Annotated in this window: 51 protein-coding genes (1 of these 51 running past the window's edge); 18 read left to right on the top strand and 33 right to left on the bottom strand. The window is 69.9% G+C overall.

Annotated elements, in window-relative coordinates; genetic code table 11:
- The 8 genes from OG885_RS44445 to OG885_RS44410 form a co-directional block, all read right to left on the bottom strand.
- Positions 1–90, bottom strand: partial view of a hypothetical protein gene (locus OG885_RS44445; protein ID WP_331728915.1) — the beginning only. Its footprint begins 372 nt before the window's first position; the window shows 90 of its 462 coding nt (coding positions 1–90); its start codon is at positions 88–90; the stop codon falls past the left edge of the window.
- Positions 91–120: 30 nt separating this feature from the next.
- The gene (gene metK, locus OG885_RS44440) at positions 121–1335 is read right to left on the bottom strand and encodes a methionine adenosyltransferase (RefSeq protein WP_331728914.1); all 1215 of its coding nucleotides are present in this window, start codon (positions 1333–1335) and stop codon (positions 121–123) included.
- A 91-nt stretch (positions 1336–1426) separates the two neighbouring features.
- Positions 1427–3010, bottom strand: coding sequence for a class I adenylate-forming enzyme family protein (locus tag OG885_RS44435; RefSeq protein ID WP_331728911.1), 1584 nt, complete (start codon positions 3008–3010; stop codon positions 1427–1429).
- Between the two features lie 276 nt (positions 3011–3286).
- Complete coding sequence (wrbA, locus tag OG885_RS44430; protein ID WP_331728908.1) at positions 3287–3910, bottom strand: NAD(P)H:quinone oxidoreductase; 624 nt, start codon at positions 3908–3910, stop codon at positions 3287–3289.
- Between the two features lie 31 nt (positions 3911–3941).
- Positions 3942–4937, bottom strand: coding sequence for a class I SAM-dependent methyltransferase (locus OG885_RS44425; protein WP_329344722.1), 996 nt, complete (start codon positions 4935–4937; stop codon positions 3942–3944).
- Positions 4934–6103 (bottom strand): DegT/DnrJ/EryC1/StrS family aminotransferase, encoded by a 1170-nt coding sequence (locus OG885_RS44420; RefSeq protein WP_331728902.1) that lies wholly within the window; start codon positions 6101–6103, stop codon positions 4934–4936. The genes OG885_RS44425 and OG885_RS44420 overlap by 4 nt, the downstream gene beginning before the upstream one ends.
- Before the next feature lie 6 nt (positions 6104–6109).
- The gene (locus OG885_RS44415; RefSeq protein ID WP_331728899.1) at positions 6110–6685 is read right to left on the bottom strand and encodes a cupin domain-containing protein; all 576 of its coding nucleotides are present in this window, start codon (positions 6683–6685) and stop codon (positions 6110–6112) included.
- Positions 6686–6715: 30 nt separating this feature from the next.
- Positions 6716–7783: a type III polyketide synthase gene (locus tag OG885_RS44410; RefSeq protein WP_331728896.1), complete on the bottom strand. Its 1068-nt coding sequence runs from the start codon at positions 7781–7783 to the stop codon at positions 6716–6718.
- 693 nt (positions 7784–8476) lie between these two features.
- On the opposite strand from OG885_RS44410, the gene OG885_RS44405 reads away from it, so the two are divergent.
- Complete coding sequence (locus tag OG885_RS44405; RefSeq protein ID WP_331728893.1) at positions 8477–9454, top strand: sigma-70 family RNA polymerase sigma factor; 978 nt, start codon at positions 8477–8479, stop codon at positions 9452–9454.
- A 55-nt stretch (positions 9455–9509) separates the two neighbouring features.
- On the opposite strand, the gene OG885_RS44400 is transcribed toward OG885_RS44405, so the two are convergent.
- Positions 9510–10427 (bottom strand): aromatic prenyltransferase, encoded by a 918-nt coding sequence (locus OG885_RS44400; protein WP_331728890.1) that lies wholly within the window; start codon positions 10425–10427, stop codon positions 9510–9512.
- A 177-nt stretch (positions 10428–10604) separates the two neighbouring features.
- Between OG885_RS44400 and OG885_RS44395 the strand changes: the two genes are divergently transcribed.
- Positions 10605–11726 carry an AfsR/SARP family transcriptional regulator gene (locus OG885_RS44395; RefSeq protein WP_331728887.1) on the top strand — a complete coding sequence of 374 codons (1122 nt, stop codon included), beginning with the start codon at positions 10605–10607 and terminating at the stop codon, positions 11724–11726.
- A gap of 369 nt (positions 11727–12095) precedes the next feature.
- Here OG885_RS44395 and OG885_RS44390 read toward each other — a convergent pair whose 3' ends face one another.
- Positions 12096–12548, bottom strand: coding sequence for a nuclear transport factor 2 family protein (locus OG885_RS44390; protein WP_331728885.1), 453 nt, complete (start codon positions 12546–12548; stop codon positions 12096–12098).
- A 371-nt stretch (positions 12549–12919) separates the two neighbouring features.
- Between OG885_RS44390 and OG885_RS44385 the strand changes: the two genes are divergently transcribed.
- Positions 12920–14692 (top strand): FAD-dependent monooxygenase, encoded by a 1773-nt coding sequence (locus OG885_RS44385; RefSeq protein ID WP_331728882.1) that lies wholly within the window; start codon positions 12920–12922, stop codon positions 14690–14692.
- 115 nt (positions 14693–14807) lie between these two features.
- Positions 14808–16319, top strand: a complete 1512-nt coding sequence (locus OG885_RS44380) for an MFS transporter (RefSeq protein WP_405743265.1) — start codon at positions 14808–14810, stop codon at positions 16317–16319.
- A gap of 120 nt (positions 16320–16439) precedes the next feature.
- Here the strand turns inward: OG885_RS44380 and OG885_RS44375 are convergent, their stop codons facing one another.
- Entirely contained in the window at positions 16440–17918 is a 1479-nt protein-coding gene (locus tag OG885_RS44375) for a multicopper oxidase domain-containing protein (RefSeq protein WP_331728876.1), read from the bottom strand.
- Between the two features lie 211 nt (positions 17919–18129).
- Between OG885_RS44375 and OG885_RS44370 the strand changes: the two genes are divergently transcribed.
- A complete protein-coding gene (locus OG885_RS44370; protein WP_405743263.1) occupies positions 18130–18768 on the top strand; it encodes a hypothetical protein in 639 nt (212 codons plus the stop codon).
- Positions 18765–19445, top strand: a complete 681-nt coding sequence (locus OG885_RS44365) for a response regulator transcription factor (protein WP_331728870.1) — start codon at positions 18765–18767, stop codon at positions 19443–19445. The genes OG885_RS44370 and OG885_RS44365 overlap by 4 nt, the downstream gene beginning before the upstream one ends.
- Before the next feature lie 26 nt (positions 19446–19471).
- On the opposite strand, the gene OG885_RS44360 is transcribed toward OG885_RS44365, so the two are convergent.
- From OG885_RS44360 to OG885_RS44325, 8 genes are all read right to left on the bottom strand, one after another.
- Positions 19472–20905 carry a nucleotide pyrophosphatase/phosphodiesterase family protein gene (locus OG885_RS44360; protein WP_331728867.1) on the bottom strand — a complete coding sequence of 478 codons (1434 nt, stop codon included), beginning with the start codon at positions 20903–20905 and terminating at the stop codon, positions 19472–19474.
- Complete coding sequence (gene eboE, locus OG885_RS44355) at positions 20902–22071, bottom strand: metabolite traffic protein EboE (protein WP_331728864.1); 1170 nt, start codon at positions 22069–22071, stop codon at positions 20902–20904. Before eboE ends, OG885_RS44360 begins: the two co-directional genes overlap by 4 nt.
- Positions 22071–22925 (bottom strand): TatD family hydrolase, encoded by an 855-nt coding sequence (locus tag OG885_RS44350; protein ID WP_331728861.1) that lies wholly within the window; start codon positions 22923–22925, stop codon positions 22071–22073. Before OG885_RS44350 ends, eboE begins: the two co-directional genes overlap by 1 nt.
- On the bottom strand, positions 22925–23743 hold the full coding sequence (locus tag OG885_RS44345; RefSeq protein ID WP_405743260.1) for an EboA domain-containing protein: 819 nt from the start codon (positions 23741–23743) through the stop codon (positions 22925–22927). Before OG885_RS44345 ends, OG885_RS44350 begins: the two co-directional genes overlap by 1 nt.
- Positions 23740–24663 (bottom strand): sugar phosphate isomerase/epimerase family protein, encoded by a 924-nt coding sequence (locus OG885_RS44340; RefSeq protein ID WP_405743258.1) that lies wholly within the window; start codon positions 24661–24663, stop codon positions 23740–23742. Before OG885_RS44340 ends, OG885_RS44345 begins: the two co-directional genes overlap by 4 nt.
- A gap of 17 nt (positions 24664–24680) precedes the next feature.
- On the bottom strand, positions 24681–25535 hold the full coding sequence (locus tag OG885_RS44335; protein WP_331728855.1) for an SCO3242 family prenyltransferase: 855 nt from the start codon (positions 25533–25535) through the stop codon (positions 24681–24683).
- Positions 25532–26674, bottom strand: a complete 1143-nt coding sequence (locus tag OG885_RS44330; RefSeq protein WP_331729510.1) for an inositol-3-phosphate synthase — start codon at positions 26672–26674, stop codon at positions 25532–25534. The genes OG885_RS44335 and OG885_RS44330 overlap by 4 nt, the downstream gene beginning before the upstream one ends.
- Before the next feature lie 172 nt (positions 26675–26846).
- Positions 26847–28046, bottom strand: a complete 1200-nt coding sequence (locus OG885_RS44325) for a ScyD/ScyE family protein (RefSeq protein WP_331728853.1) — start codon at positions 28044–28046, stop codon at positions 26847–26849.
- 433 nt (positions 28047–28479) lie between these two features.
- On the opposite strand from OG885_RS44325, the gene OG885_RS44320 reads away from it, so the two are divergent.
- The gene (locus OG885_RS44320; RefSeq protein ID WP_331728851.1) at positions 28480–29115 is read left to right on the top strand and encodes a hemerythrin domain-containing protein; all 636 of its coding nucleotides are present in this window, start codon (positions 28480–28482) and stop codon (positions 29113–29115) included.
- Positions 29116–29193: 78 nt separating this feature from the next.
- Here OG885_RS44320 and OG885_RS44315 read toward each other — a convergent pair whose 3' ends face one another.
- The 5 genes from OG885_RS44315 to OG885_RS44295 all read right to left on the bottom strand — a co-directional run bounded on the left by OG885_RS44315 (position 29194) and on the right by OG885_RS44295 (position 35600).
- Complete coding sequence (locus OG885_RS44315) at positions 29194–29526, bottom strand: hypothetical protein (protein WP_405743255.1); 333 nt, start codon at positions 29524–29526, stop codon at positions 29194–29196.
- 195 nt (positions 29527–29721) lie between these two features.
- Positions 29722–31470 (bottom strand): thiol reductant ABC exporter subunit CydC, encoded by a 1749-nt coding sequence (gene cydC / locus OG885_RS44310; RefSeq protein ID WP_331728847.1) that lies wholly within the window; start codon positions 31468–31470, stop codon positions 29722–29724.
- Entirely contained in the window at positions 31467–33212 is a 1746-nt protein-coding gene (gene cydD, locus OG885_RS44305; protein ID WP_331728845.1) for a thiol reductant ABC exporter subunit CydD, read from the bottom strand. Before cydD ends, cydC begins: the two co-directional genes overlap by 4 nt.
- Positions 33213–33246: 34 nt before the next feature.
- Entirely contained in the window at positions 33247–34281 is a 1035-nt protein-coding gene (gene cydB / locus OG885_RS44300) for a cytochrome d ubiquinol oxidase subunit II (RefSeq protein WP_331728842.1), read from the bottom strand.
- A gap of 17 nt (positions 34282–34298) precedes the next feature.
- Entirely contained in the window at positions 34299–35600 is a 1302-nt protein-coding gene (locus tag OG885_RS44295) for a cytochrome ubiquinol oxidase subunit I (RefSeq protein ID WP_331728838.1), read from the bottom strand.
- A gap of 198 nt (positions 35601–35798) precedes the next feature.
- Between OG885_RS44295 and OG885_RS44290 the strand changes: the two genes are divergently transcribed.
- From OG885_RS44290 to OG885_RS44280, 3 genes are all read left to right on the top strand, one after another.
- Positions 35799–36716: a LysR family transcriptional regulator gene (locus tag OG885_RS44290; protein WP_331728834.1), complete on the top strand. Its 918-nt coding sequence runs from the start codon at positions 35799–35801 to the stop codon at positions 36714–36716.
- Positions 36717–36898: 182 nt separating this feature from the next.
- Entirely contained in the window at positions 36899–37222 is a 324-nt protein-coding gene (locus OG885_RS44285) for a 2Fe-2S iron-sulfur cluster-binding protein (RefSeq protein WP_331728831.1), read from the top strand.
- A 317-nt stretch (positions 37223–37539) separates the two neighbouring features.
- Positions 37540–38445: an aromatic prenyltransferase gene (locus tag OG885_RS44280; RefSeq protein ID WP_331728828.1), complete on the top strand. Its 906-nt coding sequence runs from the start codon at positions 37540–37542 to the stop codon at positions 38443–38445.
- 7 nt (positions 38446–38452) lie between these two features.
- Here OG885_RS44280 and OG885_RS44275 read toward each other — a convergent pair whose 3' ends face one another.
- From OG885_RS44275 to OG885_RS44265, 3 genes are all read right to left on the bottom strand, one after another.
- A complete protein-coding gene (locus OG885_RS44275) occupies positions 38453–39031 on the bottom strand; it encodes a WHG domain-containing protein (protein WP_331729508.1) in 579 nt (192 codons plus the stop codon).
- A 72-nt stretch (positions 39032–39103) separates the two neighbouring features.
- Positions 39104–39604, bottom strand: a complete 501-nt coding sequence (locus OG885_RS44270) for a GtrA family protein (RefSeq protein ID WP_331728825.1) — start codon at positions 39602–39604, stop codon at positions 39104–39106.
- A 228-nt stretch (positions 39605–39832) separates the two neighbouring features.
- On the bottom strand, positions 39833–40330 hold the full coding sequence (locus tag OG885_RS44265; RefSeq protein WP_331728822.1) for a carboxymuconolactone decarboxylase family protein: 498 nt from the start codon (positions 40328–40330) through the stop codon (positions 39833–39835).
- Positions 40331–40628: 298 nt separating this feature from the next.
- On the opposite strand from OG885_RS44265, the gene OG885_RS44260 reads away from it, so the two are divergent.
- A complete protein-coding gene (locus OG885_RS44260; protein ID WP_331728819.1) occupies positions 40629–41369 on the top strand; it encodes an alpha/beta hydrolase in 741 nt (246 codons plus the stop codon).
- Between the two features lie 132 nt (positions 41370–41501).
- Here the strand turns inward: OG885_RS44260 and OG885_RS44255 are convergent, their stop codons facing one another.
- Positions 41502–42488 (bottom strand): hypothetical protein, encoded by a 987-nt coding sequence (locus OG885_RS44255; RefSeq protein WP_331728816.1) that lies wholly within the window; start codon positions 42486–42488, stop codon positions 41502–41504.
- Positions 42489–43326: 838 nt separating this feature from the next.
- On the opposite strand from OG885_RS44255, the gene OG885_RS44250 reads away from it, so the two are divergent.
- Both OG885_RS44250 and OG885_RS44245 read left to right on the top strand, forming a co-directional pair.
- The gene (locus OG885_RS44250; protein ID WP_331728813.1) at positions 43327–44904 is read left to right on the top strand and encodes a phage/plasmid primase, P4 family; all 1578 of its coding nucleotides are present in this window, start codon (positions 43327–43329) and stop codon (positions 44902–44904) included.
- 151 nt (positions 44905–45055) lie between these two features.
- Positions 45056–45442, top strand: coding sequence for a DUF6009 family protein (locus OG885_RS44245; protein WP_331728810.1), 387 nt, complete (start codon positions 45056–45058; stop codon positions 45440–45442).
- A 325-nt stretch (positions 45443–45767) separates the two neighbouring features.
- Here the strand turns inward: OG885_RS44245 and OG885_RS44240 are convergent, their stop codons facing one another.
- Positions 45768–46667, bottom strand: a complete 900-nt coding sequence (locus OG885_RS44240; RefSeq protein ID WP_331728807.1) for an alpha/beta hydrolase — start codon at positions 46665–46667, stop codon at positions 45768–45770.
- Positions 46668–46752: 85 nt separating this feature from the next.
- Here OG885_RS44240 and OG885_RS44235 point away from each other — a divergent pair, with 85 nt between their 5' ends.
- From OG885_RS44235 to OG885_RS44225, 3 genes are all read left to right on the top strand, one after another.
- On the top strand, positions 46753–47343 hold the full coding sequence (locus OG885_RS44235; RefSeq protein ID WP_331729505.1) for a TetR/AcrR family transcriptional regulator: 591 nt from the start codon (positions 46753–46755) through the stop codon (positions 47341–47343).
- A gap of 540 nt (positions 47344–47883) precedes the next feature.
- Positions 47884–48480 carry a hypothetical protein gene (locus tag OG885_RS44230; RefSeq protein WP_405743249.1) on the top strand — a complete coding sequence of 199 codons (597 nt, stop codon included), beginning with the start codon at positions 47884–47886 and terminating at the stop codon, positions 48478–48480.
- Between the two features lie 44 nt (positions 48481–48524).
- Positions 48525–48986 (top strand): hypothetical protein, encoded by a 462-nt coding sequence (locus OG885_RS44225; protein ID WP_331728803.1) that lies wholly within the window; start codon positions 48525–48527, stop codon positions 48984–48986.
- A gap of 99 nt (positions 48987–49085) precedes the next feature.
- Here the strand turns inward: OG885_RS44225 and OG885_RS44220 are convergent, their stop codons facing one another.
- Entirely contained in the window at positions 49086–51581 is a 2496-nt protein-coding gene (locus OG885_RS44220) for a Helicase associated domain protein (protein ID WP_331728800.1), read from the bottom strand.
- Between the two features lie 341 nt (positions 51582–51922).
- Between OG885_RS44220 and OG885_RS44215 the strand changes: the two genes are divergently transcribed.
- Positions 51923–52138: a DUF6199 family natural product biosynthesis protein gene (locus OG885_RS44215; RefSeq protein WP_331728798.1), complete on the top strand. Its 216-nt coding sequence runs from the start codon at positions 51923–51925 to the stop codon at positions 52136–52138.
- A gap of 232 nt (positions 52139–52370) precedes the next feature.
- Here the strand turns inward: OG885_RS44215 and OG885_RS44210 are convergent, their stop codons facing one another.
- Positions 52371–53207, bottom strand: coding sequence for a hypothetical protein (locus OG885_RS44210; RefSeq protein WP_331728796.1), 837 nt, complete (start codon positions 53205–53207; stop codon positions 52371–52373).
- A gap of 8 nt (positions 53208–53215) precedes the next feature.
- On the opposite strand from OG885_RS44210, the gene OG885_RS44205 reads away from it, so the two are divergent.
- A complete protein-coding gene (locus OG885_RS44205; RefSeq protein WP_331728794.1) occupies positions 53216–53440 on the top strand; it encodes a hypothetical protein in 225 nt (74 codons plus the stop codon).
- Between the two features lie 44 nt (positions 53441–53484).
- On the opposite strand, the gene OG885_RS44200 is transcribed toward OG885_RS44205, so the two are convergent.
- Positions 53485–54261: an ATP-binding protein gene (locus tag OG885_RS44200; protein ID WP_331728792.1), complete on the bottom strand. Its 777-nt coding sequence runs from the start codon at positions 54259–54261 to the stop codon at positions 53485–53487.
- Complete coding sequence (locus OG885_RS44195) at positions 54251–55834, bottom strand: Mu transposase C-terminal domain-containing protein (RefSeq protein WP_405724193.1); 1584 nt, start codon at positions 55832–55834, stop codon at positions 54251–54253. Before OG885_RS44195 ends, OG885_RS44200 begins: the two co-directional genes overlap by 11 nt.
- Between the last annotated feature and the right edge of the window lie 328 nt (positions 55835–56162).

Genomic DNA, 56162 nt, shown 5'->3' with positions numbered 1-56162 from the left:
CCCGGCGAGCGCGTTGGCGCCGGCGTCACCGAGCGCACCACCCAGCGAGTCCAGGGCCGAGCGCTCTTCGACCTCAGTGGCTTCCGACATTCTTCCTCCAGGTGTTTCGGTAACGGTGTTTCAGGAGTTGCGTTCGGCTGCGGTGCGCAGGGCGTCCGCGCGGTTGGTGTGTTCCCAGGTGAAGTCGGGGAGTTCGCGGCCGAAGTGGCCGTAGGCGGCGGTCTGGGTGTAGACCGGGCGCAGCAGGTCGAGGTCACGGATGATGGCGGCGGGCCGCAGGTCGAACACGTCGGTGATGGCCTGCTCGATCGCTTCGACGGTGACCGTGTTGGTCCCGAAGGTCTCCACGAACAGCCCGACCGGTTCGGCCTTGCCGATCGCGTAGGCGACCTGCACCTCGCACCGCTTCGCGAGTCCTGCGGCGACGACGTTCTTTGCGACCCAGCGCATGGCGTAGGCGGCGGAGCGGTCGACCTTGGAGGGGTCCTTGCCGGAGAACGCGCCCCCGCCGTGGCGGGCCATGCCGCCGTAGGTGTCGATGATGATCTTCCGGCCGGTCAGCCCCGCATCGCCCATGGGCCCGCCGATCTCGAACCGGCCCGTCGGGTTGACCAGCAGCCGGTAGCCGTCGGTCTCCAGCTTGATCCCATCAGCCGCGAGCTGGGCCAGGACCGGCTCGACGACTTGGGTGCGGATGTCGGGGGTGAGGAGGGCGTCGAGGTCGATGTCGGCGGCGTGCTGGGAGGAGACGACGACCGTGTCCAGGCGGACCGGTTTGTCGCCGTCGTACTCGATGGTGACCTGCGTCTTCCCGTCGGGGCGCAGGTAGGGGACCGTGCCGTCCTTGCGTACCTGGGTGAGCCGGTAGGACAGGCGGTGGGCGAGTTCGATGGGCAGCGGCATCAGGCTCGGCGTCTCGTCGGAGGCGTAGCCGAACATCAGCCCCTGGTCGCCGGCGCCCTGGCGGTCCAGGAGGTCCTCCTCGCCCTCGACCCGTGACTCGTAGGCGGTGTCGACGCCCTGGGCGATGTCCGGGGACTGCGCCCCGATCGAGACGGACACCCCGCACGAGGCGCCGTCGAAGCCTTTGGCGGAGGAGTCGTAGCCGATGTCGAGGATCGCCTCGCGCACCAGCTGGGCGATGGGGGCGTAGGCGGTGGTGGTGACCTCACCGGCGATGTGGACCTGCCCGGTGGTGATCAGGGTTTCCACGGCGACGCGGGAGGTGGGGTCCTGGGTGAGCAGGGCGTCCAGGATCGTGTCGCTGATCCGGTCGGCGATCTTGTCGGGATGTCCCTCGGTCACGGACTCCGAGGTGAACAGACGACGGGACATGACACTCCAAGACGTCAGTGGGTGGGCGTACGGAGGTGGCCGGGGAGAGCCCCCGGCCACCTTGGTTTCTCAGCGCTTCGTCAGCGGTCGGTCAGCGGTTGGACAGCTGGTCCTTGAGCTGGTCGGCGAGTGCGAGCCGCTGCACCTTGAGCGTCGCGGTGCGCGGCAGCTCGGCCTCCGGGATCTGCACCGGGTCGGCGAGCTGCGGGAACCCGGCCGCCGCGGCACGCCACCGGTCCAGGTCCAGCGGCTTGTCACCGTGGGTGCAGATCACCGGCACCGCCTCGGCGTTGGGCCCCTGGACGACGACCAGTTCGCTCAGCTCGTGCAGCTCGGCCAGGACGACATCCTCGATCTCCAGGGAGCTCGTGACGCCCGGGATCATGTCGACCTCGCGGTCGAGCATGTGCAGACAGCCGAACCGGGTGAAGTAGCCGACGTCGCCGGTGCCCCACCACTCGCCCTTGCGGTTGGCGTCGTAGCGCTCCTGCTCGCCGTAGTACGTCTTGGCGATGCCCGGCCAGGCGACCTCGATACGGCCGGGGCTCTGCTCGGTCGGGCGGTGGCCGTCGCGGCTGACGACCCGCACCTTCGCCGCGCCCAGCGGCATCTGCCAGCCCACGCACCGCCCGTTGGCCTTGTGCGCGGAGTTCCGGAAGTAGGCGCGGCCGACGGCCGGGCCGACCTCGCTCTGCCCGTAGATCTGGAAGAACAGGGCGCCGCGCCGGTCGGAGGCCTTGAGGAGCGTGCTCATCGTGCCCGGGTGGATCGCGTCGAAGGTGCTGCTGAAGACCTTGACCGAGGCGAAGGGCGCCCGCGGGTCCTCGGCCAGGCCCTCCCACTCCATGAGCGAGTTGGGCAGCGCCTCGATGAGGGCCGGGCGGTGCTCGAGCAAGTGCTCGGCGACGACCGCGGGGTCCGTCTCCCGCAGCAGCAGGACCGGGTACTCCTTCAGCAGTGCCAGCGACATCGCCGCGACCATCCGCGAGTGCACGAACGGCACATGGATGGCGACAGTCTCCTTCTTGCGCAGCAGGGCCAGCAGCCGCCACTGCGGCAGCAGACGGATGCCCTGGGTACGGGCGGTGTGCACCACGAGCTTGGGGATGCCGGTGGTGCCCGAGGTGTGGGTGATGACGGCAGCCTCGTCGATCGGCCGGACCACCGGCTTCACCCGCGGGGAGCCCGCGAGTTCACCGAGCGAGATCGCGCCCGGGCGGTCGAACGCCGAGGTGATGACCCGCTCGGTGAGGTCGGCCAGCGGCACGTCGGCGAGGGTGTCGAGCTTGTTGCCGTCGGTGAGCAGCGTCGGCCGGCCGACCCGCTCCAGCAGGACGCCCACGGTGGCGGGGTCCAGGGCGGGGGAGATGTTGACGACGATCCCGCCGATACGGGAGATCGCCGACGCGAGCATCCAGTGGTCGGCGCCCGCCGTCTTGTAGATGAAGACGTGCTCGTCGGGCCGGACACCGGCGGCCCACAGGCGGGCCGCCAGGTCGTCGACGTGGTCGGCGTACTGGGCCACCGTCAGCCGGCGTCCCACCTCCGGCAGGGCGTCGAGGTCGTGGTCCAGGGTGATCGGCGTCGACGGGTTCACGGCCGCGGCCATCTCCGGCAGGAGACCGATGTGCAGGCCGCGCTTCTGTATCGATGAGTAGGCGGTTGAGCCCTTCATCGGGCTGTCTCCTTTGCGCTGGGCGATGGATGTGCGGGCTGTCGCCGGCTCTGTGCGGGATACCGGGGTGTGAGGGACGCGCCAGGAGAGGCAGGGGCCCTAGGTCGTGTCCGCAAAGTCCCGCCTGCCGGGAGCCGCCATGCACGCCCTCTCGCCGCACCGGGCACAAACCCACGTACAACCAGTACGCGGGTTCGTGCCCGGCACGCCGAGAGCACGCACCTGACGCCGCCCGGCCCGCCCTCCGGGCGGACGACGGGACTTTGCGGACACGACCTAGGCTGCCGTGCGGCCCGCCTTCAGCGCCGCCGCCGTCTCCGTGACCCGGCGGGCCTGGTAGCGGGCGCCTTCCAGGACGACCTCGCTGGGGCCGCCGTTGCTGTTTCCGGCGCCCGAGACATACGAAGTGCCGTACGGATTCCCCGTCTTGAACTGGATCGGGTCGGTGTAGCCGGGCGGGACGATGATGCCGCCCCAGTGGTAGAAGGTGTTGCTCAGCGCCAGGATCGTGGACTCCTGGCCGCCGTGCGCGGTGCCGGTCGCGGTGAAGGCCGAGACGACCTTGTCCGCGAGCCCGCCCCGCTGCCACAGCGGGCCCGCGGTGTCGATGAACGCCTTCAGCTGGCTGGAGACGTTGCCGAAGCGGGTCGGCGTGCCGAACAGCACGGCGTCCGCCCACTCCAGGTCGTCGAGCGTGGCCACCTCGACGTCGGCCGTGTCCTCGATGTGCTTGGCCCACGCCGGGTTGGAGTTGACCGCCTCCGGCGGGGCCAGCTCGCGGACCTTGCGCAGGCGCACGGTCGCGCCCGCCTTCTCCGCGCCCTCGGCCGCGGCCTGCGCCATGGTGTGCAGGTTGCCGGTGGCGCTGTAGTAGATGATCGAGACGTTGACGGCTGCCATGTGCGTTCCTTCACTCACGTTCTGGGAGCCGCTACTTGGCGACGACGAGGGTGGCGGGCTCCGCGACATGGAACGAGACGTCCTCGAACCCGGCCTTGATCAGCCAGTCGCGGTAATCGCTGCGGGTCCAGGTGCTGCCCTGCCGCGTCTTGAGCAACATCTCCGAGGCGAAGATCAGCGGGAAGGCCGGACCGCTGCGGTCGTCGTCGACCACGTAGTCGTTGACGACGAGGGTGCCGCCGGGCTTGAGGGCCTGCCGGAGCCGGGAGAAGACCTCGATGTTGCTCTCCGGGCTCTCCTGGTGGGCGATGTGCGAGTACACCGCGACGTCGTACTCGGCTGTACCGAAGTCGGTGGTGTGGAAGTCGCCGTTGAGCGTGGTGAACCGGTCCCCGACCCCGCGCTCGTCGAGCAGCCGGCGGGCGATCTCGTTGATCGGCTCCCAGTCGAGCTGGGTCGCCTTGGCGGCCGGGTTGGCCTCCAGCCAGATCCCCGAGTAGATGCCCGAGCCGCCGCCCACGTCGAGGATCGAGATCTCCCCGGCGTCGGCCAGCCCGAGCACCTCGGCGGCGACCCCCGCGGCGGGCACCGACTGCGCGGCGATCGCCGTGACGATGCCCTCCCAGTGCGGGTTGTTGGCGACCTCGACGACCACGTCCTTGATCGGCCCGCCGACCCGCACGACCTCGGCCAGGTCGGTCAGCGATCCCGTGTGCCCGAGCTTCAGCCTGGCGAACGGGGCGAGCGACACCGGAGTGTCCTCGACCAGGTAGGTGGCCGCCTCCGGGGTGTTGCGGTAGCGGCCCTCGTGCAGCTCGACCAGGCCGATGCTGACCAGCCCGTCGAGGAGGGTCTGCGCGCCGCGCTCGGCGATGGCGGCCCGGCGGGCCAGCTCGTCGGCGGTGTCCGCGCCGTCGGCGAGGTGGGTGAAGACCGAGTGGGTGGCGGCTGCGGCGAGGACACCGGTGGCCCAGTAGCCGTTGATCAGCCGCATGATGCCGACAGGTGACGGCTGGTTGTTGGTCATGCTGCCCCTCCCAGGGCGAAAGTGGCGGGCGAGGTGGCGGTGGAGTGGGTGTGCACCGCGCTGCGCAGCGCGGCGACGACCCGCTCGACCTGGTGGGGCTTGAGTTCGGCGTGCATGGGGATGGAGAGCTGGCGGGCGAACAGGTCCGCCGAGACCGGGCAGGTCTGCTGGGCCTTGAACACCGGCTGCACATGGCCGGCCCAGGTGCCCTGCTGGCAGCCGATGCCCTGGCCGCGCAGCTCCGCGGCGACCGCGGCACGGTCTACGCCGGCGTCCAGCGTGACCATGTACGTCTGCCAGGCGTGGGTGCGGTCGTCGGGGACCGTCGGGGTGCCCACCAGGTCCTCGTCGGCGAGGAGTTCGGCGTACTGCGCGGCGACCGCGCTGCGGCGGACGAGCAGTTCGTCGATCCGGCCGAGCTGCACCTGGAGGATCGCCGCGGCGATGTCGGACAGCTTGAAGTTGTAGCCGATCTCGGTGAACGTCGGCACGGGCAGGCCCACGACCTTGCCCATGTCGAAGATGCTCCCGATACCGAACGAGGAGCGCAGCCGCGCGTCCTTGCCGATCTCCGGGTCATGGGCGAGCAGCGCGCCGCCCTCACCGCTGGAGGCACCCTTGCGTCCGTGGAAGGACAGGCACCCGATCTCGGCCAGCGCACCGGCCTGCCGGCCCTGGTAGGTGGCGCCGACCGCACAGGCCGCGTCCTCGACGAGGAACAGCCCGTGCCGGTCGGCGATCTCCTGCAGTTCCGTGTAGTCGGCGGGCATGCCCACCGTGTCGATCGCGACGATGCCCGCGGTGCGCGGGGTCACCAGGTCGGCCACCGCCTGCGGGTCGACCGTGTAGGTGTCGGGCCGTACATCGGCGAAGACCGGGGTCGCCCCCACGTACAGCGCGGCCTGCGCGGGCGCCGGGAAGCCGTAGTCGGCGACGATCACCTCGTCGCCCGGCCCTACGCCGAGCGCGAGCATCGCCAGGTGCAGCGCGGCCCCGCAGTTGGCGAGGGCCACGGCGTCACCGACGCCGTACTTCTTGGCGAGCTGGGCCTCCAGGGCCTTGCCCTTGGGGCCTTGTCCCGCGGGCCAGCCGGAGGCGAACACCTCGGCCACGGCGGCCAGTTCCTCCTCGCCGAGGCTCGCGTGGACGAGCGATATCGGTTCCATCTGGGGTCAGCTCCCACTCTGCTTCACGTGCGTCGCGTGCGTCGTCTGGCCGGGGATGTGCAGAGCGGGCGGGTCGTAGCGCAGCGGCGTCAGCTGCTCGACGTCGTACCGCTTGCGCATGGCCTCCACGGCCGCGGCGTCCACCGTGGTGCCGCGCGACCAGATCTCCGCGATCTCTTCGAAGTAGTCCTCGTGGATGGGCGAGGGCAGGCACTGGAAGAGCATCTTCACCGGCCTGTCCGTGGCGTTGCGGAACGCGTGCGGAGTGCCGGGCGGCACGAACATGCAGCCGCCCTCGCTCGCCCGGATCACGCGGTCGCCCTTGGGGGACACCCAGTCGTGCCAGCTGTCCGGTGTGCGCTCGGTCGGTTCGAAGCACAGGAGGTCGAGCTCGCCCTCCAGGACGTAGAAGAACTCCTGGGCGTCACCGTGCACATGGGCCCCGACGTCGAAGCCGGGCGGCACGACCACTTCGAAGATCGACACGGAGGAGCCCATCTCCTTCGTGGCCTTGAAGGTCACCTCCTGTGCCCGGGTGACCAGCTTGCGCCCGGCGCCCGCCGGGAGGATGAGGTCGGTCATACGCGTCCCCTCCGCTGTTCGTACCGGTGCTCAGGACGTGGGCCGGGAGGAGTCGGAACCCCAGGTGCCCAGGGCCATCTCGGCGGTGATGCCGGGACCGAAGCCGGCGATCAGACCGGTGGCGCCGGGGGCCGGGGCGTCCTCCTCGAAGAGGCGCCGGGCGGCTTCGAGGACGACGGCGCTGGCGATGTTCCCGTACTCGCTCAGCGTCGACCAGCTGTGCCGGAAGACGTCCCGGTCGACCTCCAGGAACTTGGCGAGGTCGTCGAGGATGCGCGGGCCACCGGCGTGCACGATGTAGAAGTCGAGCTTGCCCGCGTCCCAGCTGTGGTCCTTGGCGAGCTCGCGCAGGACCGGGGCGAGCGGCTCCATCGTGCCGGGGACCCGGCGGTCGAGCTGGAAGTGGAAGCCGGTGTCCTTGACCGCGTAGGAGATCCAGTCCTCGGTGTTCGGTATCAGGTAGGAGGCGTTGCGCTCCAGCTCGATGCCGTTGCCGCCGATACCGCGGACGACCGCCGCGGCGACCGCGTCACCGAACAGGCCGTCGGAGAGCAGCGAGCCGATGTCGTCGGCCTCCGGCTGGTAGCACAGCGAGCACAGCTCGCAGGAGACGATGAGGACGTTGCTGCCCGGGTGGGCCACGCAGAAGTCGTGCGCCCGGTTGATGGCCGCGCCGCCCGCCGCACAGCCCAGCTGGGCGATCGGGATCTGCCGGGTGTCAGGACGGAAGCCCAGCTTGTTGATGAGCCACGCCGTCAGCGACGGCATCATGAAGCCGGTGCACGACACGTAGATCATCGCGTCGATGTCCCGGGCCCGCAGATCGGCGTTGGCCAGCGCGCGCTCGATGACCTCGGGGGTGCGCTTCTTCGACTCGACCTCGTAGATGCGGTTGCGCTCCTCGAAGCCCGGGTGGCGCAGCGTCTGCTCGATGGGCTGCACGATGTGCCGCTTCTTCACGCCGGTGTTGCGGATCAGGCGGAGGGCCAGGGGCAGTTGCGGCTTTCCGGCGTGCGCCTTCTCCGCAAATTCCAGAGTCTCTTCCACCGTGATGATGTGTTCCGGCGCCATCATGGCCGGCTTGCAAAGCCTGGGCATATCTGGAATCCACTTCTCTTGGGGTCTCGACAGCGGGGGCGGTGCGGCGGGCGGGTCACGCTTGCTCAGCAAGCGCTACAAGGTGCCTCAAGACCGAGCGGTCGCGGCTGGCGGCGACGAGCCTCGGGTGGTTCAGTGGCAGGGATGCCGGACAGGGAAGGCGATCACGGCGAAGTACGTGAACATGGCGATGAGGCCGGGAGAGTCCGGGAAAGGACTTCGGCTGTCCGGGAGATACCGTCGGCCGTCAGGTGCGCAGGAGCTCGATTCGCCCTGCGGGAACCGGCGAACGACCCTCGGCCCATTGCCTCTTGCTGTTTTCGGGCAGGCGAGGGGTGCGAAAATAGTGACACGCGCTGAGGAGCCGAGCCAAGTGCCTGTTAGGCATACCCGAGCCAGACTCCAGGCGTACTCTCGCGCGCTTCAGGCAGGGGTCAGGACCCACCCCGCCGCACCCCTTCTGACCAGCGCGTTCGCCGATCCGCGCGCGAGTCGCGAGACCCCGTTCCCGACCCCTCGGAAGCATGTATTCCGGCCTCCGTGGAGCACCGGGCACCCATCGCCTCAAGTGAATCAAGACCGTACGGCAGGGGATCGTCCAGCACATGTGTGCCGGATTCCGTCGGCGGCCCGTCACATTTGCCCGCCGCGGCCTGTCACACAGGCGAGGCTCTGCTGGGAGGAAGCGACCTGATGAACGAAAACGAATGGCTGGCCGCCCGATTCGAGACCGACCGCCCCCGGCTGCGCGCGGTGGCCTACCGGGTGCTCGGATCCATGGCGGAGGCCGACGACGCCGTCCAGGAAGCCTGGCTGCGGGTGACCCGCTCGGACGCCAGCGAGGTGGAGAACATGAGCGGCTGGCTCACCACCATCGTGGCCCGGGTCTCGCTGAACATGCTCCAGTCCCGCAAGTCGCGCCGCGAGGACCTCGTGGACGCCCCCGAGACCGACCACGCCCACCGCCGGGAGGCGGAGTCGGTCGACCCCGAGCAGGAGGCGCTGCTCGCCGAGTCGGTCGGGGCCGCGATGTTCCTCATCCTCGACACCCTCACGCCCGCCGAGCGGCTGGCGTTCGTCCTCCACGACATGTTCGCGGTGCCCTTCGAGGAGATCGCCCCGATCGTCGACCGCACCCCGGCCGCCGCCCGCCAGCTGGCCAGCCGGGCCCGCCGCCGCTTCCAGCGCCAGGGCCTCAAGCCGGAGGCCGTGGACATGGACAGGGGCCTGGACACGGCCGCGAAGACCCCGCCCGCCCCGGCGGGAAACCCGGCCGGCGAAGCCTCCCAGGCCGGCAAGGCCGACTTCGTGCACGCCTTCCTCACCGCGTCCCGCGAGGGCGACTTCGAGGCGCTGCTGGCCATCCTCGCCCCGGACATCGTGGTCCGCGCCGACCACGCGGCCGTGCAGATGGGCATGGCCACCGGCATCGGCCTGGCCACGGGTGCCGGGCTGACCGAGGAGATGCGCGGCTCCGACGCCGTCACCCGCGCCTTCTCCAAGCTCTCCTGGGCGCCGGTGCCCGCTCTCATCGACGGCTCCGCGGGCCTCGCCTACGTCCGCGACGGCGTGGCACACGCCGTGTTCCGCTTCGACATCGCCGAGGGCCTGATCACCAACATCGACATCCGCGCCGACCTGACCGGCCTGGACATCATCATCCTGAACTGAGCACGAAGAAGGGGCGGCCCGTATGGGCCGCCCCTTCTTCCGTGTCTGCGGAACCTCAGTCCTCCAGCGCGTCGAACGCCTTCAGCAGCCGCCGCTGGATATCGGTGATGTGGTAGTACGCGCCGAGCTTGTAGTACTCCTCCGTGGGCGACAGCGTCAGCCCGTACACGAGAGTGCGCTTCTCGCCGACATACGCGTACGGCGCCTTCGTGCCGTAGTCACGGAACTGCTCGATGTCGCGCTCGTCCTCGGACGGCACCAGCGTCGGGTCGGTGGAGATCACCGCGAAGCACAGCCGGTCGATCTTGCCGGTGTCCCAGTTGAGCGTGGGATAGACCGAGAACGAGCGCTTGCAGAACTCCAGCCCCAGCTCGGTCGGCACATGCAGACCCAGCTCACGCACCAGGGCCAGCACCGACTCCGGCGCCAGCGTCTGCTGGCTCAGCTCACTGAAGTACAGGTTGACCTGGCGCTTCTTGTAGTCCATCGACGTCATCTGGACCTTGTCCAGCCCGTAGCGGGCGAACAGCTCCGCGTTCTGAGCCACGGACGCCGGCATCGAGGGGATGGCGCTCAGCTGCGCGACCCCGGGCATGTCGTCGGTCGGGAAGAACGCGTACGTCTTCTTGAAGCCACCGGTGACCTCGCCGTCGATGGCGAACATCGACACCGGCAGATGCTTCTGGGTGTCGGCCAGCAGATCGTCCACGGGGTGACCGGTCGCCGGGAACAGCCCCTTGTCCACCACGGTGGCGTACGGGTCGCCCTGGCTGGTCGGCACCGAGATGCTGAAGTCCAGTTCCGTGGAACGACGTCCGCTCGCCATGGAGAAGACGACGACACCGTCGGTGAGGGTGTCCTGGAACTCGGTCAGCAGCGGGTAGATCTTCTCGCGTGCGCAGGTCACGCCCAGCAGTCCAGCCGCCTCCTCCATGGCCGCGTACACGCGCTCGACATCAGCGGCTCCGGACATTCATACCTCCACGCGTCGATCCTGACGATCCGTCCGCGCCTCAGCGTCGGCCATCGACCTTGAACCACGCTGGAGGATCGATTGGCGCTGACTGGTCGAACAGACCCTCGACGCCATGGGGCACGCACAATGGCCGAAGCATTGCCTGCCCGATCGAGAGTGGGGGCGAGTTCACGAGTGGCTGACGACACGACCAATGCGAATGCGTGGCGCATAGCGGCGCTGGAACGCGAGATCCAGGAACTGCGCCGCACCAACGAGGAACTGCGCGTGTACGTGGCCAGAGAGCTCGAATCCGACTCCGAATTCACGGTCGTGGCCGACCAGGAACTGGCGGAAATAGAAGTCGTCAGCGCCCGCGGAGCAAGCACCCCCGCACCCCCGCGCCCCCTGGCCGAGTTCCACGCCCTCGGCCCCATCGAGGCCTTCGTCGGCGGCCGGCTCGTCGACCTCGGCGCCCCCAAGCAGCGCGCCCTGCTGGCGCTGCTCGTGGGCAAGGTGGGCCGGCCGGTGGCCGTCGACACCATCGTCGAGGAACTGTGGTCCGGCCAGCCGCCGCCGTCCGCGGTCTCCTCCCTCCAGGCCTACGTCGCCAACCTGCGCCGCGTCCTGGAACCCGACCGTGCCCCCCGCACCCCGCCGACGGTCCTGCGCACCTACGGCCGCGGCTACCTCCTCGACACCCGGGTCGTGGAGGTCGACGTGCACTGGTTCGGCGAACGCTCCGTCGCCGGCTGGCAGGCCCTGGACCGGGGCGACGCGCGCAGCGCGGTCCACGAGTTCGAGGCGGCGCTGGCCCTGTGGCGCGGCCAGGCGTACGCCGAGGTCGCCGACACCGCCTACGTCCGCCCCGACGTGGCCCGCCTCGAAGAGCTGCGCCTGTCGGTGGTCGAGGGCCGGTGCGCGGCCCTGCTCGCCGTCGGCGCCCACGAGATCGCGGTGGCCGAGCTGGAGGCGTTCGTCCAGGACCACCCGCTACGGGAGTACGGCTGCGAACTCCTGGGCCTCGCCCTCTACCGGGCGGGCCGCCAGGCCGACGCCCTGGCCGTGCTCCGCACCAACCAGCGCCGCCTGGCGGACGAACTGGGCATCGACCCGCGCCCGGCCCTGCGCCGACTGGAGCAGCAGATCCTCACCCAGTGCGCGTCCCTCGACTGGCACCCGGCCCCCCGCCCCACCGCCGCGACCCGGCGCCCCCCTGAGGTCCCCGACCGCCGGCCCGTCCGCCGCCCGCCGACCCACCGCGACCACCTGCCCAGGCCCGACTTCTTCCGCTCGTCCCTGCTGGCGGAGCTGTAGTCCGCGCATCGCGGACCACCCCGCGGCCGCGGCCCGCGCCCCAGCCCTCCCCGCCGCCCCAAGGCGCCCGGCAGCGGCCGATGCCACCACTCCTCCGCCTGGCAGCCGCAGGGAGGACGTCCGCTCACCTGCCCGGGCCCGACTTCTTCCGCTCGTCCTTGCTGGCGGAGCTGTAGTCCGCGCATCGCGGACCACCCCGCGGCCGCGGCCCGCGCCCCAGCCCTCCCCGCCGCCCCAAGGCGCCGCCCGGCAGCGGCCCATGCCACCGCTTCGTCCACCTGGCAGCCGCACGGACCACGCCCGCTCACCCGCGTCATCAGCGGCCGACGCTCCGAAGACCCGACCCAACCGCGACAGCGCGCGCGGCGCTCACGCCTCCGCGGTCCGGCGGGGCGGGGAGCCGGCCAGCGGCGAGGAGTCCTCGTAACGGACCTCGTAGCGCCGCTCGGTGAACTTCCAGCCGTCCCCGGTGCGCTGGTAACGGTCGTGGTAGATGGCGTAGTTGAGGCCGCCCCGGCCGTCGAAACCACGCCCCACCTCCGACATGTAGGCGCGGCCGGAAGCGGTGTCGCCGTCGAGCACGATCAGACCCGGGTGCGTGTTCTGCACCAGGAAGTCCACGACCTTCGGCACCCGCCTGCCCCACGCCCGGATCTCCTCCGGCCCCTCCAGCTCGATCGGGATGTTGGGCATCCGCAGTGCCCCGTCCTCCGTGAAGAGCGTCGCCACCCGGTCGTAGTCGCGCATCATCACGGCATCGGTGAACTCACCGCGCAGCGCCTCGATTTCGACCCGGTCCGCGATGGCCTGGAAGTCATTCATCGCTTTCCTCTTTCTGATTACCGGAATTCCCGGACGGTGTGTTCGTCCGCCTCACCATGACGACAGCCGGGCCCCGCCGAATGTGACAGCCGAAGGCCGTTTCCCGGCCCGAGTCCCCCGGACGGGTGAGCGCATACGGCACCACGTTCGACGCAGGGCGAGCACGTTCGACCGATTCCGGTGTTCTTCGAGGTCAGCGCGGGTCCATGGGCGGCGCCAAGTGGGCGCCAACCGGCTCCCTAGTCGGCCCCAACCACCTCACCCGATGCTGGATGCCGCAGCACTGGCCGAAGTGCGTCGTCATGCCTGTTCACCCGTAATCCACGACGGCCCGCCGCGCGTGTGGGCCCTCATCTGATGGAAGGCCGAATATGGAGGCTACCGAGGTTCCGGTTCTGATCGTGGGCGGAGGCGGCTGCGGCCTGTCCGCCTCCGTCTTCCTGTCGGACCACGGTGTGCGGCACCTGCTCGTGGAACGGCACGCGGACACGTCGATCCTGCCGAAGGCGCACTACATCAACCAGCGCACGATGGAGATCTTCCGCCAGCACGGCCTCTACGACGACGTTGTCGAACGCGCCTCCACCACCGACCGCTTCGGCCGGGTGCGCTGGCAGACCACCCTCACCGGCGAGGGCCCCCTGGACCGCCGGATCATCCATGAGATGGACGCCTTCGGCGGTGGCGCGCTGACCGAGGTGTACGCCGCCGACGGCCCCGTACTGCCGTTCAAACTGCCCCAGTTGAGGCTGGAGCCGATCCTGCGCCGGCAGGCCGAGGAACGTAACCCCGGCGGGGTGCTCTTCTCCCACGAACTGGTCTCCTTCACCGAGGAGGACGACCACGCCGTCGCCGAGATCCGTGACCTCGCCACCGGCGAGACCACCCGGGTCGTCGCCCGGTACGTCATCGCCGCCGACGGCGGCCGCACCCTCGGCCCTCAGCTCGGCGTCCAGATGCAGGGGACGGTGAAGATGGCCGATGTCTCCACCGCCTACTTCTCCGCCGACCTGTCCAAGTGGTGGCACGACGGCACCCTGATGACCTGGTTCATCAACCCCGAGCGGGCCGACCGCAACTTCACCCTGCTGGAGATGGGCCCCAACTGGGGCCGGCAGTGCGAGGAATGGGGCCTGACCTCCTTCCTTCTGGGCGACGCCGACCGCGCCGACCCCGAGGCGGTCGCCGCCCGCATCCGCGAGGTGTTGGGCCTGCCCGACCTCGAACTGACCGTGCACAAGGTGTCGCAGTGGACGGTGGAGGGCGTGCTCGCCGACCGCTACCGGTCCGGCCGCGTCCTCATCGTCGGCGACGCCGCCCACCGCCAGCCGCCCACCACCGGCCTCGGCCTCAACGGTGGCATCCAGGACGTCCACAACCTCGCCTGGAAGCTCGCCGCCGTCCTCTCCGGCCAGGCCGACGACGGACTCCTCGACACCTACGAGAGCGAGCGGCGCCCGGTCGGCAAGCGCAACGTCGACTGGGGCCTGGCCGCCTGGTTCCACCACCGCGTCATGACGGAGGCCGCCCTCGGCCTCGGCCCGCACGTACCGCCCGAGCGCCGCTCCGCCGCGTTCGCCGGCTACTTCGAGCAGTCCGAGGTCGGCGAGGTCAGGCGGGCCAGGGCGGCGGAGCTCTTCGCCACCCACCGCGCCGAGTGCCAGGCCCACGACCTGGAGATCGGTTACGTCTACGAGGAAGGCGCCCTCGTCCCCGACGGCACCCAGGCGCCGGCCGGCTCGCCCATGGGCACCGAGTACCACCCCACCACCCGCCCCGGGCACCGGCTGCCGCACGCCTGGCTGGAGCGCGACGGCCGACGGCTGTCCACCCATGACCTGGTCGGCGCCGCGGGCGGCTTCGCCCTCCTCACCGGCCCCACCGGCGCCGGCTGGGCCGAGGCGGCCGAGCAGGTCGCCGAGAAGTTCTCGATCCCCCTCACCGTCGCCCGCATCGGAGCCGGCGCCGAGTACACCGGCGACAGCTGGGCCGACGTACGGGAGATCACCGAAGACGGCGCCGTCCTGGTACGCCCCGACAACCACGTGGCGTGGCGCTCCATGGACGCGGCCGACCATCCGGCGGCCGTGCTGACACAGGTGTTGTCCCAGCTCATGAACCACGGGACAGCCGACAGGACCTAGCCCCGAAGGTTCCGCCGGGAAATCGGTGACGGCAGCCCGTCACATTCCTCCGCCGGGACCTGTCAAAGGGACGAGGCCTTGAGTCCGACCCAAAAAACAACGAGGAGAACAGACCATGTCCACAACCAGTGCCGTGCCTGCGGCAAGGGACTCACGGCGGTGGATGGTTCTCGCCGTCATCTGTGTCGCCTACCTCATGCTCACCCTCGACATGACGGTGATGAACCTGGCTCTGCCGTCGGCGCAGGAGGCCCTCGACTTCTCGGACGCGGACAAGCAGTGGATCGTCACGTCGTACGCCCTGTGCTACGGCACGCTGCTGCTGATCGGCGGAAAGCTCTCTGACCTCATCGGCCGCAGGGAGACCTTCCTCGTCGGCCTGGTCGGGTTCGCCGCGGCCTCCGCGGTCGGCGGCGCGGCCAACAGCTTCGGGATGCTGGTGACCGCCCGCGCGGCCCAGGGTGTCTTCGCCGCACTGCTCGCGCCCACCACCCTGTCGATGCTGGCCACCACGTTCACCGACCCCAAGGAGCGCGGCAAGGCTTTCGGCGCCTTCAGCGCGGTCGCGGCCAGCGGCGGCGGTCTGGGTCTGCTGATCGGCGGCGCGCTCACCTCCGGCCTGAACTGGCGCTGGTGCATGTACGTCAACCTGGTGTTCGCCGCGTTCTGCCTGATCGTCGGCGGCCGCCTGGTCCCGCGCCAGCCCCGCGCCAAGGCCAGCCTGGACATCCCCGGTGTCATCCTGGTCTCCGCCGGTCTCTTCGGCCTGGTGTACGGCTTCTCCAACGCGGCCACGCACTCCTGGGACACCCCCTCGACCTGGGGCTTCCTCGCCGCCGGTGCCGTGCTGCTGATCGTGTTCGCCGCCTGGCAGACCCGCGCCCAGCAGCCGCTGCTGCCCCCGCGCGTCGTCACCGACCGTAACCGCGGTGGTGCCTACCTGACCTCGCTCCTCGTCGGGATCGGCATGTTCGGTGTGCTGCTCTTCCTGATCTACTACCTGCAGACCGAGCTCGGCTACTCCGCGATCAAGTCCGGTCTCGCCCTGCTCCCGATGATGATCGTCACCGGTGTGGCCAGCAACGTCGGCAACATCAAGGTGATGCCGAAGTCCGGCCCGCGTCCGCTGATCACCATCGGCATGCTGGTCAACGCCGGCGCGATGCTCTGGCTGACGCAGATCGGCGCCGACTCCAACTACGCCACCGCGATCCTCGGCCCGCTCATGCTCATCGGCCTCGGCATGGGCATGATCTACGCCGCCGCTCTGAACACCGGCACCTCCGGTGTGGCTCCGCAGGACGCGGGCGTCGCCTCGGCGACCATCAGCGCCGGCTCCCAGCTCGGCGGCGCCATCGGCACCGCCCTGCTCAACACCATCGCCGCCAGCGCGGCCAGCGACTACGTCTCCAGCCACGCGCAGGGCAAGCCCAGCGTCGAGGTGTTCCACCTCGCCGCGATCGAGGGCTACCAGCAGGTGTTCTGGTGGTGCGCCGCCATCTTCACCGCCGGCGCCGTCCTCGGTGGACTGATCCTGCGCAGCGGCCCGCTCCCGGCACCCGCCTGGGCCGCCAAGCCGAAGGTGGAGGAGCCGGAGGCCGGCGAGCCGGAGAAGGCACTGTCCTGACACACACCGCCTGAGCAACACGAAAGAGGGCCGGGTCACCCCGGCCCTCCTTTCGTTTCCCGGCGGCTTGTGTCAGCCGCGACGCGCGTCAGCTACGGCGCGCGTCAGCTACGGCGCGCGTCAGCTACGGCGCAGCGAAGGCTTGCGCACCCGGAAGTTCGCCATCATGCCCATCGACGCGTGGTCGAACATGTGGCAGTGGTACACGTAGGTGCCCTCGTAGCCGGTGAAGGTCGCCTGCAACTTGACCGTCTCCCCGGGCAGCAGCGGCACCGTGTCCTTCAGTCCGCTCTCCGGCCCGGACGTGACGGGCTTGCCGTTGCGCTCCAGCACCCGGAACTGCACCAGGTGCATATGGAAGTTGTGCGGGGTGTAGAGATTGGCGTTGCGCACGTTCCAGATCTCCGTGGCCCCGTACTCGATCTCCGTGTCGACCCGGTCCATGTCGAACGACTTGCCGTTGATGAACGCGTCCATGGTCGCGCCCGTCTCGTCCATGCTCAGCACGAAGTCACGGCTGACCGTGGCGCTCCCCAGCGCGGGCAGCTTGCGCAGCGTCGCGGGCACCGTGCTGCGGTCCGTGACGGGAGCGGTGACCCGGAACTGCAGCACCCGGCCGAGCTGGTCGACGGGCTCGCCGGGCAGCAGACCGCCGGTGTTGGCCAGGATCAGCTTGGTGCCGGCGGCGTACTTGGAGAAGTCGATGACGATGTCGGCCCGCTCACCGGGGGAGAGCGACACCGACGTCACATCCAGCGGCTTCTCCAGCAGCCCGCCGTCGGAGCCGATCTGCTGGAAGGACGAGCCGTCGGACAGTTGCAGTGTGTAGAAGCGCAGGTTGGCCGTGTTGAACAGCCGGAAGCGGTACTTGCGGGCGGCGACCTCGAAGTACGGCCACGCCTTGCCGTTGGCCAGCAACACCTGGCGCTTCATGAAGTCGCCCATGCTGTACACGAGTTGGCCGCTGTCGTCGAACCGCGCGTCGCGCAGCGCGATCGGCACGTCGTACGCCCCCGACGGCAGGTTGAGGTTCTTCTCCACGTCGTCGGTGAGCAGATAGAAGCCGGTCAGCCCGCGGTAGACGGTCTCCGACTCCTGATGGTGGGCATGGTCGTGGAACCACAGGTTCGCGTGCGGCTGGGCGTTGGGATACGTGTAGATCTTCGAGTCGCCGCCCGGCGCGATGAGATCCATCGGCGAGCCGTCACTGCTCTCCGGCACATGCGCGCCGTGCAGATGGATCGAGGTGGACACCCCCAGCCGGTTGGTCTGCCGGACCAGGACCCGCCGCCCGGAGGTCGCCTTGATGACGGGACCGGGGAAGTTGCCGTTGAAGGTGTACACACGGGTCTTGCGGCCCGGCAGGATCTCGGCGTCCGCCTCCTGCATGGCGATGTCGTAGTAGCTGGTCAGGCCCAGGTCGCACACCGGCTCCAGCACCTTGGGCACCGGCATCGCCTGCTCGAACTGCGGAACGGTGGTCGGGTCCAGCTCGCTGGCCTCGGCCGTGCCGGCCATCGCGGGCACCAGCAGGCCCGCACTGCCGAGGGCGCCGGTCAGCGCGGCCCCCGTCATGAGGACGGTTCTGCGGTGGATCATGTCCCCTCCCCGTGGAGTGACGTGTGTTGGACATCAGAGACCCCGCAGAGGATGCCCGGCCGCACTCTCCGGTCCCTGGAGTGCTGGTGGAGCAGGAGAGACGGGAGAGCAGCCGTGGGACCGACCGGCCCCCGCCGCCGACGGGCCTGTCACCTCCCCCCGCCGCGACCTGTCACATAGACGAGAGACGAAGTCCGAGGAGGGGCCCTGCGTGAGCCGTGACGAAGAGTTCGAGGTAGTACGGCCCCTCGAGGCCACCCACACCGCCTGGGAGACCCCCCGCACACCCCGGCCACGACAACCCCCGCACCCCGACCCGTGGTTCACACCCCCGGCACCAACACCCGACGCCGGGCCGGAAACACCCGATGCCCGGGCGGAAACACCCGACTACGTGTCCACCGCGGCCGTACTGCTTCTGGAGCGACTGTCGTCACTGGAGCGAGCGGTGCTGGTGCTGCGCGAGATGCTCGGCTGCGACATGGCGGGGATCGCGGCGGCCGTGGGCCGGCCCGAAGTCACCTGCCGTGAGCTCGCCGCCACCATCACCGCGCGGACCGACACCGGCACCCGCCCCTGGCCCCGCGAGATCACCGGCGCGGACCGGGTGGCCCGGCTGCTCACGGCGATCGTCCCGGCCCTGTTGTCCGTCGGCATCACGATGCGCCCCACAGACCCCGCCGACGGCCCCGGCGCACTCTTCCACGACCCCCACGGCACCCTCCTGGGCGCCCTGGCCCTCGACATCGCCGACAACCGCGTCCACACCGTCCACTGGCTGCCGGTCCAACAGGTCCGCACGGAAAAACCGGCCCAACAGGTCCGCACGGAAAAAGGGGAGCCGACATGACACACCACACCGCCCCGATCCGGCTGCTGCTGGCCGACGGCCGGCCCGGGCCACGGGCACGACTGCGCGCGGTCCTCGACGCCGAGGCGGACATCGAGGTCATCGCCGAGGCCGAGGACGGCAGGCAGGCGCTGCGGTCGGCCCGCGAGCGGCGCCCCGACATCGTGCTCACCGACGTGACCCTGCCCGGCCTCGACGGCATCGAGGTGACCCGGCGCATCACCGTCGACCCGGCCCTGGCCCAGGTGCGGGTCGTCATCCTGACCGGCGACAGCCGCGACCGGCACGTCTTCGAGGCGCTGCGGGCCGGCGCCGCCGGATACCTCGTCGACGACACCACGGCCGCCGAACTCGCCCACGCCCTCAGGGTCGTCGCACGCGGCGACGCCCTGCTCGCCCCGTCGGTCACCCGCCAGCTGATCGGCCGGCTCGTCGCCCGCTCGCTGCCCCCGACCCCACGGCCGGCCCTGCTCGCCGAACTGACCGACCGCGAGCGGGAGGCCGTCGCCCTGGTCGCCCGTGGACTGTCCACCGCCCAGATCGCCGCCCGCATGGTGATCACGCCGCTGACCGCGAAGTCCCACATCGACCGCGCCCGCGCCAAGCTACGGGCCCGAGGCCGCGTCCAACTCGTAGGCCTCGCCTACGCGTCGGGCCTGGTCGGCTCGGGCCCGTGACTGCCTGGGCAGACTGTGACAGGACGTCAGCCCGCCCGTCCTCCGCTACGCGTCACCACGTCCGCCGTTTCTCCCAACCCGGCGAGATCCAGCAGCAGTTCCTTGACCTCGGTCGCCCCGTACCGCCCGCGCGCACCCCGCGGATCGGAGCACAGCAGCACCGGCCCGTCCTGCGGACTGTCCGGCAGCCGGCCGTGCGTCCCCTTCACCGCCGCCGCACCCGCGTCCAGGCCGATCGCGCTCATCAGATAGCGCATGCCCATCTTCTTGCGGGCGAGCGCCACCGCGGTCCGGCCCTTCGCGGCGAGGGGCGCCGCGGGGTCGAAGAACAGCTCGGCGGGGTCGTACCCGGGCTTGCGATGGATCTCCACCAGACGGGCGAAGTCCGGGGCGCGCTCGTCGTCCAGCCAGTAGTAGTACGTGAACCAGGCGTCCGGCTCGGCGACCAGCACCAGATCACCGGCCCGCTCATGGTCAAGGCCGTAGGCCGCCTTCTCCGCCTCGCCCAGCACCTCGGCCACGCCCGGCAGGTCGGAACACACCTTGCGCGCCAGCGGCAGATCCTCGGGATCGTCGACGTACACGTGCGCGATCTGGTGGTCGGCGACGGCGAACGCGCGTGACGTCCACGGGTCCAGGTACTCCATACCGGCCTGGGTGTGCACGCGCAGCAGGTTCTCGCGGCGCAGCGCACGGTTGATGTCGACCGGGCGGGCGGCCCGCGTGATGCCGTACTCCGACAGGGCCACCACGGTCGCCCCGCGCCGGCGCGCCGCCTCAAGGAGCGGGGCGAGCACCGCGTCCAGCTTGGCCGCGGCGGCCGCCGCCTTGCGCCCGTCGGGGCCGAAGCGCTGGAGGTCGTAGTCGAGGTGCGGGACGTACACCAGGGTCAGATCCGGGTCGTGGCGCTCCATGACGAGCCGCGCGGCCCGGCAGATCCACTCCGACGACGCCATGCCCGCCCCCGGGCCCCAGTAGTTGAACAGCGGGAACTCGCCCAGTGCGGTGGTGAGTTCGTCGTGCAGCTCGGGCGGGTCGGTGTAGCAGTCGGGGTCCTTGCGGCCGTCGGCGTGGTAGACGGGCCGCGGGGTCACCGTCCAGTCGGTGTCCGCGCCCATCGCGTACCACCAGCAGATGTTGGCGACCGTGTACCCGGGATGGCGGCGGCGGGCCGCGTCCCACAGCTTGTCGCCGCCCACGAGCTTGTTGTGCTGGCGCCACAGCAGGACTTCGCCGAGGTCACGGAAGTACCAGCCGTTGCCGACGATGCCGTGCTCGCTCGGCGGGGCGCCGGTGAGCAGCGTGGCCTGCACCGAGCAGGTGACCGCGGGCAGCACCGGGGCGAGTTCGGCCTGCCAGCCCGTGCGGGCGACCGCGGCCAGCCGTGGCATGTGCCTGAGCAGTCGCGGGGTGAGCCCGACGACGTCGAGCACGACGAGGGGAGTGGGCCGGGCGTTCAATGGATCAGCTCCCTAACAGGTTGCTCGCGCAGTCCGAGAGCGAGCAGTGCGTCCCGGGCGAAGGCCACCTCGGCGGCGATACCGTCGGCCAACTGGCCTTCGGTGACAGGGCGTTGGGCGGCGGGCAGCACGTTCCAGGTGTACGTCTCCACCTCCAGGTGGTCGCACAGCGCCCGCTCCCCGCCGACCAGCACGTCCAGCGCGTCACGCAGCACGTCGAGCGTGGCGTGCAGCGGCGGCTGCGGGGCCGCGTGCAGGGGTACGTGGTAGTGCACCCGCCACGGCCCGGGCAGCTGGGCGTCGAGCGCCTCGCCCAGGTCGTCGGCCGCGTGCCCGGCGGCGGAGCGGGTCTGGTGCAGGAACCGGGGTTCGGCGTACCCGCGCAGCGCGTCGGCCGTCGCGGCCTGCTCCGGATGGTCCGCACCGAGCGCGGCGGACACCTGCACCTTCACCACCGGCAGCCCCGCACCGGCCAGCCGCGCCAGCGCGTCCTCCGGCTCCTCCCAGCCGCACGCCAGATGGGCCAGGTCCAGGCACACCCCGAGGTAGCGGGTGTCGACGCCGGCCAGCCCCGCGGCCACCTGCTCGGTCGACTCCAGCACACAGCCGGGCTCCGGTTCGAACCCGACCCGGATCAGCCGCCCGGTGCGCGCGTGCACGCCCTCAAGGCGTTCCGCGAGCTCGTCGAGCCGCCCCTGGGCCACCGCCTGGTCCGCCACCGTCCACGGCGTACGCCAGGCCAGCGGCAGCGTCGACACCGAGCCGCGGGCGGCGTCGTCGGGCAGCAGCCCCGCCAGCACTCGGGCCAGGTCGAGCGTGTACGTCATCCGCGCGTCGCTCAGCCAGTCCGGCCGGTACACCGCGTGCTTGACCACCGGCGCGTGAAAGGCGCCGTAGGGAAAGCCGTTGCAGGTGACCACCTCCAGGCCGCGCGCGTCGAGTTCACGGCGCAGCCCCTCCACCGCGGCCGGGTCGGCGGCGAGCCGGGCGGCGACCGGCGCCGCCAGCCACAGCCCGACCCCGAGCCGCCCGACGCCCAGACTCCGCCGGGCCGGCACCGCGTAGGTGTCCAACTGCCGCACGATCTCCGGCAGTTCCTCACCGGCGTGGACGTTGGTGCAGTAACCGAGATGGACCGACTGCCCGTCGCGGTGCGCCAGCCGCATCAGCTGCCTCCGCGCACGATGGAGTTCCCGGCGAACGCGGAGGCCGCCTCACCCGCCGTGTCCGACAGATCCAGTCGCCCGGACTGTCCGTAGAACTCGACGGGGTTGCGCCACAGCACCCGGTCCACGTCGTCCTCGCTGAACCCGGCGTCCAGCATCGCCTGCCCGGTGGCGCGGGTGAGCAGCGGGTCGCTGCGCCCCCAGTCGGCGGCGGAGTTCACCAGGATCCGGTCCGGCCCCCACTCCCGCAGCACCACCGCCATGCGCTCCGGCGACATCTTGGTGTCCGGGTAGATGGAGAAACCCATCCAGCAGCCGCTGTCGGCGATCTGGGCAACCGTCACCTCGTTGAGGTGGTCGACGACGACGCGGCCGGGGTCGATGCCCGACTCCCGCACCACGTCCAGGGTGCGCCGGGTGCCGCGCTGCTTGTCGCGGTGCGGGGTGTGCACCAGGACCGGCAGGTCGTGCACGACGGCCAGAGCGAGCTGGGCCGCGAACACCTCGTCCTCCGCCGGGGTCATCGAGTCGTAGCCGATCTCGCCCACCGCGACCACGCCGTCCCTGGCCAGGTAGCGCGGCAGCGCACCGAGCACCTCACGGCAGCGCGGGTCGTTGGCCTCCTTGGGGTTCAGCGCGAGGGCGCAGTAATGGCGGATGCCGAACTGGCTCGCGCGGAACGGCTCCCAGCCGGTCAGCGAGTCGAAGTAGTCGGTGAAGGAACCGGCGTTCGTGCGCGGCTGGCCGAGCCAGAAGGCCGGCTCGACGAGCGCGCGCACACCGGCCGCCGCCATCTTCTCGTAGTCGTCGGTGGTCCGTGAGGTCATGTGGATGTGCGGGTCGAAGATGCGCATCAGACTGTCTTCTCCTTGAACTCTGCGGACCGTGCCGACGCGGTGTCGCCGATCCCCCCTTGGTGTGCGGGCCGGGCCGGGTTGTCCTCGGGTGCGGCGGACCGCGCCCACTCCGGGTCGCTGATCAGCGCCAGCAGCACGGTCGCGTCGTCGGGCAGGGACCGTCCGGCGGCCCGCCGCTCGTCGTCCAGGTCGGCCAGCATCCGGGCCAGTTCACCGTCGGCCCGCCGGTCCAGGTCGGCCACGGCGGTCAGCGGTATCTCCATGAACACGCACTTGAGTACGGCCTGCCGCCACATCCCGTCATCGAGCCGCCGGGCGGCGGGCCCGACCGCGGCGGCGACGAGCCGCGGGTCGTTGGTCCGGATCGCGTCGTGCAGCAACTCCACGGCGGCGGCCCCGATGTCGAGGCCCTGCGGCAGCTCCCGCGCACCGGACCCGACGCCTGTGTGATGCGGCAGCTCCACCGCACCGACCCCGACACCCGGCCCCGACAGCGCGCGCAGCACCGCCCGCTTCTCCGCCGCGCCCCCCTGCCAGTACAGCGCGGCGACCTGCCGGGCCAGCGCCGCCCCGCGCAACGGCAGCACGCTCAGCAGCAGCACCCGGGCCGCGTCGTCGACGCTCCAGTCCGCGAGTTCCGGACCGGCGTCGGCGAGGAGGCCCCGGCCGCACCGCCGGCCCACGGCGGGGAACAGCATGGTGATCGCGTCCGGGTTCTGCGCCACCTGCCAGCGGGCGTCACCCAGCCACTGCGGGTCGGCGACCCGGTCCTTCACCACGTCCGTCATGACGTCTGCGAGATGTCGGCCGGTCACAGGGAGACCTCCTCCGCTACACGGGTCGCGCTCAGGAACTCGGCCGCGGCGCGGGCGTGCGTCAGGAACGCCAGCGACGTGCGCGCGACCGCGGGGGCGGCATGGGAGTGGCGGGGCAGCTCTACGGCCGTCAGCCCGCGATATCCGGTCTCCGCCAGGGCACGCAGCGCGGCCGGGAAGTCGACCTCGCCGGAGCCGAACTCCAGATGCTCGTGCACATCCCGCCGCATGTCGTCGATCTGCACGTTGACCAGGTACGGACCGGCCTTGGTGACACAGTCCGCCACCGGCAGCGGCTCGACACAGCGGCAGTGCCCGATGTCGAGCGTCAGCCCGAAGCAGCCCGGCGCGCCCAGCTTGCCGCGCAGCGCGAACCAGTCGTCGAGCGTCTCCACCAGCATGCCGGGCTCCGGTTCGAACCCCAGCCGTACGCCCGCCGCGTCGGCGGCCTCCACCACCTCCGCGCACCCGCGCACGAGCCGGTCCCAGGCCAGGCCCCGAGACACCGGGGAGGGCCGGACACCGGCCCAGAACGAGACGGCCTCCGCGCCCAGGTCCGCCCCGATGTCCACGGCCCGCCGCAGGAAGTCGAGCCGGGCCGCGGGTTCGTCGTCGAGAAGGGTGGGGGCGTGCTTGCGCCGCGGGTCGAGCAGATAGCGGGCGCCGGTCTCGATGACGACGGCGAGCCCGAGCCGGTCGAGGCGTGCCGCCAACGCCTCCACGCGGCGCGGCAGTTCCGGTGCGAACGGGTCGAGATGGTCGTGGTCGAGGGTGAGCGCGACGCCCTCGTAACCGAGGTCGGCGATGACGGCGAGGGCGTCCTCGAGGCGGTGGTTGGCGAACCCGTTGGTCCCGTATCCGAAGCGTATGTCCGAGGAGGTCATAGGGGAGGTGACAGGGGAGTTCAAGGGGGAGTCCATAGGGGAGTTCACAGGGCTCATGTCGGCGACACCCGCCCCGCCAGGACCCGGCCGATCGGAGCGCAGGCGGCCACCACCGCCGCGGCACCGGGCCGTGCCGACCGCGCGACGAGCGCGCCCTGCAACGTCGGCAGATTGGTGATCCCGGCCGCGACCGCGGCCCGTACGCTGCCCGCGTCCGGTGTGGCCAACGCCCGTACCTGGGCGTCGCCGTAGCCGGCCGCGTACCAGGCGGCCAGCGACCCGACCAGCCCCGGTCGCGGCGACCGCCCCGAGGCGGCGAGCGCGACCCCTGCCGTCGCGGCCAGCGTCGCCCCCGGTAGCAGCCGGCCGGCGCCGGACACCTCACGGCGCGAGAGCGCGGTGACCGTGTAGGTGTGCGCCGCGACGGTGAGCGCGGGCACGAGCGCGCCCCGCCAGCCGCCCCGGCGGGTACTCGCGCCGAGCAGCACGTCCAGCCCACGGCAGGCGGCCATGGCGGCCGGCCCCGCGGCGGTGCCCTTCAGCTTCACGTCGTACGCCCACACCGCACCGGTCAGCGGCACCGCCACCGTGAGCGCCCTGCGCCCCCCGGCCAGCCCGGCGAGCGCGAGCCCGGCCGCGCTGAGCCCGGCCGCGACACCCAGCGCCGCCTTGGCGCTCACCCGGCCCGACGGGATCGGCCGCTCGGGCCGCTCCTTCGCGTCCAGGTCCCGGTCCGCCCAGTCGTTGGCCGCCATCCCCGCCCAGTACAGGCAGACCGCGGCGGCGGAGAGCCCTGCGGTGCGCGGGCCGAGGGCGCCCGCGGCGGCGGCACCGGCGACGGCGTCGCCGGGCACCGACAGCGCGGCGGGCGCGCGGACCAGTTCCACGAGATCCCGAGATGTCGTCATCGGCCGCCGCCCAGGCCGGCGAGATAGGTGCGCAGCGTCTCCCACTGGGCGTGCAGCGCATGATCTACGTCGCCCAGCGGGTCCTTGAAGAAGTAGGCGAGGGACGTGAGCGGCCCGGTGTGTCCGGCCTCGTGCGCGGCGGCGGTGATCCGGGCCAGGTCCAGGACGAGCGGCGCCGCGAGCGCCGAGTCACAGCCCTGCCAGGTGAACTGCAGGCACATGCCGGTGCCGAGGAAACCGTCGAAGGTGATCAGGTCCCAGGCCGTCTTGAAGTCACCGATGTCGGCGACGTAGTCGATGCGGGTGTCGCCGTCGGGCGCGTAGCCGAGGGTCTCGTGCAGCACCCGCTGCTTGCTGGCCGTCTTGGCGGCGTTGGCCTGCGGGTCGGTGAGGCTCGCGCCGTCACCGCCGCCGAGCAGGTTGATGCCGGACCAGGAGCGCACCGAGAGGTTGCGCATCGCGAACATCGGCGCCAGCACCGACTTCAGCAGCGTCTCGCCGGTCTTGCCGTCATGGCCGGCGTACGGCAGGCCGCGCTGCGCCGCGAGTTCGGCGAGCGCCGGCAGCCGGGCTCCGGTGGAGGGGGTGAAGTCCACGAACGCGCAGCCCGTGTCGAACGCCGCGTAGGCGTACAGCGAGCTGGGCGGCAGCACCTTGCCGGGCGCGGTGAGCGCGGCGGTCAGCGCGGCGAGTTCGGAGTGCGCGGGGTGCGACGGGGGAGCGGGTTCGGTGGAGGACACGTTGACCACCACCACCCGGTCCAGGTCGTGCCGTTCGGCGAACGCCCTGAGGTCGGCGGCGATCAGCGCCGCGTCCTCGGCCTGGGTGGCGGCGGCCGGGGCGGGCCGCAGGTTCGCCTCCACCGCGTCGAGGTCCTGCTCCAGGGCCTGCACCAGACGGGCCGGCACGATACCGGCGGCGGCCAGCTGCTCGGCCTTCTTGGCCACGGGGACCGTCGTCACGTCGTGACCGCCGAAGACCAGGTCGCCGAAGCCTGGCAGCGCCGACACGTCCAGCGCGGGATGAGCGGTCACGCAGCCCACCGGGTCGGCGAGCCCGGCACGCAGCGCGAGCGCCCCGATCACGCTGGTGGTGGCGACGGAACCGCGGGCACCGATGAACCAGATGCCAGCACGCACGTTGTCTCCTTCGATCACGAGTTCGATCACGAACACAATGGATCTTGTGGATCTCTTGGACCTTGCCGGTCTGTCACGACCGAGGTGGGTCCTGTGGTCTGTGTGCGCTGCGGGCCGGACCGGACTGCCCCTGGAGGGCCCGGTCCGGCCCGCGAGCGGGACGACCGGACGGTCAGCCGATCTTGACGATCTGTCCGTCGCCGGTGGCGTGGATGTCCGTGGAGCTGGTGCAGGCCGGGGCGTCCGTGCAGGCCGGCCACATCATGGTCTTGTCCGCGACGTAGATGGAGCCGTCGGCGCCGGCCAGGAAGCCGGTGGGCGCGAACAGCTTCTCGTCCGCCAGGACGGTACGGGAGTTGTCCTTGTGGTTGATCTGGATGACGTTGCCGATCGGGTCACCGGTCGGCAGGAACCCGGTCGTGTCGAACTGGGTCACATAGAAGTCACCGTTGGCACCGAAGCCACAGCCGCTGATGGCGCTGAAGCCGCTCTGCCAGACCTTGAGCTTGCCGGTCTTGGGCGAGTACCGGTACACGTTGGCCGCGGTGGCCGAGTTGCCGTGACCGGTGATCTGGCCGATGTACACGCCACCGTCGGGGCCGACGTCGACACACATCGGGACGGCGTCCGAGCCGCCCGGCGTCTCGGGCACGAAGGCGAGGACCTTGGTCTTGCCCTTGCGGTCCACTGAGTTCAGCGTGTTCGCGCCCGCGTCCACCAGGTAGAAACCGCCACCCGGCTTCGTCGTCAGCGCGTACGGGTTGGACGCCGGGTAGGTGTCGGACAGGTCCGGGTTGTTCTTGGTCCAGTTCCAGTTGACCGTGCCCGGGTTGGCGATCACCTTGCGCTGCCCGTCGGTGATGTCCATGATCGAGCCGTACTGCTTGCTCAGCGTCTTGGTCAGCTCCGGGTCCAGCCCGGCCGGAACCTGCTCCGGCGAGCCGGCCTGCAAGGTGTAGATGTGGCCCTTGCGGTCGACGGTGATGCCGTTGGGGCCGATCGTCTCTTCCTGGTTGAACGCGGTCGGCAGGTTCTCCGCGATCCGCACCGGAGTGCCGGACGAGACATCCGCGACCGAACCGGTCTGGCCGTAGCACCTGGTGGCGAAGCCGGTGCCCTGGCACGCGGTGGGGGTGGCCCCCATCTCGGTAACCAGAAGCTCACCGTCCGGGCCCCAGGCCAGGCTCCGCGGTGAGTTCAGACCCTTGGCCACCACGGTGACCGGCGCGTCGCTGGTGAGGTGGCGGGTCGGGCGGGCCTTCTGAGTGGCGGCCTCGGCCGCCTGCTCCGACGGTCCGACTCCCAGGCCGACGAGCGCTGCTGTGGCCGCCACTCCGGCGACCAGCATCCTGCTCGTTTTGAGACGCCGCATCTTGGACTCATTCCCTCCGGTCGAAACCACGACTTGCTGACTGGTGTTCACGACAGGACGCACCGGGACCGACTCGCACTGATGCGGTATGACCCGCCCCCTGCATCTTGTTCTGGCGCCTCAGCATCAACGACATGGCTTGTTCATGACTGCCGATCAACTTGGCGCCGACTTGGCGCCGGGCACCGACGCCTTGCCGCCCCAACTCCCGCTGCTCGTCCCCCGCTTGCGCCCGAGTCCAGCCCACGCGCCCCTACCGGACTTTCCGGCTACGTTCGTTGTCTCCGCCGGTCACATTTCGGCGCCGCGGACTGTCATGGGGGTGAGACCGCGGATCGGCGCGGTCGCGCGCGGCACGGAGCCGAGGCACACGGCGGACGAGGCCGGATGCGAGGAATCCGGCCCGAGACACCGGAACAGATCGGGAGAGACCATGGGTGACAGGCTCGACATGTCGTTGATGTACGCGATGCACAACGCGCTGCGGCGCGAGCTGGAGATCATGGCCACGATCACGGCACGCGTCGACGACGACCCGCGGCGCACCCTCGCCGGTGCCGCCGGCTGGGACATCTTCAAGAAGGCGCTGCACATCCACCACACCGCCGAGGACGAGGCGCTGTGGCCGGTACTGCGCCAGACCGTGGCCGACCGCCCTGACGACCTGGCCCTGCTGGACGCGATGGACGCCGAACACGCCTCCATCGACCCGCTCGTCGAGACCATCGACGCCGCCCTCGCCGACCCGGAGGCGGACGCCGACCGCCTCGCCGCCGCCGTCGACTCCCTGGCCACCAACCTGACCGGCCACCTCAAACACGAGGAGGACCAGGCCCTGCCCCTGATCCAGGAGGTCCTCACCCTTGAGCAGTGGCAGCACTACGGCAGGATCCACGGCGCCAAGACCGGCCCCGACGGCCCCCTCCTGACCCCCTGGGTCCTCGACGGCGCCGACCAGGAGACCATCGACGGAATGCTCGCCATCCTCCCCGAGCCCGTCCGCACCGCGTACCACACGGCCTGGGTGCCGGCGTACATCGAACTCGACCGGTGGAACACCAAGAACTGACAACACACGACGGACGCGGCCTCTGCTGGGCAGAGGCCGCGTCCGTCGTGCGTGGCGCGATGGGTGGTCGGGTCGTGCTCACAACTCGTGCCACTCACCCAGCTCGCCCGGCTCTCCCGTCTGGATGAATCGGTGGATGAGGGCCCACGCATGATCGGTGGCGAGGACGTAGTCCCCACTGAATCCAGCCGGGTCGTCCATGATCGGTACGTGCACGACGGCATCCGCCGCGGCGGTTGCGTCACCGATGAGAAGGGCCGACTTCTCGGCATCGCTGAACAGATGGACGACTGCTTGAGCACCTTGGAAGCCCAGGGTCAGCCAGGGAAACTCATCGCCCGGCAGGCTGACTTCCAGGTACCCCTGGCCGCGCGAGCGCAGCGCGGTGAAGTGCTCCGTCAGCTCCGCCACGGCGGAGGTCCGTTCCCTCGCGGAGAACCGTCCCGATTCCAGATCCGTTGCCGCCCACGACACGAGCATCCCTACGGCCTCCCTTCCTGGGTCGACGAGCTGCCGCCCATAGGGGAGCACGGGGAACGGTGTGACCAGCCGCAACGGCGCCGCCGCCGAACGACGGCACCGCACGGCACTTTAGGGCGGGACCGCTCAGCGCGAGGCGAGCACCCGCCCGCCATCGAGCGTGACCACCTGATCGGCCCCGGCGAAGCCTTCCCGCTCATGGGTGACCAGCAGCGTCGTACGCCCCCGCGTGGCATCGAGAATGTCGGCCAGCACCGCCGCAGCGGTGTCAGGGTCGAGCCCCTCGGTGGGTTCGTCCACGACCAGCACCGGCGGATCGGCGAGCAGCGCCCGCGCCAGCAGCAACCGGGTCCGCTGACCGCCGGAGGGCTGCGTGCCGTCCGGTCCGAGCACGGTGTCGAAGCCGTCGGGCAACGACTCGATCCAGTCCAGGATCCGCGCCCGCCGCGCCGCCTCCCGCAGCTCTGAGTCCTCGGCATCCGGCCGCGCCAGCAGCAGGTTGGCGTGGATGGAGGCGTGGAAGACATGCGCGTCCTGCGTCATCCCGGTGATCACGCGCCGCACCTCGTCACCGGCACAGTCCCGCAACTCACGGCCACCGACCAGGACGCTGCCGCCCTCGTACTCCACGAACCGCATGAGCGCGGCGATCAGCGTCGACTTCCCCGACCCACTCGCACCGAGCAGCACCGTGCGCCGCCCGGCAGGCAACTCCAGACTCAGCCCGTCCAGAGCAGCCGCGCCGCCCACCTCATGACGTACCGTCACATTCTCGATCCGCACCCCGACCGCCCCGTCCACGACGAGCGACACCGGAGCAGCCGGCTCGACGACCGGAGCCGGAGTGTCGAACAACTCCGCCAACCGCCGCGCCCGCACCCGCACTTCGGCCAGCCGGAACGCCGCCGCAGGCAGCGGCTCCAACGCCTCGAAGGCAACCAGCGCCAGCACCGCGAGCACGGTCAGCTGTACGGCGGGCAGCCGCCCGTCGGCATGGGCGCGCAGCGCACCATGCACCACCGCGACCAGCGTCGCCCCCTGGAACAGCAGCAGCACGGCCGAGGCCAGCGAGGTGGTCAACGCACGCCGCCGCTCCAGCCGCGCGATCCGCGCGGCGGCATCCTGCGCCCGCCCCACGGCCCGCCCCCGCGCTCCGTACGCGGCGAGATCCGCCGCTCCCTCCGTCAAGTCGACCACGCGCGCGGCGAGTTCAGCCCGAACCACCGCCTGCTCCCGCCCGGTGCGATGAGCCACGGCGAGCACCGCGGCCGGCACCAGCAGCACAGCCAGCGCCAACATCAGCCCCAGCACCAGCCCAGCCTGCGGCAGCAGCATCCACGCCGTCACCGTGGCGGCGATCCCCACCGCGACCGCCGCGCCGGTCGGCAGCAGCACCCGCAGCAGCAGATCCTGGGCGGCGTCGACATCATCGACCAGCCGCGTCAGCAGATCCCCCCTGCGAAAGGCAGGCGTCCCGGCGGGCGCCAACGGCACCAGCGCCTCGTACACCCGCGTCCGGAACCCGGCGACAGCCCGCAGCACCCCGTCATGCCCGAGCAGCCGGTCGCCGTAGCGCAGCGCCCCACGCCCCAGCGCCAGCGCGCGCACGGCGACGATCGCCAGGCTCACCGACGCGAGCGGCGGATGCTCGGCGGCCCGCGTGATCAGCCAGGACGCGGTGGCCATGAGCGCCGCCGCAGCGAGCTCACTGCCGGCCGCGGCGAGCCCGGCGGGCAGCAAACGGCGCCAGTACGGCAGCAGTTGGCGCGCAAGACGCAGCGTCGGATGAGAGGACCCGCCTGACGGCCGGACGGGGGAATGGACGGCCGCCAGGCGGGAGTCGGTACGGCCAACGGCCGCCACGTGCGAGGTCATGAGGCCACCGGCCCTTCTACGGGCACCAGTTGGGACGAGACGAGATCGCTGAGAGCGTGCCGGGTCACGACCGTGCCCACATCCGAGTCGACCCGCCCGCCCCTCAGCGTGACGATCCGGTCGGCATACGGCAGCAGGCTGGTGCGGTGGGCGACCACGATCGCGGTGCGCCCGCGCATGAGCCGCACCGTGGCGTGGGTGACGGCGGCCTCGCTGTCGGGATCGAGGTGGGCGGTCGGTTCGTCGAGGAGCAGCACGGGGGCGTCCTTGAGGAAGGCCCGGGCGATCGCGATGCGTTGCCGCTGACCGGCGGAAAGGCCCGCGCCGTGCTCGCCGAGCGGGGTGTCGTAGCCGCGGGGCAGCGCCTCGATGAACGTGTCGGCGTGCGCGTCGCGTGCGGCCTGCCGTACCTCGGCCTCGCTTGCGTCGGGCCGCCCGAGGCGGATGTTGTCGGCGACGGACGCCGCGAACAGATGCGGCCGCTGCGGCACCCACGCCAGCCGCTCGCGCCACTCGTCGGCGTCGAGGCGGTCCAGGTCGATGCCGCCGACCGTGATCCGGCCCGAAGAGGGCCGGGTGAACCCGAGCAACAGGGCCAGCAGCGTGGACTTTCCCGCCCCGCTGGGCCCGACCAGGGCGATGTGCTCCCCGGGCCGCACATGCAGCGAGACCCGGTCCAGAGCAGCTGTCGCGCGCCCGGGATAGACGACGCCGACCCCGTCGAGCCGCACCGACACGGCACGCACCTCGGGCACCGCGATCCGCTCATCCGCCCGCGCCCCGCCCTCCTCGCCCTCACCCTCGTCGAGGACCGCGAAGACCTGCTCGGCCACCGTGACCCCCTCGGCGCTCTCGTGGAACGCGGCCCCCATCGCCCGCAGCGGCAGATACGCCTCGGGCGTCAGGAACAGCACGATCAGCGCCGTCCGCAGATCCAGGTGTCCGTCCAGCAGCCGCAGCCCGACCGGCACCGCGACCAGCGCCACCGACAAGGTCGCGACCGTCTCCAGCACGAACGACGACAGGAACGCCACCCGCAGGGTCCGCATGGTGGCCCGCCGGTGCGCGTCGGCCATCTCGCCGACCCGCCCGGCCTGGTAGTGCGCCCGCCCGAACGCCCGCAGCGTCGGCAACCCGGCCACGACGTCCAGGAAGTGGCCGCCGAGCCGCGCCAGCAACCGCCACTGCCGAGCGGTGCGCTGGGCGGTGTGCATGCCGACCAGCGCCCCGAAGACCGGGATCAGCGGCAGGGTCACGACGACGATCAGCGCCGAGGTCCAGTCCGTCGCGAACAGCCACCCGACGACCGCGACCGGCACCACACCGGCGGCGGCCATCGTGGGCAGCGCCCCGGTGACGTACGGGTCCAGGGTGTCGAGGCCACGGGTGAGCAGGGTGGCCGTCTCCCCGTGCCGGCCCGCCGCGAGCCGGAGCGGCGCCGCCCGGCCGAGCCGGTCGGTGAGCCGCTCGCGCAGGGTGTGCTTGACGCCGGACGCGGCACGCTGCGCGAGCACACCGCGCGCCCACGCCAGCAGCGCCCGTCCCGCGACCACGGCACCCAGCGCGGCCAGGGTCCCGAAGGCGACCGTATGCCCGCCGAATCCGTCCGCGAGCACCGTCGCCAGCAGGGTCACCTGGCCGACGACGAGCCCCGCGCCGAGCAGCGCGAGAGCCGTCGAGGTCACCAAGTGGCGCCGCAGCACCGGCAGTTCCCGCATCAGCCGACGTTCGACCGGTTTCATCCCGGACCCCTTCCCGTTCCCGTACGTCCGCCGCTCAGAAGTAGCTGGGGTGGCGGACGCCCGTACGGCCGCGGAACGCCCACCAGCTCCACGCCTGGTACGCGAGGATCGTCGGCACCACCAGGACCCCGAACACGCTGAGGATCTTCAAGGTGGCGTCGTCGGTGACGGCCTCGTGGATGTCGAGGCCGTGCCCGGCCGAGCTGATCAGCAGATACGGGTAGTGCCCCGCCCCTACCAGCAGCACCGGCAGCGCGGTCGCGCAGCAGGTCGCCACGAACGCCCGCACCTCGTGCCCGCCGGTGAAGGACCACCAGGCGACACCGAGCGCCACCACCAGCGCCCCGGCGATGACTCCCGACACCCCGCGATTGGTCATCGAGGCACCCGAGCCGAAGAACGTGAGCAGCAGCGCGACCACGGCCGCACCCCCGGCACCCACCAGCAGCCGGGCACCCAACTCCCTTGCCTTCGCGGCCATTTCGGTTTCCGACCGGATGGCGACGAAGCCGGCGCCGTGCGCGGCGAAGAGCAGGATCGTGGCGATGCCGCACACCAGCACGAACGGCGAGAACACCTCACCGAACCCGACATGGAAGCTGCCGTCGGCCCGCCGCGGCACCCCGTGCAGCAGCAGCCCCACCACCAGCCCCCAGCACAGCGCGGGCACCGCACCGCCGAACACGACCAGCGCGTCCCACACCTGCCGGCTCCGGGCCCCACGGGCCCGCCGACGCAGCTGCACCGCCGCGTTGCCGAGCACCAGCCCGGCCAGAATCGCCACGATCAGCGGGTAGAGCCCGGACAGCAGGGTGCCCTCCAGATGCGGGAAGGCACCGAACATCACCCCGGCGAAGGCCACCAGCCACACCTCGTTGCCGAGGAAGAACGGCGCGATGGCGTCCAGCGCGGCATTACCGCCCTCAGGCTTCTCGGCCCGCGCCTCCTCCTCGTCCGAGGCACGGAGGAAGGGGTGCAGCATCTGTGCGCCGTAGTCGTATCCACCGAGCACGAAGTACCCGGCGAGCATCAGGCCCAGCAGGCCCAACCAGGCGATCTCCAGAGACATCTCGCTCAACTCTCCCTCTAGAAAGCCGGGACCGGCCGCTTGTCGTCGGCGCCGCCCAAGGGCTGCTCGGGCAGACCCTCGGGAAGCGGCTCGGTGACGCCGAGCTGGGTGGCGTCAGGACCGCGTACGGCGAACCGGGCGATCAGCGTCCAGTTCGTCACCGCGAGCCCCACGAAGATGGCGATGAACACCGTGCAGGACACGATCAACGAGGCCCTGCTGACGTGGGACAGGGCGTCCTCGACCGTCAGATGGCCGTAGACGATCCAGGGCTGGCGCCCCATCTCACGGACCACCCAGCCGGCGACCGAGGCGAGGAAGGCGAACGGGATGACCGCCACCATCAGCCAGGCCATGGGACGCCACCGCACCAGCCGGTCCTTCCACAGCAGGAACACGGCGATGAAGGTGATCGTCGAGATCGTGTTGCCGATGATGGTCATGGCGCTCATCGACAGGTGGATCCAGCCCTCCGGCGGCACGTAGTCGCCGGGCCCGAACTGCTCCACCAGCCGCCGCTGGACCTCGGCGACCCCGGAGTTCTCCAGTACGGCGTTCTTCATCGGCTGGGTCCGCTCGATGATCGGACGCTGGAGCTCACCCACGACGACGACGAAGAACGAGGCGAGCATCGCCACCCACGTCCCCAGCCGCAGCGAGGAACGGAACAGCTCCGTCTCCTTCGTCCCCCGAAGGAAGTGGAAGCAGCTGACACCGGCGACGAACAGACCGCCCGTCGTCAGCGCGGCCAGCACGATGTGGCCGAGGGCCATCAGCGACATCTCGTTGGTCAGCAGCGCCCCGAAGTCGGTCAAGTAGGCGACACCGCCGCGTACTTCGTAGCCGACCGGGTGCTGCATGAAGCCGTTGGCGATGAGGATCCAGTACGCGGAGGCGTACGCGGTCAGGGCGACCAGCCAGATCAGCGTGACGTGCACGCCGCGCCGCAGCCGCCCCCAGCCGAAGATCCACATTCCGAGGAAGGTGGACTCGGCGAAGAACGCGATGAGCGTCTCCAGCGCCAGGGGAGCGCCGAAGACGTTCCCGGCGAACTTGCTCAGTCCGCTCCAGCTCAGGCCGAACTGGAACTCCATGACGAGGCCGGTGACGATACCGACCGCGTAGTTGATGACGTAGAGCTGCCCCCAGAAGCGCGTCATGCGCTCACGGACAGCCCTCTTGGCGGGATCACGGGTATATGCGGCCCTGGTGTGCATGAACGCGACCAGGGGGACGAGCCCCATGGTGAGGATCACGAACAGCCAGTGGATACCGGTGGTGGCCGCGAACTGGAGTCGGGCCAGCTCCGCAGCGCTCATGGTGCGACCTTCCTGAGGGAGGGCGGCGGGACAAGGACAGAAGTGCGGGACCCTCGCGTCGCGTGTACAGGCGTCGGGCGGTGAAGCCCGCCACCTGTGCGGTGGCCCCGGAAAGACGGTAGAGAAGAACACTCATGCATATCCAAGACCGGTTTTGCCATGTGACGATGCCTCGACAGTTATAGGTGAAGGTGGACCATGGATCTGCTGCAGTTGCGCTACTTCCAGACCGTCGCCCGTTTCGAGCACATGAGCCGCGCCGCGGAGGAACTGGGCATCGCCCAACCCTCGCTCAGCCGCACTATTGCCCGCCTTGAGGCCGAGTTGGGCTCTCCGCTCTTCGAGCGCCACGGCCGCGGCATCAAACTGAACGCCAGCGGCACCATGTTCCTGCGCCACGTCGACCGCACCCTCAGCGAGCTCGACGACGGCGTCAGAGCCGTCCGCGAGGCCGGTGACCTGGGCCTGGGCAGGGTCGGCATCGCCTGCGAGACCCTCCTGACCATCACCACGGTCCTTGGCAGCTTCCGCGTCGCCCACCCCCGCGCCGACGTACGCCTCTTCCAGTCCAACGCGGAGGAGATGGAACGCCAACTACGCGCGGGCGAGGTCGACTTCTGCGTGGCCTCCCAGCAACTTCCCGACCCCCACCTGGACTCCCTCGAACTCACCCGGGAGGAGGTCCTGCTGGCCGTTCCCCGAGGTCACTGGCTGGACGGACGCGACAGCGTGACGATCCCCGAGATCGCCGACGAGCCCTTCGTCACCACCCGCAGGAGCCACTGGCAACGCGCCCTGCTGGACCGCCTGTTCGCCTCAGAAGGCCGCACCCCGGTGATCTCCTGCGAGGGCGACGAGCCCGGCGCCAGCCAGGTCCTCATCAGCGCGGGCCTGGGCATCGGCCTCATCCCGGCGATGTCCCGCCAGGCCGGCACCGACACCCGCGTCCCGGTCGCCTGGGTCCACCTGGACGCCCCCGCCTGCCACCGCGTCCTCACCCTGGTCTGGCGCCGCGACGCCTACCTCTCCGAAGCGGCCGTGAAATTCCGGGAATTCATCACATCCCGCCCCTTCATGACCCACCGGCTACCGGACCCGCGCCGACCGAACCCCTAGACCCTCTCGACCGATCCTCAAGCGGAACTGGACTTGGCCCGCCCAAAGTCCTCTGGTACGTTCACTGCCCTTCCCCGCCCGCCCCGCGCCGTATCGCCCGGCGGGCGAGCAGAAGAGCCGGAGAGGTGTCGCGTCCCCACCGACTCTCAAGCGATCCTCCACGCCTCTTCACTGGGGTCCACATGCCCAAGATCACGTACATCTCCGCCGACGGCACCGAACGCACCCTCGACGCCCCCCTCGGCACGACCGTCATGCGCGCCGCCGAACTCAACGACGTGGAAGGCATCGTCGCCCAGTGCGGCGGCAACATGCAGTGCGCCACGTGCCACGTCTACGTCGACGAAACCACCCTCGACAAACCAGAACCCCCCCACCCCGACGAGCACTACATGCTCGACTACACCGTCTGCCCCCGCCGCCCCACGAGCCGCCTCAGCTGCCGCCTGAAGATCACCGAGGCGATGGACGGCCTGATAGTCCACACCCCCGAACGCCAGAACTGACACTGAGGGCCTGTCCGGCGGATCATGCCGCAGACGCGGGGTCTGGCACGCCGATCTGCGGCGTTGTCGCCGGTCCCCGACGCTCCGCGTCGACTCCCTCCTCCGCCTTGCAGCTTGGGGGTACCTCCCACGCCCTTAAGGCAGTGGGGGAGCACCAGACCCCGCTCACCCGCACCACATGAAGCACCGCGGCTTTCCTGCGGCCTGCTCCGCCGGACAGGCCCAAGCCGGACCCGACCCGCCATCCACCCCCAGCCAAGGTGAGAAACGGAAACTGCGGAGGACCGCCGTTCCACCGACACACACCTGGGGGCCCGATGACGTCCGGAGAAGCCGACATAACCCGCCTGTACACGGCCGTGGAAGAAGCAGCAGCCCTGCTGGGCGTGGACTGCTCACGCGACGCCATGTGGCCGGCTCTCACCGCGTTCCAGGACGTACTCACCGACGGCAGCGTCGTCTTCAACATGGTCACCAGCGGCGGCCACATCGGAGACCTCTCCTTCGACTTCACGATGCCCACCGCCGCCGGCGACCCCTACACCCGCGCCCTGACCCACGGCCTGGTGGACGACACGGACCACCCCATCCGCACCCTCTTCGCGGACATCCAGGCCCGTTTCCCCATCCAGTCCTACGGCGTCGACCACCGCCTCAACGGCGGCTTCAACAAGGCCTACGTCTTCTTCCCCCTGAGCGACCTCCAGGACCCGGCCCGCCTGGCGGACCAACTGCCGTCCGCCCCCAGCGGCCTGCAAGAGCACCTGCGTACGTTCACCGCGCACGGCCTGGACAACAAGGTCTCCGCGATAGCGATCGACTACGCCCGCCGCACCTGGAACCTCTACTTCAACGGCCTGTCCCCCGACCACGTCATCCGCGAGTCGGCCCTCTCCCTGATCCGCGAGCTGGGCCTCCCGGACCCCAGCGACCAACTCCTCTCCTTCATAGAGACGTCATCGGCGCTGTACCCCACCTTCGGCTGGGACTCCACGAAGGTGGAACGACTCAGCTTCTCCACCCGCACCACGGACCCCAGGGCTCTGCCCGCCCTCCTGGAGCCGAAGCTCGGCGAGTTCGCGGCCCACGCCCCGTACACCTACGACGGCGACCGCGTCCTCGTCTACGCGGGCGCCCTGTCCCGCAGCGAGGAGTACTACAAGCTCGCCACGTACCACCAGCTGGCCACAGCGGCCCACGACCGCATCCGCACAGCAAGCTGACCCGACATCAGCCCCGCGCGGGACCGGGCCAGCCACACAACACCGCATCAAGGGCATCGATCACCCGGTCCCAGCTCTCCGAACTCTCCGGAGCGCTGTGCCTGAACCCGCCCTGCGCCTCCAGGCTGACAAACCCGTGAAAGGTGCTGCCCAACAACCGGACGGCATGCGTCTGTTCAGGCTCCAAGAGGTCGTACCCCCGCAACACGGCCCGAGTCATCAACGCATGCCGTCCGCCCGCACTACGAGCCGCCTCCTCCGGCGTGAGCCGCATCTGAGCCGCCGCATACCGCCCAGGATGCTCCCGCGCATAGTCCCGATACACATCCCCGAGCGCCCGCAGGGCATCCTTCCCGGCCCGCCCCGCAAGCGCGACGGCCCCCCGATCGGCAAGCTCCTCCAACGCCAGCAGCGCGATGCGCACCTTCAGGTCATGCGAGTTGCGCACATGCGAATACAGACTCGCCACGGTGACCCCGAACCCCCGGGCCAGGCCGGAAACGGTCACCTGCTCAAACCCGACCTCATCAGCCAACTCGGCCCCGGCGAGCACCACCCGCTCAACACTCAGCCCCACACGCGCCACGACGATCACCCCAGACCAAAGCCCTTTAGGGAAGAACCTAATCCCTTCTGGACGCGTCGCGGGCCGTGCCGGCTACGCCGCCAGGAGGACAGGCGCGCCGGCCCTCGCGGCCTGCACCGACGGCGCCGCGCCCCGGTCACGCCGCCCGGCGAAGACGAAGAGCCGCAGCACCACGAACCGCCCCGCCCCCGCAAGCCCGGAGGCACCGAGATAGACGACCTGCGCGGTCACCACTCCGGGCGAGGACTGCACGAGATGCAGAACGAACATGGCAAGGCTGGTCATGAGATAGGCGACACCGGCCGACCCCGCCGACTGCCAGTGCTCACGCCACCCGGCCCCCCGCTTCTTGCCGAAGGTGTAGCGAGCGTGAAGCTCGGTGCACAGCAGGGTGGACAGGGCAGTGACCACAGCGTTGGACACCCCCCAGGGCATCACGACGGCCAACATCACCACGGCGAAGCTGCTGAGCACCCCAACACCCCCACCGAAGACCACGAACCGCACGAAGGACGCGACCGGCCCAGGCGCGGACGAGGTCTCCACCAGGGTCTTGTCCGAGAGCGCCGACATGGCAGTGTCCTTCCGGGCTGAGGGCGCCGAGAGCGCCGACACGTTGTTTCCGATGCTGGAAAAGCTACGTTGCGTTCATGGATGAGGCAATCGAATTATTGCCACTGACTCTCGTCGTTCCAGCTAGATGCCCATATTTCGTTGCAACGGAAGCGGAGGCAATGCAATGAATCTCAGTCGATCCGTTGCAACGGACTGGAGGTGAACGCTACGTGGAGAGCACGAGGTTCAGTCCCACTGCTGGTCCGCGAGGGAGGAGACCGGCTGAGGCTTCCCGATGACGGCCAGCGCGATGAAGAAGCTGATCTGGCCGATGGCGATGGTGAGGGTGGCCAGCGCCTTCTTGTCGTAGTGCCGGGCCACCTCGGCGTACAGCTCGTCGGTGACCCGCTCCCGACCGTGCGGAGCAGCCTGAAGAGTGGCCTCCACCAGAGCCAGAGCAGCCCGCTCGGCCTCGGTGAAGTACGGCGCGTCCTGCCACGAGGCAACCGCGGTGATGCGCTCCTCCGACTCCCCGCCCTTACGCAGGAAGCTGGTGTTCAGAACCGTCAGATAGGTGTTCCCGACGATCTGCCCGGCCCGCAGATGAACCAGGTTGATCGTCGAACGCGGCACCGACTGATTCCCCGTGGCCCGGAAGAACGCGGCACTGATGTCCTTCATCTCCGGCACGTAGGCGGTCGGGTCAGGCATCCGGGAGATCGAGGCGGGGTCCGTGTGTGTCATGGCTGCTCTCCTTCGCATCAACGTCGAGGTGTTCACTGCATTGACGGATGCCAGAAGGAATTTGTGACGAGAGCAGGGACGAGAGCAGGCAGGGAAGCGCGCCTCGGCCACGGAGACCCGCGAAAAACGCTTGGCGGCCCGCGGCCGGCCGCTGCTACATTCGCCCAGGCCGTGCGAGAGATCGAGGAGGTGGTACCCGTGAACGTATCGACATGGGTGCTCTCCTCAGGAGTCACGGACGGACGATAGGCAGGTCGTCCGGGAGCGCCGTTCCAGTGCACTCCCGAAAGGCACGACCATGCACATCACCTCCGACCAGCGTCTCGACGACGAAGTCCGCGAGCGCGCCTTCACCTTCGGCGACATCCCCGGCTTCCTCTGGACCCCCGCATCAGCCTCCGCGTCCGCACCGGTGCCGCTGATCCTGCTCGGCCATCCGACTCTCGGGCTGACGAGGATGTATCCCCGACTCGCGGCCCGGGCCCGGCACAGCGCGGCGCAGGGCTTCGCCACGGCCACCATCGAACTCCCCGGCTGCGGGGACCGCCCCCGCTGGCCCGCCATGGAGCAGACCCGCGCCGAACTGCGCCGCACACTGCAGGCCGGTGAACCGGTCGGCGACGAACTCATCGACGCCCTGGTCCTCCCGCTGGTCGACAAGGCCGTCCCGGAATGGCAGGCCACCCTGGACACCCTCCTCGCACGGCCCGAGATCGGCGGCCCGGTCGGCTACTCGGGAGGCGTGATCTCCATCGGCGTCCGGCTGGCGTCGGTCGACCCGCGCATCAAGGCCGCCGGCCTCTTCGCCGGGAGTTACGTCCCGCGCGCCATCTTCGAAGAGGCCCGCCAGATCACCATCCCGCTGCACGTCCTCCTGCAATGGGACGACGAAGGCAACGACCGCCAGGCCGCCTTGGACCTGTTCGACGCCTTCGGCTCCAAGGAGAAGACCCTGGAGGCCAACATGGGCGGCCACACCGGCGTCCCGCAGTTCGCGGGCGAGAGCGCGGCCCGGTTCTTCACACGGCACCTGAACTAAAAACGGGCGGGTCGGACCACCACCACCTACACCGCGGGCCCCCGCTGTACGTTCAGCGGGGGCCCGCGGTGATGGACGCGTTATGGCGTGCGCCTCAGAGAGCAGTGGGACGGGACGCTCGGGGGCGTGCAATCAGTACAGGTCCTGCGGGGTGTCCTCAAGACCACTCGTCTCGAACTCGGCATCGGGCATCGCCACCCCGCCGAGGAGGCCGTTCATGAGCTCCTCCATGTCGAGCGTCGTGGCGCCGGCGGGGGCGGTGGGCTTGGTGCCCTCGCGCATCCGCAGGGTCAGACCCAGCTTCTTCACCTTGGCGTTCTCGGCCAGCTTGGCGAGGTCGAGGTCGACCTGGGCCAACTCGCCGTTCTTGAGCGTGAAGTCGGCCGTGACCTTGGCATTGGGAGCGTCCTTCAGCTCCTTGGCCGTGGGCAGCGGCAGGCCCTTGGCCAGCGGCCGGACCTCACCGAGCAGCTCGGTGAGCAACGTGCGGAACGGAGCCGTGGCGATGACGTGCTCGACACCATCCCCGCCACCCACAGTCTTGAACTCCACCTCGCGGGCAATGACCTTACGCAGCGCCTTCACGAGCTTCTTCTGCGCCTTGGAGTCAAGAGACGGCGCGGAACCACCACCGGCGCCCTCGCCCTCGGCAGCCGCCTTGTTCATCTCCTCGGTGTTGAACTTGACCCACTTGCCCTGAAGGACGTCCTTCAACGCCCCGGCCTCCGGGGGCAGATCGTCAGCGTCCGGCAGAGGGCTGCCCATCGTCTTGCCGACGGCGTCCATGTTGGCACGGATGTAGGTGTAGTCGCCGATCATCCGGTACTCGATGAGGTCACCGTCCGGGGTGCTGACCTTCATGGCCGTACCGACGAGGTCCTTCTCACCGGACTCCTCAAGCGGCTTCTTCGACTGCACAGTCACGGTGATCTTCGCGTCACTGAGCAACTCGGCGGCCTCGTCCGGTATTTCCTCACCGGGCGCCGGGTCGGACGAGTCGTCGAGTGCCTTCAGCGACGCGGCATCGGTGTCCAGGTCGACCTCGAAGGAGAGCGTCTTCTCCTTCCCGAGCTGCTCGAAGGCGTGCTCGAGCTTCCTGCCCGCGGACAACTGCTCCACCGTCCCACAGGCAGCGGCACCCGCGAGGACGGCACCGACGACAGCGGTGGCGGTCAGGGTCTTACGAATGGCGTTGATGATGGTCTCCTCGTAGCTCCGATCACAACGTGATCGACCAGAAGACTCTCAGCACCGCCACAAGGTTGTCCTGTCCATTACGACTCCCCGCCGCGGCGGCCGACCACATGGCACGGGGCTGAATGAGCCGTTCGTCTTTCAGCCCCGTTCAGTCCCGTCTGGAGACGCGCAGGTCAGTGGCCATTCTGTCGTTGGCACGGGACTGACGGGACTCACCTTGGGAGTTATACCGATCAGGCGTGTGTGTATGCGCTCGCGCATGTAGTAGCGCATATGTAGCTCATAACTACAGGTCTCGGTCCCGTCAGTCCCGTGCTGCGACGCGAAAGCGCTCTGACCTGGTGCTTTGTCAGGGGACTGAAGACGGGACCGAACCCCTCTCCGCCCCGCCCCGCGAGGCCCGCAGTTCCGGCGCCCGGCGCCCCCTCCCGACCCCGGGCCTACGGGACTCACGGGACCGAACTTTCGACACGCGCCCGAGCGCCCCCGCCCCCAGGCAGGCGTGCGCTACGCTCGTGGCCGCATCTGCATTCCTCAGTCCCGTCAGTCCCGTTCGCCTTCGGGTTCGCTTGTGACCAGCACTTTTGCGGACGGGACCGAAGCCCCCCAAGCAAGGACGTCCCGTGCCAGCGACCGCGCCTACCGTCTCCGCGGAGGCCCAGAGTTCCCCTGCTGCTGCCGGCCGGTGTGCAGAGGGCGATCGGTCGACCTGCCACACGACCAGCCCCTTCGGGAGCTCGTTCTTCCTTCGGAGGAGGTCATGAACAGCCCCGAGCAGGTCGGCTTTGACGCGGTGGCGGCCGCAGAGCAGATGCGTCTGCACCTGCCGGACAGTCACTTGATGCTTCCGGCACAGCAGTCCGACGACGCTCCGCCCCCGCCAGAGCCCGGCCGGATGGGACTGTTCCCTGACGAACTGACCGACCGTGCGATGGCCAAGCTGTTCGCGCGGACCTTCGCGGACCGCTTCCGCCACGTGGAGGGTCTGGGCTGGTTCACCTGGGACGAGTACCGCTGGAAGCGAGTCGGCGGTGAGAAAGCGGCGATCTGGGCGGCAGGCGACCTGGCTGAACAGATCCCGCGGACCGACCCGCGCGGCCTTTTCAGCGATGGCCAGTTGCAGGCTCATCGCCGAAGGACACAGTCCACGGCCGGCGTGAAGGCGCTGCTCCAGCAGGCCCAGGCGGCCCCCGGGCTGAGCCTGGACCCCGATGTGCTGGACGGCGACGTCTACGCCCTGTGCACCCCGGCCGGAGTGGTCGATCTGAAGACGGGGGAGCTGCGCAAACCTGACCCGCTCACCGACATGCACTCCCGGGCCACCACCGTCGCGCCCCAGATGATGGCCACCCCCCGCTGGGACCGCTTCCTCACCGACACCTTCGGCGACGACGACAAGGGCCGGGAGACGATCAGCTTCCTGCACCTCCTGCTCGGCTACTCCGTCACCGGAGACGTCGGCGCGCAGGTACTGCCCTTCCTCTGGGGCTCCGGCGCGAACGGCAAATCTGTCCTCCTGGACGCGATGATGCAGATCCTCGGGGAGTACGCCAACGCAGCCCCACCCGGCTTCCTGATGGACCAGGGGAAGTTCGCCGAGCACTCCACCGAGCTGACCGAACTGCACGGCCGACGCATCGTGGTGTGCAGCGAACTGAAGCCGAACGACAAGTTCAACGAGGCCCGCGTCAAGCTGCTGACAGGCGGGGACGCCATCACGGCCCGCCGGATGCGACAGGACTTCTTCACCTTCACCCCCACGCACAAGTTGTGGCTGCTGGGCAACCACAAGCCCGAGGTCGGTACCGGCGGACACGCCTTCTGGCGGCGTATGCGGCTCATTCCGTTCGAACGCAAGGTCCCCAACCACCGGAAGATCGACAACCTGGCCGCCGAGCTCGTCCGAGACGAGGGCCCCGGCATCCTGCAATGGCTCATCGACGGCGCCCGCCTCTACCTCACCACCCGCGACCCCCTGGACGGCCCGGCGTCGGTACGCCTGGCGACCGCGGCGTACGAGCGGACCGAGGACCACATCGGCCGCTTCCTGACCGAGCGGTGCACCACGGGCGAGGCCGGACGCCCCGACCCGCGCCTGCGAGTCGAGCAGAAACTTCTGTACGTGACGTACACCCGATGGTGCGCGGACGAGGGCATCCAATCGGCGACCTCCCGCGCCTTCGCCAGCCGGATCCGCCAGGAACTCGGTCTCGCCTCACCCGCAGAGATGATCAAGAACAACGATCGAAAAATGTACCCCGGCCTGGCGCTGCTCGACGACACCACCGACGAGACGCCCTCCGGCCACTCCGCGTCCTACCCCCGGGGACAGCGGTGACGCTCCCTCACCCCCTGGGGCGGCCGACTACGTGGCCGTACGATGAAGGGCGCGCACCAGCCCCCGTGGGCACGCTGCGGCAAGGCACCAGATGCCCGAGCGCCCGCGGGAGCAACAGGCTGGACGACGAGAACGAGGAGGCTCTGCAGCCATGAGCTCGATGCTGGAAGACGGCCAGCTCACCGGTGAAGCCGAAGTGGTGTGGCTGGAGAACCTGGACACCCTCGACTACGTCCGCCAGGCCCTGGACAAGGTCAGCACCCGCAGGGGCAAGCCCCGCTACTCCCGCGACGGCCGCCTCGTCGGCTACACCACCCTCGCCGCAGGCGCCGAACGCGACCCCGACTCCGGCCTGTTCCGCCGACGAACCTTCTTCCTCCTCCCGCACGACCGCGACAGCGACCCCAACGGCGACTACCAGGTCGGCGCCCCGGGCGAGGCCGTAGACCCCCGCACCATCGAGCCCGGCAAAGTCGGAGCCAAGACACCGCGCTCACAGACCGGCCATGCCACGGAGATAGCGCCTGCCAGGTCCTGACCCTCTGTCGACCACGCGCAGGAGCGCCAACCGACCGGAAAAGTTCAGAGGCAAATCGACAGCCATTACGGGACTGACGGGATCGGAACTCAAGGTCGGAGCATCAGGGCATAGAACAGCCGAGAAAGCGGCGTGCGACAGCGGGCCCCCGGCGGGCGAGCCGGGGCCCATGCGCGGTGCCTCCCCCGCTATGTCTTCCGCGGTCCTGCAAGAGGGCCGCTGGCGCAGTCCCGCTCATCCCGCACTGCGGCGGCGCGGCCGACGGGGGCGGGGCCGTAACTGACGGGCCGCCGACGGCAATGGAGATCGTCCTCCTGCTAGGGCATTAGCGGCCGCAGAAGAATTCGGTGAGGGCGGCGGCGACGGCCTCGGGCTGCTCCTCGGGGATGTAGTGACCGGCGTCGGGCACGATGATGCCCCTCACGTTCTCGGCCCACGGGCTGATGGAGCCCGCCATGTCCGGGATCGAGCCGTGGCTGCTGGAGATTCCGAGGATTGGCGTGGTCAGTCGCCGTTGCACGAGTGCCGCGCGGTTCTTGCGCGCGGACTCGGCGGCGTCGCGGTAGTAGGCGAGGCCGGCGCGCAGGCCGCCGTCGACGGCGAGGGCCGCGCCGTAGTGGTCGAGGTCCGCTTCCTCGAACGCGTCGGGCGCGAGGGACTTGGTCTTCAGGAACCAGCTGACGTACTCCCGCTCGCGGCCGGCTATCAGCGTTTCGGGAAGATCGGGCACCACGTGGAACGCGAAGTGCCAGGTCTTGAACGCCAGAGTCGGGTCGAGAGGGATCGCTTCCGGCATGGTGATACCGGGAATTCCCGCGTCGAGCAGCGCGACCCCGTGCAGTCGGCTCTCATGGTTCAGGGCGAGGGAGAAGGCGACCCAGGCGCCGATGTCGTGCCCGGCGAGCCAGTACTCCCGCACACCGAGAGCGTTCACGGCGGCCTGGATGTGCGCGGCGACCGTGTGCGTGTCGTAGCTGAGCTCCGGATGCTCGGAATTGCCTTGGCCCGGCCGGTCGATCGCTATGACCCGGAACCGATCGGCGAGAGCAGGCATGACCTTGTGCCAGGTCCACCACGTCTGCGGGAACCCGGTGAGCAGGACGACGGCCGGTCCGTCCGGCCGGCCGCCTTCGACGGCGTGCAGGCGGACGCCGTCGGCGTCGACCCAGCGGTGCGTGAATCCGGCCAGGTCATGCAGGGGCAGGGCGGGGACGGGGTTGGTCATGGGAATCCTCCATCGAGGCGGGTGGACCGTGATGCGACGCTAGCACATCTTGAACTGATCAGTTCAAGATGAGAGGATGGGCCGCATGGCAGGCAAGAAGCAGTTCGACATGGACACGGTGCTCGACGCCGCGATGATCCAGTTCTGGCGCTCCGGCTACGCCGACACCTCGCTCGACGACCTGTCCCGGGCGACCGGCCTGAACCGCAGCTCGATCTACTCCTCGCTCGGCGACAAGGACGCGCTCTTCCTTCGCTGCCTGGATCGCTACGCCACGCGCTACGGCGACAAGTTCGACGCCGCCCTCTCATGCGCGGCCGAGGACCCCGTCGCCGCCGTCCGCGCGTTCTTCGACGTCACCCTGGGCCGCATCGCCGACCCCGCCGTGCCCGACGGATGCCTGATGGCCCAGTCGGTCATGGCGAGTCCAGCGCTGAGCCCGAGCGTCGCAGAGCACGTCAAAAAGTTGTTCGGCCTGCAGCACCCGCGCCTACGCACCGCGTTGAAGGCCGGCGGAATGTCCGACGAGAACGCCAAGGACTTCGCCGTACACGTAGCGGCCGTGAACCAGTCCCTAGCGGTGATGGGCAGAGCCGGATCGAGCCCGGAGCAACTCCGGGCGATCGTCGGGGTGACCATCGACGCACTCGCGCGGGCGCTGACACCGGTCGGATAGCTGGCCTACCAAATTTCTGTCTGAGAGCCATAGGCGCTTCTCCATCTTCGGAGGAGCAAGACGGATGGCTGATGGAGGCGGCGTCAACCTTGGCGGCTCGGAGGGGCCATCCCTCTGGGAGTGACGGAAATACACATCACGGAGCCCCGCTATCCCCCCGGGGCCGCGGGGCCGGCATCCCCTCCATCACCCGCTTCCGCGCCGCCACCGCCGACACGCCCCCGACGCCGCAGCGCACACCGTCATCACCGGCCCCGGCCAAAAGGACATCGCCGCAGCCCTCCAACTCGACATCTCCACCACCGAGAACGCCCTGCGCACCCTCCGCCACCGCCCGCTACCGGCAGTTCGTCGTCCGCGACGTCGACACCCTGCGCCACTTCGTCGGGGCCTGACACCACCCCCGACAGCGTCTTTCCCGCGCGGGCCCGCCACACCGGTACCGGCCCGCCCGGACCCACCACCCTGCCCCCGACGCCACACCCGCGCACCCCACACGGGAACGGCGTCCTCCCTGTTCCCGGAACGGACCCCCGACAGATGATGACCACCCTGCTGGCGATCGGCACGGGCGCCGGCACCCTCGCGGTGACGACCGTCTCCGCATTCGCCACCGGCATCCTGGGCACCTACACCCTGCTGCACCACCAGCAGGTCCTCGCCTGGATGCGCAGCATCCGCCGCACAGACCAGTCGAACGCGGACCTCGACAAGATCGACCAGTGGCTGGCCGACCTGTACAAGGCGCAGTGCCGCCTCGCTCACAAGCCCTGCCGCAGCGAGGACTCCGAGGAAGTCACCCAGATCGGCACCATGCTCCGCGGCGTCGCCGACCACACACCCGCGATCGCCCCCGAGCCGGCTCGAGTTGTCGAGCGCATCGAGGAGTACGTCGACACCGCCCTGCCCGATTCTGGTCCGGCGATGAAGGTCTCCATGCCGAGACTCGCCGCACGGCTGGGTGGCTGGAGCGACTTAAGGAACAGAGCTAGCAGAGGACTGGTGAGCGAAGCCGGTGAGCGGAAGCACGGAAGTGTCACCAGGGGCGAAGATCGACAGCCTCTGGATCCCCGAGGCGGTTCCATGCGGCGACACTTCACCACAACCGCGTCCTGCTCCTGTGCGTCGTACCACTGAGCGCCGGCAGGAGTCGGCTACCCCGGGGGATCAGGACGCGAGTCATGCAGAAGTACGCGATCGTCCAGCACATCACACGGTTCCTTTGGCCTTGGCATGGTGCGAAGCGACAGCCGCCCACGTCCGTCCGGCGACTGGTGGGGCTCTGGCTGTTCGCGCTTGCCTTCGGGGCCGGGTTCACCGCGCTCGGCTGGGATGATGTCGACGGCAGCTTCCTCATGGCGCTGCTGCTCCTCTTCTATATCGTCGACGACATCAGCGACGGGGTACCGCACCGCTGGCCGGCCGCACTGGCCGCGGTAACAGTTCTGTGGGGCGCCACCCGGCTCACCAGCGCCGTCCTGCCCGACTCCCTCGACAATGCCTGGGCGCAGAGCGTCGCCGCCGCTGTCGGTGTCACGCTCGGGTTGGCAGTGAGCGCAGCGATCACACGGCTTCCGGAGCGCCGACCGCATCGGCCCGTCGAGGGACACGACTCCGGGTTCGGCGGACAAGACTCTCGGTAAAGGACATAGCCGCCGACCTCGGTGACAACAAACCTGCCTTTGTGACACCTATCGCGCTTCGGCTCAAGAGCGTGTGATGTGACGCCGGGGCGGCATCCTCTACCAGCGCATGCCCAACGCGGTCAGTGCATCGCGTCGTTCGGTGCTGAGCTTGTCGGCGCGCCTTCGGGCGTTCGAGATGAATGACCCCAGCCCCACAAGCTCCCCATCAACGTCCTCGCGGTGCTGACGCCCCACACGCAGATGCCCCTCGCGGGCGTGGAACTGGCGGGCGGCGGCCATGTTCCGCTCCCACAGCTCATCCTGGGACCGCCGCACCGGCCGCACCTCCTGCTCTGTGGTGTCGGGGTCGATGCTGAGGCTCTCCAGGAGGTACTGCTGCGCCGGGGCCAGCTTGTCCCACCCGGCGGCCTGCCCGGCGATCCACACGGCCAAGTCCTCGCCCTGCACCACCAATTCACCCGTCTTGCTGGGCAGGGAGCCCCCGGCCTGGAGGTGCGCGAGGAGGAGCCGGTACGCGCGCTGCCATCCGATCTCCCACCCCTCCGGAGCCCACCCGGGATCGATCTCGTTGAGCGCCTCCATACGGCTCTCCGGCAGCTCCCCGGCATACGAGATGCCGGTCTCCCCGTTCGCGCGGCGCACGGCGTTTGCACGTGCCTTCTTGGCCGCCTGACGAGCGTTCTTGAGGAAGACTCCCAGAGCGAACCCGTCCCACACCACAAAGTTGCCAGGCACCAGGTGCCCGTGCACCTGCGCGTAGTCGCGAGCCACAGCCAGGCCGGCGTCCCAGGCGGAGGCGTGCACGGACCAGACCATGCCCAAGTTCTCCAGCTCGGTCACCCTCTTGGCGTCCAGGGTCCCGGCCGCGTAGTAGCGGCGTTGATCCGACACCCACACACCCAGCGGATGTTGCGCGACGCCGTCCCAGTCCTCAGGGCAGACGAACGTGTACGGCACCCGCAGCTCGGTGTTGCCGGTCTCGCGCAGCCACCGCGAGGCGGCCTCAATGCCCCGACGCCAGTAGGCGCCTTCGGGGTCGATGACCCGCAGCCGGACGAACTGGGTGAGGGCGGCCGGGTCGCGTTCCTCGGTGAACCGCAGCACTCCCGCCGCCGCGGCCCCAACCGGCGGAACAAGGTCCTGCTCCTGGCCGTCCTCCCCGCCAGCGTCCTGCGCCACGCCGCCGTCGTCGACGCTCTCGTCCTCGGAACGCCAACTGCCGCTTCGCACACGGGGATCCGCGAGGGCCTCGATCGTCTCCGCATCATGCGCCCGCAGGGCTCCGAGCACCTTCGACAAGGTCCCATAGGCATCGGAAGTGAGCAGTTCATTCGGATCTTCGTCCGGACCGAGGAACACCGGAACGATCAACGTGGCCAATTTTCCGCGTCCCGGATGCAGTCGCAGAGCGCGCCCGACCATCTGCACGATATCGACCATAGAGCCGCGCGCATCCGCGAAAAGCACCGCATCACACTCGGCCGTATCGACACCTTCACCCAAAACGCGAACCGAGGAAAGTACTCGCAATTCAGCCCGCACATCCTGGCCCTCAAATTCCGGTCCTCCGAGGAAGTCGGAGGCAAATTCATCCAGCACCTGTCGGCGGTGCCCGGGGGCGTGCTCCCCGTACAGCCACTCCGCCCACACCTGCTCCGAGGGCGGGTAGGTGTCGGGGTCGTCCTCGGCGAGCCGGCCCGCAGTCACCGGCACCGCGGCCGCCATCGCCTCCGCCTCACCCACCCGACTGTGGAACGACAGCACCCGACGGAACCGCTCCTCAACCGCCGCCTGCATCAACCCCGTCTGCACAGCGGCCAGCCGAGCCCCGCGCACGGCGTCCGATCCCGTGTCCTCGCTCGTCATCGCGGCGTACAAGTCCGGGTCGCGGATGTCGAGGCACAGCACCTGATACGGGGCGACGATGCCCCGCCCGATCGCCTCCGACAGCGTCAGCCTGTACGCCACCGGCCCGAACTGCGGCGAGCTGTCCTCCATCGACGCCACCAGCCGAGGCCGCTCACCCTCCGCCTCCCACACCCGCGGCGTCGCCGTCATGTACAGCCGCCGCTCAGCAGGAAGCTGCGCCTGGTCGTGCACGGCCGCCCACGGCTTCATGCCGTCTCCACTGGTCCGGTGCGCCTCGTCAATGATCATCAGGCTCCACACCCCCAGCCCGGCCGCGTGCGCACGCTGGAGGATCCGCAGGCCCACCGATGCGTAGGTCGCGAAGACCGTCACGGTCTCCAACCCCTCCACCCACGCCACCAGCTCGTCCGGGTCAGTCGTGCACGGCAGACCCTGACTCTCCTCCGCCCGCAGCGAGCACACGCCGATCATCGCGCCGGACCGGCCCGCCCGACGCCAGGCGCCGGCCATCTGCGTCAGCAGATCCAACGTCGGCACCACCACCAGCACCCGGCGAGCAGAAAGACGACGCGCAGACTCCGCACCGATGAGACTCTTTCCAGAACCGGTCGCGGCGATTACCTGCGTCCGCAGTCCCTCGGGCGGCATATGGCCACCGGCCGGAGTCCCGAGAACGCGGAGGACGTTATCGACAGCCTCAGCCTGATGCGGACGCAATTCCATCCGAGCCCCATTTCATCGCATGCACCGGAATATTCAGAGAAAATCCCGCCGTACCTCAGAATTCCACCCGAGTCTCCAAAAGACACCCTTCGCACCTGAACCTTCCACGCGAGGAGATACCTGTCATCATCCCAGACTTAAGCTAGTCATGAAAGTGACACATCAGATCCCGTCACAGACGGCCGATGCGCGCTACGCCGGCGCACCGCCCATGCGCCTGGGAGGTTCCGAGCCTCATGTCTTTGCCGACCCTCGCACGCTCGGCTTGCTTGCAGTGAACGGGGGCACAGGACTCTGACGGACGAACCGTGCCTGTTGGCAGATCAAGTGAGGAGGACGATGTGGTGGTCGTACTGCTGTGCGTGTTCATTGCCATAGGGCTCGTGCAGGTGTTCAGGCCGCAGCTGCTGTGGAAGGCCAACCGCCCGCTCCAGCGCCCATTTGTGAAGGATTTCGACGCCACCGAACCCACCAAGGCGGGATACGCCATGTCCCGGTTCATAGGCGTGCTCTTCCTGGCGATGGCGACATGGATGCTCATCACGCACCTCAACTGATCGCGCCCGCATGCTCGTTGCTGCCGCGGACACACCCGGAGGGTGTGTCAGTTCGGTACCGGACTGCGGAGCAGGGCCGGTACCGAACGACTCTGACCGAAGGTCAGAGTCCCGGATCACGGAGTGATCCGGGGGCGGAACGGAGTTCCGCCCTTACCTGGTGTTGTGTGGTGTTTTGTCGGTGGGGTTTTGTTGCTGGGGTGTCAGTGGCAGACCCGGTTGTTTGTGCTGGTCAGTGCCTGATGAGGGCTGACAGAAGCTGCTGAGGCTGTGCTGACAGCTTGTGCAGAGTGTGCTGGTCGGCTGGTTGCCGATCGCTATCACGCTGTGGCCGCAAGGAGCGTTGTCTGCTGTTCTCGTGGGGTGCGGGCCAGGCGGGGTCGCCGGTCAGCCGTGTGATGGCGGGGTGGATGCCGGCGGTGGCTGCGAGGTCGTAGAGCTGGTTGTGGTGGTGGAAGTTGGTGTGCTGGAACAAGCGCCGACTGCTGTAGGGGTGTCCGCTGTGGTGTTGCCAGGCGCGGGCTGCGATGAGTGCGGAGCGCGCCCATACGGGTATGGGGTGCCAGGTCCGGTCGGGGGAGCGGTAGCGGCCGGGGTGGGGCAGGGCCAGGGCGGTCGCGTCCGGGGCGAGGTCGGTGAGGCGGACACGCGCGAGTTGCTGGGGTGTGGGCTGGCCGCAGGCGAGCTGGGCGGCGAGGAGCCCTGCGTGCAGTGGATGGCCGACTTGTTGCAGCCACCCGACGGCGTGGGCTGCGGGCTCTGTGTCTGCGGTGTTCGGGCCGTGTTGGGCGAGGGCGGGCCGCTGTCCGCAACGGCGTAGCCGCTGCTGGGCGGCTTCCTGCTCGCTGATGAGGGCCCAGGACGCCTCCCGCCATGCCTGTGCCCGGTCGTTGAGCCTCTCGGGGGTGTCGTGCCAGACGAGGGTGAGGTGGATCCCGGTGCACCGCTGGAGGCGGGTCAGCTGCATCCAGCGTGCGGGGGTCTGGGTGTGGGCGCGTAGGAGGATGAGGTGGCCGATGCGCTGTGCGTGGATCCAGCTGGCGGCCGCGGTCCAAGCGGGGCGGACCATGTCGGCCCATGCCGCGCGGTGTCGGGGGACGTCGGCCTGGTGGCGGGGAGGGTTTTACCGAGCGCGGCCAGGACGTCCTGGGCCAGGCCGGGCGGGTGGGAGGCTGCCGGGGTGGGGTGGACGACCAGGCGTCCCGCGCCAAGCCGGTGCGCTGCGAGTGCGGCCTGAGTGAAGGCTGGGTCATCGCCGGTGTCGAGGAGGACGGTGAATGCTGCTCGTACCGCATGACGTGATGCTGCGCCCGGGTCTGTCCTGTGCCGACTGCCTGGCTTCACTGCTACATGCCGCCGATCTTGCTGTAGACCCAGTGGACCAGGGCTTCGGTGACCGTGTCCGCGCCGGTCTTCCTCATCCCTGCCACGAGGTGGTGGGTGATGTTGGCCCAGTTGCGGAAGCTGCCGTGCGCGGCTTCGGCGTCGACCGCATCGATCAACCCCGGTTCAGCTGTGGCCCACACCGGATGGAAAGCCGCGATGACCTGCCCTACCTCCGGCTTGGGGATGCGGTCGAACTCCTGCCAGATGTACATCCGTGAGGCGAGCATCGGCTCACGCCGCAGCACCCGATAGCAACTGTCGCCACCGGCGAAGACGACCGCGATGTCCGTGTGCCGGTCATCCCACAGATGACGCCAGAACTCGAACCCGGTGCGGCTCATCCACTGGGCCTCGTCGCAGACCAGGACCCGGAACTGCTCGGCGAGGACGTTCTTCAGGAGCGCGTCGAACTCGATCGGACGCTTGGGCGGCTCACCAGGCAGGCGCAGAGCCTTGAACAGTCCGTGGCGGATGTCACGCGGAGTGGGACCGGACCGCAGTTCCAGACGGTAGGTGATGTCAGGCGCCAAGGCCCGCAGCGCGGAGTTCACGGCCATGGTCTTGCCGTATCCGGCCGGCCCATAGGCGCACATCATCGCCTTGGCCTCGATGACCGCCTCGATGTTGTCCCGAGTGGTCAGCAACGCCTCGGTCCCCACCAGGTGCGCTGCCTCCAGGCCGAGGAAGTGGTCCTCGCGCTCGTCAGGCAGGCGTCCGTAAGCCAGGTCAGTCCTCATCGCGCCATCCGTCCTGCTGCTTGGGATCCACCAGCTGCACCCAGTGCTCCGGCGCCGGGCCGTGGGGAATCAGACCCGGCCGGGCCAACTGGCGCCTGTCCCGTCGCGCCCCGCCCTCCAATTCTCCGGCTGCCTCACCGCGGGCCGGGGTACGGCTGCGTTCGGCCGGGCCGGCAACGGTCTGCGCCTTGAACCGCTCCCGGCGCAGTTTCTCAGCGGCTTTGAGATCAGCCCGCAGGCGGCGGGCCGATGCCGTGCGGGCGGCTCTGAGCGCACGGACCTGCTCCGCCGTGGCGGCCTCGGCCAGGTACGCGCTGCCCAGATGCGTGCCGTCGGCAGCGAAGACCTCGATGACGTCGTCATGGTGAGGCAAGTGCCGGATGGAGACGCGCGTGCCGGTCCGGCCGACCATCCAGTCGGCGATGTAGTCGCGGCGGTGCCACCTGATGCCGTGACTGGTGATGGTCCGCTCCCGTCCATCGCTTTCGAGCGAGAAGTGAGCCAGCCGCTCGGACGGAGCCTCAGCCAGCGGGGTGGCATCGGCCATCCACGCTTCCAACGGGGTCCTGCCCTCCAGGCCGGCAGGCCGGTGCTGGCTGTTCCACCAGTTCACCCAGCCCAGCAGCCCGGCCACGAAGGCCTCGAAGGCGAGAGCCGGCGCGTCCGGGTCAGCGCTCTTGCCCCCAGTGAGTTTCTGCCGGTGCAGGTAGCGGGGCAGGAGGACGAAGTGCATCTCCTCGGCTGCGTCGTTGAGCGCCTCGACGGTGCCTTTCAGATGCGGCGTGTACGGGGGCAGATCCACTACTGCGACGGCGAAGCCACCCATGGCGGCAGTCACGGTGCGGCACAGGAATTCCTTGCCTCGGTCGACCCGGATGGCACCAGGGAGCCCTCCGGCCGGACCGTAGGGCTCACGCCGGTCGATCGCGCACCGCAACGAAGCCAGCACCGCGTCCCGGCTGGGCGCATGAGGAGTGACCGCAACACCGACAACCACCCTGGTCGCACAGTCGATGAACCACGTCACCCAGGGACAGACCAGCTCCCCTTCGACATCGACCTCAACGGGAACCCGCTTGTGGTCGCCTTCCCAGACAGCGTTGCGGTGGACGGGCGGCCGTCTAGCGAAGACGTCGTGCACCCGCCGACCTGCTTCACCCTGGCGCAGCCCGGCCCGCTCACCCGCCGTCAGGTCCCGGCGGATCGCCCGGTGCAGGGTCGCCAACGACGGCACCGGCCCGCTGGCAGGATCCAAGCGAGCCCGCTCGACCAACTCGGCGTGAACGCGGGAAGCGTTGCCGCCCCACAGGGCCAGCAGCGTGCGCACTTCCGGTGTCACCGTGAACCGCGCCGCAGAAACGCGGCCGTAGCGGCCTTCCTCTCGCGCGGCGAACAGCCACCGCCACACCGTCCGTTCGGAACGCCCCAACGCCTGCGCCACCAGGCGGACATGAGCAGACGTCAGTTCATCGCGGTCATCGAGGTCGATCAGGCGCTGCACCGCGGCGGTCCGGCCCACCTCGGCCGGCACCCTTCCCACGCGCTGCCGTGCATCTGATCTGTCTTCGGCCATGCATCAGTACTCTCACACCGTTGGCAGAGTTCTGACGGGCTTCGGCATCGCGATGACAGTAGGTAGATACATCTGCTAGCAGCGCCCACAGAGGAATGATCGAGAATCCCCGACCCCGGACCCAGATCTGATGCTGTGTCAGCATTTAGTGACGAGACGTCAACTTCCCACCGCTGACCCCTAGTTGCTGCTTCTTCCGGAGTTCGCGGAGCGGACTCCGGTGCCGGATCGCGGAGCGATTCGGCTTCCGGGCCACGGAGTGGTCCGGTCCGGCGGAGCCGCCGGGGAGGCGGGCGCGGAGCGCCGCAGAAGCCGCGTAGCGGCTTCG

The organism is Streptomyces sp. NBC_00028, from assembly GCF_045041065.1.
Taxonomy (GTDB): domain Bacteria; phylum Actinomycetota; class Actinomycetes; order Streptomycetales; family Streptomycetaceae; genus Streptomyces.
This window is presented reverse-complemented; position numbering and strand designations above follow the sequence as displayed.

What these genes read in the sequence shown, in the direction of transcription:
- metK (WP_331728914.1), bottom strand. Translation starts at nt 1,335, where the DNA reads ATGTCCCGTCGTCTGTTCACCTCGGAGTCCGTGACCGAGGGACATCCC.
- OG885_RS44435 (WP_331728911.1), bottom strand. Translation starts at nt 3,010, where the DNA reads ATGAAGGGCTCAACCGCCTACTCATCGATACAGAAGCGCGGCCTGCAC.
- wrbA (WP_331728908.1), bottom strand. Translation starts at nt 3,910, where the DNA reads ATGGCAGCCGTCAACGTCTCGATCATCTACTACAGCGCCACCGGCAAC.
- OG885_RS44425 (WP_329344722.1), bottom strand. Translation starts at nt 4,937, where the DNA reads ATGACCAACAACCAGCCGTCACCTGTCGGCATCATGCGGCTGATCAAC.
- OG885_RS44420 (WP_331728902.1), bottom strand. Translation starts at nt 6,103, where the DNA reads ATGGAACCGATATCGCTCGTCCACGCGAGCCTCGGCGAGGAGGAACTG.
- OG885_RS44415 (WP_331728899.1), bottom strand. Translation starts at nt 6,685, where the DNA reads ATGACCGACCTCATCCTCCCGGCGGGCGCCGGGCGCAAGCTGGTCACC.
- OG885_RS44410 (WP_331728896.1), bottom strand. Translation starts at nt 7,783, where the DNA reads ATGCCCAGGCTTTGCAAGCCGGCCATGATGGCGCCGGAACACATCATC.
- OG885_RS44405 (WP_331728893.1), top strand. Translation starts at nt 8,477, where the DNA reads ATGAACGAAAACGAATGGCTGGCCGCCCGATTCGAGACCGACCGCCCC.
- OG885_RS44400 (WP_331728890.1), bottom strand. Translation starts at nt 10,427, where the DNA reads ATGTCCGGAGCCGCTGATGTCGAGCGCGTGTACGCGGCCATGGAGGAG.
- OG885_RS44390 (WP_331728885.1), bottom strand. Translation starts at nt 12,548, where the DNA reads ATGAATGACTTCCAGGCCATCGCGGACCGGGTCGAAATCGAGGCGCTG.
- OG885_RS44385 (WP_331728882.1), top strand. Translation starts at nt 12,920, where the DNA reads ATGGAGGCTACCGAGGTTCCGGTTCTGATCGTGGGCGGAGGCGGCTGC.
- OG885_RS44380 (WP_405743265.1), top strand. Translation starts at nt 14,808, where the DNA reads ATGTCCACAACCAGTGCCGTGCCTGCGGCAAGGGACTCACGGCGGTGG.
- OG885_RS44375 (WP_331728876.1), bottom strand. Translation starts at nt 17,918, where the DNA reads ATGATCCACCGCAGAACCGTCCTCATGACGGGGGCCGCGCTGACCGGC.
- OG885_RS44365 (WP_331728870.1), top strand. Translation starts at nt 18,765, where the DNA reads ATGACACACCACACCGCCCCGATCCGGCTGCTGCTGGCCGACGGCCGG.
- eboE (WP_331728864.1), bottom strand. Translation starts at nt 22,071, where the DNA reads ATGCGGCTGGCGCACCGCGACGGGCAGTCGGTCCATCTCGGTTACTGC.
- OG885_RS44350 (WP_331728861.1), bottom strand. Translation starts at nt 22,925, where the DNA reads ATGCGCATCTTCGACCCGCACATCCACATGACCTCACGGACCACCGAC.
- OG885_RS44340 (WP_405743258.1), bottom strand. Translation starts at nt 24,663, where the DNA reads ATGGACTCCCCCTTGAACTCCCCTGTCACCTCCCCTATGACCTCCTCG.
- OG885_RS44335 (WP_331728855.1), bottom strand. Translation starts at nt 25,535, where the DNA reads ATGACGACATCTCGGGATCTCGTGGAACTGGTCCGCGCGCCCGCCGCG.
- OG885_RS44325 (WP_331728853.1), bottom strand. Translation starts at nt 28,046, where the DNA reads ATGCGGCGTCTCAAAACGAGCAGGATGCTGGTCGCCGGAGTGGCGGCC.
- OG885_RS44320 (WP_331728851.1), top strand. Translation starts at nt 28,480, where the DNA reads ATGGGTGACAGGCTCGACATGTCGTTGATGTACGCGATGCACAACGCG.
- cydC (WP_331728847.1), bottom strand. Translation starts at nt 31,470, where the DNA reads ATGACCTCGCACGTGGCGGCCGTTGGCCGTACCGACTCCCGCCTGGCG.
- cydD (WP_331728845.1), bottom strand. Translation starts at nt 33,212, where the DNA reads ATGAAACCGGTCGAACGTCGGCTGATGCGGGAACTGCCGGTGCTGCGG.
- cydB (WP_331728842.1), bottom strand. Translation starts at nt 34,281, where the DNA reads ATGTCTCTGGAGATCGCCTGGTTGGGCCTGCTGGGCCTGATGCTCGCC.
- OG885_RS44295 (WP_331728838.1), bottom strand. Translation starts at nt 35,600, where the DNA reads ATGAGCGCTGCGGAGCTGGCCCGACTCCAGTTCGCGGCCACCACCGGT.
- OG885_RS44290 (WP_331728834.1), top strand. Translation starts at nt 35,799, where the DNA reads ATGGATCTGCTGCAGTTGCGCTACTTCCAGACCGTCGCCCGTTTCGAG.
- OG885_RS44285 (WP_331728831.1), top strand. Translation starts at nt 36,899, where the DNA reads ATGCCCAAGATCACGTACATCTCCGCCGACGGCACCGAACGCACCCTC.
- OG885_RS44280 (WP_331728828.1), top strand. Translation starts at nt 37,540, where the DNA reads ATGACGTCCGGAGAAGCCGACATAACCCGCCTGTACACGGCCGTGGAA.
- OG885_RS44270 (WP_331728825.1), bottom strand. Translation starts at nt 39,604, where the DNA reads ATGTCGGCGCTCTCGGACAAGACCCTGGTGGAGACCTCGTCCGCGCCT.
- OG885_RS44265 (WP_331728822.1), bottom strand. Translation starts at nt 40,330, where the DNA reads ATGACACACACGGACCCCGCCTCGATCTCCCGGATGCCTGACCCGACC.
- OG885_RS44260 (WP_331728819.1), top strand. Translation starts at nt 40,629, where the DNA reads ATGCACATCACCTCCGACCAGCGTCTCGACGACGAAGTCCGCGAGCGC.
- OG885_RS44250 (WP_331728813.1), top strand. Translation starts at nt 43,327, where the DNA reads ATGAACAGCCCCGAGCAGGTCGGCTTTGACGCGGTGGCGGCCGCAGAG.
- OG885_RS44245 (WP_331728810.1), top strand. Translation starts at nt 45,056, where the DNA reads ATGAGCTCGATGCTGGAAGACGGCCAGCTCACCGGTGAAGCCGAAGTG.
- OG885_RS44240 (WP_331728807.1), bottom strand. Translation starts at nt 46,667, where the DNA reads ATGACCAACCCCGTCCCCGCCCTGCCCCTGCATGACCTGGCCGGATTC.
- OG885_RS44235 (WP_331729505.1), top strand. Translation starts at nt 46,753, where the DNA reads ATGGCAGGCAAGAAGCAGTTCGACATGGACACGGTGCTCGACGCCGCG.
- OG885_RS44230 (WP_405743249.1), top strand. Translation starts at nt 47,884, where the DNA reads ATGATGACCACCCTGCTGGCGATCGGCACGGGCGCCGGCACCCTCGCG.
- OG885_RS44225 (WP_331728803.1), top strand. Translation starts at nt 48,525, where the DNA reads ATGCAGAAGTACGCGATCGTCCAGCACATCACACGGTTCCTTTGGCCT.
- OG885_RS44220 (WP_331728800.1), bottom strand. Translation starts at nt 51,581, where the DNA reads ATGGAATTGCGTCCGCATCAGGCTGAGGCTGTCGATAACGTCCTCCGC.
- OG885_RS44210 (WP_331728796.1), bottom strand. Translation starts at nt 53,207, where the DNA reads ATGGTCCGCCCCGCTTGGACCGCGGCCGCCAGCTGGATCCACGCACAG.
- OG885_RS44205 (WP_331728794.1), top strand. Translation starts at nt 53,216, where the DNA reads ATGCCGCGCGGTGTCGGGGGACGTCGGCCTGGTGGCGGGGAGGGTTTT.
- OG885_RS44200 (WP_331728792.1), bottom strand. Translation starts at nt 54,261, where the DNA reads ATGAGGACTGACCTGGCTTACGGACGCCTGCCTGACGAGCGCGAGGAC.
- OG885_RS44195 (WP_405724193.1), bottom strand. Translation starts at nt 55,834, where the DNA reads ATGGCCGAAGACAGATCAGATGCACGGCAGCGCGTGGGAAGGGTGCCG.